The organism is Arthrobacter sp. NPDC058192 (assembly GCF_042883665.1).
Lineage (GTDB): Bacteria > Actinomycetota > Actinomycetes > Actinomycetales > Micrococcaceae > Arthrobacter.
The window spans coordinates 1-57,671 of record NZ_JBHVVJ010000002.1; the positions used below are offsets into that span (position 1 = coordinate 1).

The 57,671-nt window shown below is 66.9% G+C and carries 43 protein-coding genes (1 of these 43 running past the window's edge); 10 read left to right on the forward strand and 33 right to left on the reverse strand.

What is annotated here, in order from left to right; all coding sequences use genetic code 11:
- The first annotated feature begins 169 nt into the window (after nt 1-169).
- From tal to pgl, 5 genes are read left to right on the forward strand one after another with little or no spacing between them, the layout of a single operon-like run.
- A complete protein-coding gene (gene tal / locus ACFVVK_RS02165; protein ID WP_390262798.1) occupies nt 170-1,285 on the forward strand; it encodes a transaldolase in 1,116 nt (371 codons plus the stop codon).
- A 6-nt stretch (nt 1,286-1,291) separates the two neighbouring features.
- Nucleotides 1,292-2,926: a glucose-6-phosphate isomerase gene (locus ACFVVK_RS02170; protein WP_390262800.1), complete on the forward strand. Its 1,635-nt coding sequence runs from the start codon at nt 1,292-1,294 to the stop codon at nt 2,924-2,926.
- A gap of 15 nt (nt 2,927-2,941) precedes the next feature.
- Nucleotides 2,942-4,504, forward strand: a complete 1,563-nt coding sequence (zwf, locus tag ACFVVK_RS02175) for a glucose-6-phosphate dehydrogenase (RefSeq protein WP_390262802.1) — start codon at nt 2,942-2,944, stop codon at nt 4,502-4,504.
- The gene (locus tag ACFVVK_RS02180) at nt 4,501-5,442 is read left to right on the forward strand and encodes a glucose-6-phosphate dehydrogenase assembly protein OpcA (protein WP_390262805.1); all 942 of its coding nucleotides are present in this window, start codon (nt 4,501-4,503) and stop codon (nt 5,440-5,442) included. The genes zwf and ACFVVK_RS02180 overlap by 4 nt, the downstream gene beginning before the upstream one ends.
- A complete protein-coding gene (gene pgl / locus ACFVVK_RS02185) occupies nt 5,432-6,250 on the forward strand; it encodes a 6-phosphogluconolactonase (protein WP_390262807.1) in 819 nt (272 codons plus the stop codon). The genes ACFVVK_RS02180 and pgl overlap by 11 nt, the downstream gene beginning before the upstream one ends.
- Here pgl and ACFVVK_RS02190 read toward each other — a convergent pair.
- From ACFVVK_RS02190 to ACFVVK_RS02270, 17 genes are all read right to left on the reverse strand, one after another.
- The gene (locus ACFVVK_RS02190; RefSeq protein WP_390262809.1) at nt 6,203-6,598 is read right to left on the reverse strand and encodes an RNA polymerase-binding protein RbpA; all 396 of its coding nucleotides are present in this window, start codon (nt 6,596-6,598) and stop codon (nt 6,203-6,205) included. The two genes, pgl and ACFVVK_RS02190, sit on opposite strands and share 48 nt — an antisense overlap.
- 114 nt (nt 6,599-6,712) lie before the next feature.
- Complete coding sequence (secG, locus tag ACFVVK_RS02195) at nt 6,713-6,970, reverse strand: preprotein translocase subunit SecG (protein ID WP_090956085.1); 258 nt, start codon at nt 6,968-6,970, stop codon at nt 6,713-6,715.
- Nucleotides 6,971-7,019: 49 nt separating this feature from the next.
- Nucleotides 7,020-7,835, reverse strand: a complete 816-nt coding sequence (tpiA, locus tag ACFVVK_RS02200) for a triose-phosphate isomerase (protein ID WP_390262812.1) — start codon at nt 7,833-7,835, stop codon at nt 7,020-7,022.
- 139 nt (nt 7,836-7,974) lie between these two features.
- Nucleotides 7,975-9,201 carry a phosphoglycerate kinase gene (locus ACFVVK_RS02205; RefSeq protein WP_390262815.1) on the reverse strand — a complete coding sequence of 409 codons (1,227 nt, stop codon included), beginning with the start codon at nt 9,199-9,201 and terminating at the stop codon, nt 7,975-7,977.
- A 10-nt stretch (nt 9,202-9,211) separates the two neighbouring features.
- The gene (gene gap / locus ACFVVK_RS02210) at nt 9,212-10,222 is read right to left on the reverse strand and encodes a type I glyceraldehyde-3-phosphate dehydrogenase (RefSeq protein ID WP_390262818.1); all 1,011 of its coding nucleotides are present in this window, start codon (nt 10,220-10,222) and stop codon (nt 9,212-9,214) included.
- Nucleotides 10,223-10,487: 265 nt separating this feature from the next.
- The gene (locus tag ACFVVK_RS02215) at nt 10,488-11,111 is read right to left on the reverse strand and encodes a superoxide dismutase (RefSeq protein WP_390262821.1); all 624 of its coding nucleotides are present in this window, start codon (nt 11,109-11,111) and stop codon (nt 10,488-10,490) included.
- A gap of 204 nt (nt 11,112-11,315) precedes the next feature.
- Nucleotides 11,316-12,296, reverse strand: coding sequence for a DNA-binding protein WhiA (gene whiA / locus ACFVVK_RS02220; protein WP_390262824.1), 981 nt, complete (start codon nt 12,294-12,296; stop codon nt 11,316-11,318).
- Between the two features lie 10 nt (nt 12,297-12,306).
- Complete coding sequence (yvcK, locus tag ACFVVK_RS02225; RefSeq protein WP_390262827.1) at nt 12,307-13,326, reverse strand: uridine diphosphate-N-acetylglucosamine-binding protein YvcK; 1,020 nt, start codon at nt 13,324-13,326, stop codon at nt 12,307-12,309.
- Entirely contained in the window at nt 13,326-14,249 is a 924-nt protein-coding gene (gene rapZ / locus ACFVVK_RS02230) for an RNase adapter RapZ (RefSeq protein ID WP_390262830.1), read from the reverse strand. The genes yvcK and rapZ overlap by 1 nt, the downstream gene beginning before the upstream one ends.
- A gap of 160 nt (nt 14,250-14,409) precedes the next feature.
- Nucleotides 14,410-16,419, reverse strand: coding sequence for an excinuclease ABC subunit UvrC (uvrC, locus tag ACFVVK_RS02235; RefSeq protein ID WP_390262833.1), 2,010 nt, complete (start codon nt 16,417-16,419; stop codon nt 14,410-14,412).
- A 90-nt stretch (nt 16,420-16,509) separates the two neighbouring features.
- Nucleotides 16,510-17,178 carry a lysophospholipid acyltransferase family protein gene (locus ACFVVK_RS02240; protein WP_390262836.1) on the reverse strand — a complete coding sequence of 223 codons (669 nt, stop codon included), beginning with the start codon at nt 17,176-17,178 and terminating at the stop codon, nt 16,510-16,512.
- The gene (locus ACFVVK_RS02245; protein WP_390262838.1) at nt 17,165-17,929 is read right to left on the reverse strand and encodes an HAD hydrolase-like protein; all 765 of its coding nucleotides are present in this window, start codon (nt 17,927-17,929) and stop codon (nt 17,165-17,167) included. The genes ACFVVK_RS02240 and ACFVVK_RS02245 overlap by 14 nt, the downstream gene beginning before the upstream one ends.
- Nucleotides 17,930-18,093: 164 nt before the next feature.
- Nucleotides 18,094-21,042, reverse strand: a complete 2,949-nt coding sequence (uvrA, locus tag ACFVVK_RS02250) for an excinuclease ABC subunit UvrA (RefSeq protein WP_390262841.1) — start codon at nt 21,040-21,042, stop codon at nt 18,094-18,096.
- A gap of 68 nt (nt 21,043-21,110) precedes the next feature.
- A complete protein-coding gene (locus ACFVVK_RS02255) occupies nt 21,111-21,500 on the reverse strand; it encodes a GntR family transcriptional regulator (RefSeq protein ID WP_390262844.1) in 390 nt (129 codons plus the stop codon).
- The gene (locus tag ACFVVK_RS02260) at nt 21,497-23,488 is read right to left on the reverse strand and encodes an ABC transporter ATP-binding protein (protein WP_390262847.1); all 1,992 of its coding nucleotides are present in this window, start codon (nt 23,486-23,488) and stop codon (nt 21,497-21,499) included. The genes ACFVVK_RS02255 and ACFVVK_RS02260 overlap by 4 nt, the downstream gene beginning before the upstream one ends.
- Nucleotides 23,485-25,224, reverse strand: a complete 1,740-nt coding sequence (locus ACFVVK_RS02265) for an ABC transporter ATP-binding protein (RefSeq protein ID WP_390263584.1) — start codon at nt 25,222-25,224, stop codon at nt 23,485-23,487. The genes ACFVVK_RS02260 and ACFVVK_RS02265 overlap by 4 nt, the downstream gene beginning before the upstream one ends.
- Nucleotides 25,225-25,348: 124 nt before the next feature.
- Complete coding sequence (locus ACFVVK_RS02270; protein WP_390262850.1) at nt 25,349-26,128, reverse strand: trans-aconitate 2-methyltransferase; 780 nt, start codon at nt 26,126-26,128, stop codon at nt 25,349-25,351.
- Between the two features lie 144 nt (nt 26,129-26,272).
- On the opposite strand from ACFVVK_RS02270, the gene ACFVVK_RS02275 reads away from it, so the two are divergent.
- From ACFVVK_RS02275 to ACFVVK_RS02285, 3 genes are all read left to right on the forward strand, one after another.
- Nucleotides 26,273-28,819: a DEAD/DEAH box helicase gene (locus tag ACFVVK_RS02275; protein WP_390262857.1), complete on the forward strand. Its 2,547-nt coding sequence runs from the start codon at nt 26,273-26,275 to the stop codon at nt 28,817-28,819.
- An 86-nt stretch (nt 28,820-28,905) separates the two neighbouring features.
- The gene (locus ACFVVK_RS02280; protein WP_390262860.1) at nt 28,906-29,430 is read left to right on the forward strand and encodes a GNAT family N-acetyltransferase; all 525 of its coding nucleotides are present in this window, start codon (nt 28,906-28,908) and stop codon (nt 29,428-29,430) included.
- Nucleotides 29,431-29,533: 103 nt separating this feature from the next.
- Nucleotides 29,534-30,808 (forward strand): alpha/beta fold hydrolase, encoded by a 1,275-nt coding sequence (locus ACFVVK_RS02285; protein WP_390263587.1) that lies wholly within the window; start codon nt 29,534-29,536, stop codon nt 30,806-30,808.
- A gap of 255 nt (nt 30,809-31,063) precedes the next feature.
- Here the strand turns inward: ACFVVK_RS02285 and ACFVVK_RS02290 are convergent, their stop codons facing one another.
- The 3 genes from ACFVVK_RS02290 to coaE form a co-directional block, all read right to left on the reverse strand.
- Complete coding sequence (locus ACFVVK_RS02290) at nt 31,064-32,092, reverse strand: TerC family protein (RefSeq protein WP_390262863.1); 1,029 nt, start codon at nt 32,090-32,092, stop codon at nt 31,064-31,066.
- A 161-nt stretch (nt 32,093-32,253) separates the two neighbouring features.
- Nucleotides 32,254-34,335 carry an excinuclease ABC subunit UvrB gene (gene uvrB, locus ACFVVK_RS02295; RefSeq protein ID WP_390262866.1) on the reverse strand — a complete coding sequence of 694 codons (2,082 nt, stop codon included), beginning with the start codon at nt 34,333-34,335 and terminating at the stop codon, nt 32,254-32,256.
- A gap of 40 nt (nt 34,336-34,375) precedes the next feature.
- A complete protein-coding gene (coaE, locus tag ACFVVK_RS02300; protein WP_390262869.1) occupies nt 34,376-35,662 on the reverse strand; it encodes a dephospho-CoA kinase in 1,287 nt (428 codons plus the stop codon).
- 22 nt (nt 35,663-35,684) lie between these two features.
- Between coaE and ACFVVK_RS02305 the strand changes: the two genes are divergently transcribed.
- The gene (locus ACFVVK_RS02305; RefSeq protein WP_390262872.1) at nt 35,685-36,386 is read left to right on the forward strand and encodes an IMPACT family protein; all 702 of its coding nucleotides are present in this window, start codon (nt 35,685-35,687) and stop codon (nt 36,384-36,386) included.
- Nucleotides 36,387-36,580: 194 nt separating this feature from the next.
- On the opposite strand, the gene ACFVVK_RS02310 is transcribed toward ACFVVK_RS02305, so the two are convergent.
- From ACFVVK_RS02310 to polA, 4 genes are all read right to left on the reverse strand, one after another.
- Nucleotides 36,581-37,051 carry a VOC family protein gene (locus ACFVVK_RS02310; protein ID WP_390262875.1) on the reverse strand — a complete coding sequence of 157 codons (471 nt, stop codon included), beginning with the start codon at nt 37,049-37,051 and terminating at the stop codon, nt 36,581-36,583.
- 691 nt (nt 37,052-37,742) lie between these two features.
- A complete protein-coding gene (gene rpsA, locus ACFVVK_RS02315) occupies nt 37,743-39,218 on the reverse strand; it encodes a 30S ribosomal protein S1 (protein WP_390262878.1) in 1,476 nt (491 codons plus the stop codon).
- Nucleotides 39,219-39,409: 191 nt separating this feature from the next.
- The gene (locus ACFVVK_RS02320) at nt 39,410-40,696 is read right to left on the reverse strand and encodes a GNAT family N-acetyltransferase (RefSeq protein ID WP_390262881.1); all 1,287 of its coding nucleotides are present in this window, start codon (nt 40,694-40,696) and stop codon (nt 39,410-39,412) included.
- Between the two features lie 115 nt (nt 40,697-40,811).
- On the reverse strand, nt 40,812-43,658 hold the full coding sequence (gene polA / locus ACFVVK_RS02325; protein WP_390262884.1) for a DNA polymerase I: 2,847 nt from the start codon (nt 43,656-43,658) through the stop codon (nt 40,812-40,814).
- A gap of 19 nt (nt 43,659-43,677) precedes the next feature.
- Between polA and ACFVVK_RS02330 the strand changes: the two genes are divergently transcribed.
- Nucleotides 43,678-44,142 carry a hotdog fold thioesterase gene (locus ACFVVK_RS02330; protein WP_390262887.1) on the forward strand — a complete coding sequence of 155 codons (465 nt, stop codon included), beginning with the start codon at nt 43,678-43,680 and terminating at the stop codon, nt 44,140-44,142.
- A gap of 63 nt (nt 44,143-44,205) precedes the next feature.
- On the opposite strand, the gene ACFVVK_RS02335 is transcribed toward ACFVVK_RS02330, so the two are convergent.
- From ACFVVK_RS02335 to ACFVVK_RS02375, 9 genes are all read right to left on the reverse strand, one after another.
- Nucleotides 44,206-44,751: a dihydrofolate reductase family protein gene (locus ACFVVK_RS02335; protein ID WP_390262890.1), complete on the reverse strand. Its 546-nt coding sequence runs from the start codon at nt 44,749-44,751 to the stop codon at nt 44,206-44,208.
- Nucleotides 44,752-44,790: 39 nt separating this feature from the next.
- Nucleotides 44,791-45,012, reverse strand: a complete 222-nt coding sequence (locus ACFVVK_RS02340; RefSeq protein ID WP_390262893.1) for a hypothetical protein — start codon at nt 45,010-45,012, stop codon at nt 44,791-44,793.
- A complete protein-coding gene (locus ACFVVK_RS02345) occupies nt 45,009-46,214 on the reverse strand; it encodes an anion permease (protein WP_390262895.1) in 1,206 nt (401 codons plus the stop codon). Before ACFVVK_RS02345 ends, ACFVVK_RS02340 begins: the two co-directional genes overlap by 4 nt.
- A 247-nt stretch (nt 46,215-46,461) precedes the next feature.
- Entirely contained in the window at nt 46,462-47,148 is a 687-nt protein-coding gene (locus tag ACFVVK_RS02350) for a hypothetical protein (protein WP_390262898.1), read from the reverse strand.
- Nucleotides 47,149-47,251: 103 nt separating this feature from the next.
- Complete coding sequence (locus ACFVVK_RS02355) at nt 47,252-48,121, reverse strand: universal stress protein (protein ID WP_390262901.1); 870 nt, start codon at nt 48,119-48,121, stop codon at nt 47,252-47,254.
- Nucleotides 48,122-48,132: 11 nt separating this feature from the next.
- Nucleotides 48,133-49,452: an erythromycin esterase family protein gene (locus ACFVVK_RS02360; RefSeq protein WP_390262904.1), complete on the reverse strand. Its 1,320-nt coding sequence runs from the start codon at nt 49,450-49,452 to the stop codon at nt 48,133-48,135.
- Nucleotides 49,453-49,788: 336 nt separating this feature from the next.
- A complete protein-coding gene (locus tag ACFVVK_RS02365; protein ID WP_390262907.1) occupies nt 49,789-50,631 on the reverse strand; it encodes a hypothetical protein in 843 nt (280 codons plus the stop codon).
- 1 nt (nt 50,632) lies between these two features.
- The gene (locus ACFVVK_RS02370) at nt 50,633-52,345 is read right to left on the reverse strand and encodes a multicopper oxidase family protein (RefSeq protein ID WP_390262910.1); all 1,713 of its coding nucleotides are present in this window, start codon (nt 52,343-52,345) and stop codon (nt 50,633-50,635) included.
- Between the two features lie 118 nt (nt 52,346-52,463).
- On the reverse strand, nt 52,464-57,671 hold the 3' portion of the coding sequence (locus ACFVVK_RS02375) for a peroxidase family protein (RefSeq protein WP_390262912.1). It continues 168 nt past the right edge of the window; the window shows 5,208 of its 5,376 coding nt (coding positions 169-5,376); the start codon falls outside the window, past its right edge; its stop codon occupies nt 52,464-52,466.

Consider the following 57,671-nt stretch of genomic DNA (forward strand, 5'->3'; position numbering starts at 1 on the left):
CTTCGGCGCGTCCGCGGACTACAAACGCCTCTTCCAGGAATTCGGCATCACCGCCGAAGCCGTCACCGCCGCCGCGAAGGACTCCCTCGCCAGCGTTACCAACTGACCCACCCTCGCGGTTCCGGGGGACGATGCGCCCCCGGAACCCATCATTTCCAGGAGATATGACATGACTACCCCCACCCAGCAGCTCTCCGACGCCGGAGTCTCCATCTGGCTTGATGACCTCTCCCGCGGCCGCCTGGACACCGGCACCCTGCGCAAGCTGATCGAAGAGAAGAACGTCGTCGGCGTCACCACGAACCCGTCGATCTTCCACGCCGCCATCACCACCGGCACCGACTACGACGCCACCATCGCGGCCCAGGCCGCGGCCGGCGCCACCGTGGAAGAGACCGTCTTCGAGATCACCACCACCGACGTCGCCGACGCCTGCGACCTCTTCGCCCCGGTCGCCGCGGCCACCAAGGGTGTCGACGGCCGCGTGTCCATCGAGGTGGACCCCCGCCTCGCCTGGGACACCGCGGGCACCATCGCCGAAGCGAAGCACCTGTACAAGAAGGTCGCCAAGGACAACGTCCTGATCAAGATCCCGGCTACCCTTGAGGGCCTGGAAGCCATCACCGCCACCCTGGCCGAGGGCATCAGCGTCAACGTGACCCTGATCTTCTCCCTCGAGCGCTACCGCGCCGTGATCAACGCCTTCCAGTCGGGCCTGGAGCAGGCCAAGGGCAACGGCCACGACCTCTCCAAGATCCACTCCGTCGCGTCCTTCTTCGTCTCCCGCGTCGACGCCGAAATCGACAAGCGCCTCGACGGCATCGGCACCGACGAGGCGAAGGCGCTCAAGGGCAAGGCCGGCCTGGCCAACGCCCGCCTGGCCTACCAGGTCTACCAGGAGCTCTTCTCCACCGAACGCTGGGCCCTGCTGGCCGAGGCCGGCGCCCTGCCGCAGCGCCCGCTCTGGGCCTCCACCGGCGTGAAGGACCCGGCCTACCCGGACACCCTCTACGTCACCGAGCTCGTCGCCCCCGGCGTGGTGAACACCATGCCGGAGAAGACCCTGGACGCCACCTTCGACCACGGCGCGGTCACCGGCGACACCGTCACCCGCGGCTACGACGACGCCAACGCGACGCTGAACGCCCTCGACGCGCTCGGCATCTCCTACAACGACGTCGTGGCCCTGCTCGAGTCCGAAGGCCTGGACAAGTTCGTCGCCAGCTGGAAGGAACTCCTCGGCGACGTCGAAGGCGCCCTCGCCTCTGCACGGAAGGCTTCCTAACCCACCATGAGCACACTCAGCTACGACGCCACCGGCGCAGCCCGCCAGGCACATGAGCAGCACCTCCCCGCACTGCTGGAGGACCGCATCGCGACCCGGATCTTCGCGAAGGACGCTACCCTGTGGGGTCCGGACGCCGAGCAGGAATCCGCTGTCCGCCTGGGCTGGGTCGAGGCGGCCACCGTCTCCCAGCCGCTGGTCAGCAGCATCCTGGAACTCCGCGACGCGCTGAAGGCCGACGGCGTGACGCGGATTGTCCTCTGCGGCATGGGCGGCTCCTCGCTGGCGCCTGAAGTCATTGCGGGTACCGCTGGCGTCGAGCTGGCTGTGCTGGACAGCACGGACCCTGAACAGGTCAGCGCCGCCCTGGCGGACCGGCTGGCCGAAACGGCCATTGTCGTGTCGTCCAAGTCCGGTTCCACCGTGGAGACAGACTCCCAGCGACGCATCTTCGAGCAGGCGTTCACCGATGCCGGCATCGATGCGAAGAGCAGGATCATCATTGTCACCGACCCGGGTTCGCCGCTGGACCAGGCCTCCCGGGAGGCCGGCTACCGGGCCGTCTTCAACGCAGACCCCAACGTCGGCGGCCGTTTCTCGGCACTGACCGCGTTCGGGCTGGTCCCCTGCGGACTGGCCGGAGTCGACATCCAGGCTTTCCTGGATGAAGCGGAAGAGGCGGCGGAGATCCTCAATGAGGACTCCCCCGAGAACATCGGCCTCGCCCTTGGCTCGGCCCTGGGCGGCACCAACCCGCTGCGCAACAAGGTCGTCATCGCGGAGGACGGTTCGGGGATCGTCGGCTTCGCCGACTGGGCCGAACAGCTCATCGCCGAATCCACGGGCAAGCTGGGCACCGGGGTGCTGCCGGTCGTAGCCGGTCCCGCCTCCCCGGAAGCCACCCTTGGCGCTCCCGATGTCCTGGTCATCCGGCTCGTCGCGGCCGATGACGACGTCGATCTGCGCGAAAACGAGGTCGCCATTGCCGGCGGCCTCGCGACGCAGATGATGGTGTGGGAGTTCGCCACCGCCGTGGCGGGCCGGCTGCTGGGCATCAACCCCTTTGACCAGCCCGACGTCGAGGCCGCCAAGGTCGCCGCACGCGGCCTGCTGGACGCGCAACCCGAGCCGACGCCGGCGGACTTCACCGACGGCGCCATCGAGGTCCGCGGCGGAGCATGGCTCGCCGGCGCGGCCACCGCAGCGGAGGCAGTCAACGCCCTGCTGGGCGAGCTGGGACCGGACAGCTACCTTAGTGTCCAGGCCTATTTCGACCGGCTAGCCTACGCGGACCTCGAGGGGGTCCGAGAGGAGCTGGCGGCAGTCAGCCGGCGCCCTGTGACCTTCGGCTGGGGTCCCCGCTTCCTGCACTCCACCGGACAGTTCCACAAGGGCGGACCCGCGATCGGTGTGTTCCTTCAGGTGACCGCCGCGTCCGCACTGGACCTCGCCATCCCCGAGCGCCCGTTCACGTTTGGCGAGCTGATTTCGGCGCAGGCGGCCGGGGATGCCCAGGTCCTGTCCGAGCATGGCCGTCCGGTCCTGCGGCTGCACCTGACCGACCGCGACGCGGGTGTGAAGCAGCTGCAGGAAATCGTCGCTTCCCTTGCCGGCCAGGCCGCACCTTCCACTCAGAGCTAAGGCACCCACGCAACCATGCCAGAAACCTACAACGGCGGCGGTTCCGCAGCCGGCCGGGGGCGCAACCCGCTCCGGGACCCTCGGGACCGCCGTCTGAACCGAATTGCCGGACCGTCATCGCTGGTCCTGTTCGGGGTGACCGGAGACCTCGCCCGCAAGAAACTCATGCCGGCCGTGTATGACCTCGCGAACCGCGGACTGCTGCCGCCCAGCTTCGCGCTGGTGGGCTTTGCCCGCCGGCAGTGGGAGAACGAGGACTTCGCCGCGGAGGTCTTGGAGTCCGTCAAGTCGTACGCCCGGACACCGTTCGATGAAACGGTCTGGAAGCAGCTCTCGGAGGGCATCCGCTTCGTCCAGGGCGAGTTCGACGACGACGACGCGTTCAAGCGGCTCGGCGAGACGATCGATGAGCTCGATGAGCAGCGCGGTACCCGGGGCAACCATGCGTTCTACCTCTCCATCCCGCCGAAAGCCTTCGAACAGGTCTGCCGCCAGCTCTCCAAGCACGGCCTGGCCCAGGCCGAGGGCGACAAGTGGCGCCGCGTGGTGATCGAGAAGCCCTTCGGGCATGACCTCGAATCGGCCCGCCAGCTCAACGGCATCGTGGAGTCGGTGTTCCCGCCGGATTCCGTCTTCCGGATTGATCACTACCTGGGCAAGGAGACGGTGCAGAACATCCTGGCGCTGCGCTTCGCGAACCAGCTCTTCGAACCGCTCTGGAACGCCAACTACGTCGATCACGTGCAGATCACCATGGCGGAGGACATCGGAACGGGCGGCCGGGCCGGTTACTACGACGGGGTGGGCGCTGCCCGCGACGTCATCCAGAACCACCTGCTGCAGCTCCTGGCGCTGACGGCCATGGAGGAGCCCGTCTCCTTCAACGCCGATGACCTGCGCGCCGAAAAGGAAAAGGTCCTCTCCGCCGTCAGGCTCCCCGACGACCTTTCCGCGCACTCGGCGCGCGGGCAGTTCACGGGCGGCTGGCAGGGCGGCGAGGAGGTCCTGGGGTACCTGGAGGAAGAGGGCATCCCGGCCGATTCCAAGACCGAGACGTTTGCCGCGATCCGGGTGGACATCAACACCCGGCGCTGGTCCGGCGCGCCGTTCTACCTGCGTGCCGGCAAGCGGCTGGGCCGCCGCGTGACAGAGATCGCCGTCGTCTTCAAGCGGGCCCCGAACCTGCTCTTCCGCGACCACGGCGAGGACGACTTCGGCCAGAATGCCGTGGTGATCCGGGTCCAGCCCGATGAGGGCGCCACCATCCGGTTCGGGTCGAAGGTCCCGGGCACCCAGATGGAGGTCCGCGACGTCACCATGGACTTCGGCTACGGCCACTCCTTCACCGAGTCCAGCCCCGAAGCGTACGAGCGCCTGATCCTGGACGTGCTGCTGGGCGAACCGCCGCTGTTCCCGCGGCACGAGGAAGTCGAGCTGTCCTGGAAGATCCTGGACCCGTTCGAGAAGTACTGGGCCGGCCTGGACGAACAGCCCCAGCCCTACGCGCCCGGCAGCTGGGGTCCCGCCTCGGCCGACGAGCTCCTTGCCCGCGACGGACGAACCTGGAGAAGGCCATGATCGTAGATCTTCCCGACACCACCACCTCGAAGATCTCCAAGAAGATCATGGCCCTGCGCGAGCAGGGCGGCGTGATCGCCCTGGGCCGGGTGCTGACCCTCGTGGTGGTCACCCGCTCCGGGCTCGAAGAGGAAGCCATTGAAGCCGCGAACGAGGCCAGCCGGGAGCACCCGTGCCGGATCATCGTCCTCGCCGATGCCGGGGCGCAGGCCCCGACCCGGCTGGACGCGCAGATCCGGGTGGGCGGCGACGCCGGCGCTTCCGAGGTCATCCTGCTGCGCGGCTACGGTGAACTCGCGGAGGAAAGCGAGTCCCTTGTCGCGGCCCTGCTGCTGCCGGACGCGCCGATCGTGGCCTGGTGGCCGCACGGCGCCCCCAGGAACGCCTGCCAGACCTCGATCGGGGGCATCGCGCACCGCCGGATCACCGACTCGGCCAATGAGACGGACCCGGTCGCGGCGCTTGAGAACATCCGCCGCACCTACAAGGCCGGCGACACGGACCTTGCCTGGACCCGGCTGACCAACTGGCGCATCCAGCTGGCAGCGGTCCTGGACCAGGCGGACGACTCGCCCGTTGCGGCCGTCACCGTTGAGGGGGCCTCGGACTCCCCCAGCACCCTGCTCCTCGCGGCCTGGTTGACCCTCGCCCTGGACGTGCCCGTGACGATCGTCGCGGATCCGGCGGGCACCGGGATCCGGCGCGTCCGGCTGTCCCGGGCCGCCGGGGACATCCAGCTGTTCCGGCCGGGGCTGACCATTGCGGAGCTGACCCAGCCCGGGCAGCCGGCGCAGCGGATCTCCCTGCCGCGCCGCAGCCTCAAGGACTGCCTCGCGGAAGAACTGCGCCGCCTGGACCCGGACGAAGTGTTCGGCGAAGTGATTACTATGGGACTGCCACGTACCAACCTAAGGAGTGTCCGTCCCAGTGAGCGCTGACCCCAGAGTAAGCATCCATCCTGACTCGACCGTCCTGATGGCTGCCATAGCCGCCCGCCTGATCACCAAGCTTGTGGATATTCAGGACCGGCACGGCGAGGCCACGGTGGTGCTTACCGGGGGCACAATGGGGATCGGCTCGCTCAAGGCCGTGGCGGAATCACCGGCGGCGAAGGCCGTCGACTGGTCCAAGGTGAACTTCTGGTGGGGGGACGAGCGCTTTCTGCCGGCGGACGACGCCGAGCGAAACGCCCGCCAGGCCCACGAGGCTCTGCTGTCCCGCATCGACGTCGACCCCGGGCGCGTCCACGTGCCCGGGTCCACGGACGACTTTGAAAGCCCGGAAGAGGCTGCGGCGGACTACGCGCGCCGGCTCGCGGAAGCGGCTGCGGCCGAGCACGCCGCTGACATGTCCGATGACCGGCCGGAGCAGCCCGCCCGACTGCCGCGGCTGGACATCGTCCTGCTCGGTGTGGGCCCGGACGCGCACGTCGCGTCGCTCTTCCCGGAGCAGGCCGGCATCCGGGAGAAGGAACTGACCGTGGTGGGTGTCCGGAACTCCCCCAAGCCGCCGCCGGAGCGGGTCTCGCTGACCTTACCGGCGATCAATACGGCGTCGGAGGTGTGGATGGTGGTGGCCGGTGACGACAAGGCAGGCGCCGTGGGCTTGGCCCTGGCCGGGGCCAACCCCGTGCAGGTTCCCGCTGCGGGCCCGCGTGGCCGCCGCGAGACCCTGTGGCTGATCGATGAGAACGCGGCCTCACGGGTCCCGGAGCAGCTCGTCCGGAAGGGCCCGTCTGGCGCGTAGCCGTTCCAGCGCTCCGGCCAGCACGTCTTCGGCGTCCTGGCTGGAGCGCCGCTCTTTAACGTATTCCAGGTGCGTCTTAAAGCCCTCCACCGGCGCATCCTCGAGGGCGAACTTCGTTTCGTCGCGGGTTGCGGTGCCGCCGCAGTGCCGGCAGTCCCAGACCCCCGGGATCTGCTCCTCAGGCAGTTGTGCGAACACGAGAGCGGTTTCATGGCCCTTGGCGCACCGGTAGGAGACGCGAATACGGGGCTGGCGTGCGCCGGCCCCGTTCAGTGGCTCGTGGCGGGGAGACGCCCCTTCGGTGGCGCCCACACGGATTCCCTTGAATCCGGAAGCAGAATGCAGCATCGGGAACTCCTGGCTACTCAGCTGGTCGGATGGTGCTTGCCAGCGACAGTGTAGTTTGGGAGTTCCCGATGCCGGGAGGGCCGCAAGACCCCTTATGAAGTTTTTGAAAAGACGTTAGGAATCGGCGCCTGTGCTGAAGCGCATGAGCAGGCCGAGGGCGATGATCACCACGCCCCAGGTGATTCCCAGGATGATCGTGAACCGGTTGAGGTTGCGCTCCGCGACGCCGGAGGAGCTCAGCCCGGAGCTCATGCCGCCGCCGAACATGTCCGACAGGCCGCCTCCGCGTCCCTTGTGGAGCAGGATGAGCAACGTCAGCAGGAGGCTGGTGATGCCCAGAAGCACCTGCAGAATGACATGAAGAACGTCCACGACGGCCTTTCAGAAGAATTGGATTGCGGGGGCCTGACCTGTATACGGACTAATCCGTGACCAGGTGACTCTCGAACCTGACAATATTAGCAAACTCGGCAGCGTCAAGGCTGGCACCGCCGACCAGCAAGCCGTCGACGTCGCGCTCCTTCAGGATGGAGGCCGCGTTGTTCGCCTTGACGGAGCCGCCGTAGAGCAGGCGCGTCCTGGCGGCGACGTCGGCTCCGAAGAGGCTGGACAGTTCGGCCCGGATGGCTGCGCACATTTCCTGTGCGTCCTCGGGGCCGGCAACCTCGCCGGTGCCGATGGCCCAGACGGGCTCGTAGGCGACGACGAGGTCGGCAGCCTGCTCCGGGGTGAGGCCCTCGACGGCGGCGCGCAGCTGGGCCAGGGTGTGGTCCACATGGGTCCCGGCCTGGCGGATTTCCAGGCCTTCTCCGACACAGAGCACCGGGGTGAGGCCGTGCCGGAAGGCGGCCTTAGTCTTGGCGTTGAGGACCTCGTTGGACTCGTTGTGGATGGTGCGGCGTTCGCTGTGGCCGACCAGGACGTAGCTGCAGCCGAGCTTCGCCAGGAACTGCCCGGAAATGTCACCGGTGTACGCGCCGGAGTCGAACGGGGAGAGGTCCTGGCCGCCGTAGACGACAGCGAGCTCGTCGCCCTGGACGAGGGTCTGGACACCGCGGAGATCGGTGAAGGGCGGGAAGACGGCAACCTCGACCCTGCTGTAGTCGTGCTTGGCGTCGGACAGGGTCCACGCGAGCTTCTGCAGAAGGGTGATGCCCTGGACGTGGTCCATGTTCATCTTCCAGTTGCCCGCGATGAAGGGCTTGCGATCGAATTTACCGTTGGTTGACGTGGTCACGTGATCTCCCAGAGTGCTTGTGGTGTGAACAGCCGGCAGGGTGCCCCGGTTCCTTGACGAGGGGCACCCTGCCGGCTCAGTGGTGGCTGCAGCGGAGCGGCCGGAGCTGCTGCCGGCCGCGCCGCTAACAGTCAGCGCCTTAGCGGTCCAGGACGCTCAGGCCGGGCAGTTCCTTGCCTTCGAGATACTCGAGGCTGGCGCCGCCGCCGGTGGAAATATGGCCGAACTGGTCATCAGCGAAACCGAGCGTGCGGACTGCAGCCGCGGAGTCTCCGCCGCCGACCACCGTGAACGCGTCGGTTTCGGTCAGCGCCTGCGCGATGGCCCGGGTGCCGTCGGCGAAGGCCGCGAATTCGAACACGCCCATGGGGCCGTTCCAGAACACGGTCTTGGCGCCCTTGATCCGTTCCGCGAAGGCCGCCGCGGACTCCGGTCCGATGTCCAGGCCGATGCCCTGGGCGCCGAAGCCGCTGGACTCGATGGCGTCGGCCGCGACGGTCTCGTGATCGGCGTCGGCGGCGAACTTGCTGGCCACCACAACGTCGGTGGGCACAATGAACTCCGTGCCGGCGTCGGCTGCCCGCTTGAGGTAATCCTGGACGACCGGGATCTGGTCCTCTTCGAGCAGGCTGCCCGCGACCTTGTGGCCCGCGGCCGCGAGGAAGGTGAACAGCATGCCGCCCCCCACCAGGATCGTGTCGGCCTTGCCGAGGAGGTTGTCGATGACGGCCAGCTTGTCCGAGACCTTGGAGCCGCCGAGGACGACGACGTAGGGCCGCTGGGTGTCGGTGGTGAGCTTGCGCAGCACCTCGACCTCCGTGCGGACGAGGTCGCCCTGGTACGACGGCAGCCGGGTGGCGACGTCGTACACGCTGGCGTGCTTGCGGTGCACGGCACCGAAGGCATCGTCCACGAACGCGCCGCTGTCACCGGTGAGGGCGACGAGCTCGTCCGCGAAGGCGCCGCGCTCGGCGTCGTCCTTGGCGGTCTCCCGGGCGTCGAAACGCACGTTTTCCAGGATCAGCACTTCACCGTCCTGGAGGGCGGCGGAGAGCTCCCTGGCTGATTCGCCCACAGTGTCGGCGGCCAGTGAGACCTTGAAGGAGGCGAGCTCCGCCAGCCGCGTCGCGGCGGGCTTGAGCGAGTACTTGTCCTCGGGGGCGCCCTTGGGGCGGCCAAGGTGTGCCGTGACCAGCACGCGGGCACCGGCGTCCGTGAGCTTCGCCAGCACTGGCAGAGAGGCCTTGATGCGGCCGTCGTCAGTCACTGTAGAGCCGTCGAGCGGCACGTTCAGGTCACTTCGAACCAGAACGTACCGCCCGCGGACACCATCAGCGATCAATTCGTTGAGGGTGTGGAATGTCATGTGTCTTACCCTAGCCCAGCTTGGACGCGACAAGCTCCGTGAGGTCAACGAGGCGGTTGGAGTAGCCCCATTCGTTGTCATACCAGGACACAACCTTGACCTGGTTGCCGATCACCTTGGTCAGGCCGGAGTCGAAGATGGACGATGCCGGGTCGCCGACGATGTCCGAGGAGACGATCGGCTCATCGGTGTAGGTCAGCAGGCCCTTGAGCTCTTCGGTCTCGGAGGCTGCCTTCAGGGCGGCGTTGACTTCCTCGACGGTGGTCTCGCGGGAAACCGTGACGGTCAGGTCCGTGGCGGAGCCGGTGGGGACCGGGACGCGGATGGCGTAGCCGTCCAGCTTGCCCTTGAGCTCCGGCAGGACCAGGCCGATGGCCTTGGCCGCACCCGTGGACGTGGGAACCATGTTGACGGCGGCGGCGCGGGCGCGACGGAGGTCGTTGTGCGGGCCGTCCTGCAGGTTCTGGTCGGCGGTGTACGCGTGGACGGTGGTCATCAGGCCGCGCTCGATGCCGAAGGCGTCGTTGACAACCTTGGCCAGCGGGCCGAGGCAGTTGGTGGTGCAGGAGGCGTTGGAGATGATGTGGTGCGCTGCATCGTCGTACAGGCCGTCATTGACGCCCATCACCACCGTGATGTCTTCGCCCGAGGCGGGGGCGGAGATCAGGACCTTCTTGGCGCCGGCGTCGATGTGCTTCTGCGCGTCAGCGGCCTTGGTGAAGAAGCCCGTGGACTCGATCACGATGTCGACGCCCAGCTCGCCCCAGGGCAGCTTGGCGGGATCACGCTCGGCGAGGACCTTCACGGTCTTGCCGTCAACGACAATGTTGCCGTCCTTGACCTCGATGGTTTCCGCCAGGCGTCCGCCCACGGAGTCGTACTTGAAGAGGTGAGCGAGGGCTTCCGGGCTGGTGAGGTCGTTGACCGCAACGATCTCAAGGTCGGCGCCCTGCGCGAGGGCGGCGCGGAAGTAGTTGCGGCCGATACGGCCAAAGCCGTTGATGCCAATACGGGTCGTCACGTTTTCATTCTCCTTGGTGCTCCTGCGAGCACGACTAGTTGAGAAGGCGTTCAAGCCAACTAACAGATCCCGCACGCCATTGGGCAGAGATAATTACCAGATCGGAGGGCGACCAGCCACGTTGCTGAAGGCTAACCGCCTTCCGTGATCTATCTTACGTTTAAGTTGGACTGCCCCCGCAAGTGCGGGGGCAGTCCGTCCACATTACGGGCCGAAGCGGCCTTTATTGTGAGCTTTGTTACAAACGGGAGTCCGTCAGCTCACCCTAGAGGGTGATCAGGCCCGTCGCGTTCCTGCGGGCAGCGTCGAAGCGCTTGGCGACGTCGGCCCAGTTGACGATGTTCCAGAACGCCTTGACGTAGTCGGCCTTCACGTTCACGTAGTCCAGGTAGAAGGCGTGCTCCCACATATCCAGCATCAGCAGCGGAGTGGTGCCGAGTGCGACGTTGCCCTGCTGGTCGTAGAGCTGTTCGATCACCAGGTTGCCGCCAATGGGCTCGTAGGCCAGGAAGCCCCAGCCGGAGCCCTGCAGGCCCAGCGCCGCGGCGCTGAACTGGGCGCGGAAAGCGTCGAACGAGCCGAAGGCGTCGTCGATCGCTGCGGCGAGCTCGCCCTCGGGCTTGTCGCCGCCGTCCGGGGAGAGGTTCTTCCAGAAGACAGAGTGGTTGATGTGGCCGCCGGTGTGGAACGCGAGGTCCTTGGAGAGGCGGTTGATGTTGGCGAAGTCGCCCTTCTCACGCGCTTCGGCCAGCTGGGCGAGGGCGTTGTTGGCGCCGGTCACGTAGGCGGCGTGGTGCTTGCTGTGGTGCAGCTCCATGATCTTCGCAGAGATGTGCGGTTCCAGCGCTGCATAGTCATAGTCGAGCTCGGGCAGTACGTACTCGGTCACAAAATCCTCCAATGTCGTGGACGGGTTGTCCGGTTCGGTAACTCTCGGATTGTGCATCCGGATGCCGGGCATCCGGAAGATGGCGGGGGACCCAACGGCGACAACCCGCCGCGGCTCCCGGATATTTCTCTAAGGCAATTTCAAGGCAGTTCCGTCGCCGGCGGAATTGCCTTAGGTCCGGTGCTGTTGATTCTAGGGGGCTGGCTAGTCGTCGAGCATTTCGGGCGTCACATTGGCTTCCGTGCCCGGGATGCCGAGGTCCTGGGCCCGCTTGTCCGCCATGGCCAGGAGCCGGCGGATCCGGCCGGCGATGGCATCTTTGGTCATGATCGGCTCGGCAAGGCGGCCAAGCTCGTCCAGGCTGGCCTGCTTGTGGGCGACGCGCAGTTCGCCGGCGTACTTGAGGTGGTGCGGGACGTCGTCGCCCAGGATTTCCAGGGCACGGTCCACGCGGGCACCGGCGGCGACGGCGGCCTGGGCGGAGCGGCGCAGGTTGGCGTCGTCGAAGTTTGCCAGCCGGTTGGCGGTGGCGCGGACTTCCTTGCGCATCCGGCGTTCTTCCCAGACCATGAGCGCGTCATGCGCGCCCATGCGGGTCAGCAGCGCGGCGATCGTGTCGCCGTCGCGGATCACCACGCGGTCCACTCCCCTGACCTCGCGCGCCTTGGCCTGGATGCCGAGGCGGCGGGCGGCGCCCACGAGGGCCAGGGCAGACTCGGGACCGGGGCAGGTGACTTCCATGGCGGAGGAGCGGCCCGGCTCGGTGAGCGAGCCGTGGGCCAGGAACGCACCGCGCCACACGGCCTCGGCGTCCGCCGCGGATCCGTTGACCACCACGGAGGGCAGGCCCCGGACAGGCCGGCCGCGGGTGTCCAGAAGCCCGGTCTGGCGGGCGAGGGCCTCACCGTCCCGGACAACGCGGACCACATAGCGGCTGCCGCGGCGCAACCCGCCGCCCGAGACGACGATGATCTCGCTCTGGTGGCCGTAGACCTCGGCGATCGCGGCACGCAGCCGCCGGGCTGTCGAGGCGAGGTCGACTTCGGCCTCGATCACGATCCGGCCCGAGATGATATGCAGCCCGCCCGCGAAGCGGAGCATGGCCGACACCTCCGCCTTGCGGACCGAGGACTTCTTGATATCCAGACGGGAAAGTTCTTCCTTGACTGATGCTGTCAGTGCCATGGCACCTTTCCTAACTATTCCCGAAAATATCGTGGTACGCCGTCGCCAGCCGCAACGGATCGTGGACCGGACGGCGACCAGACGCCCCCACTTTACCCAAGACCACCTCGGCACCGAGCATTCCGGCCGCCTGCTCGAAGTCGGCCATGTTCTGGACTGAGGCCGGGTCAGCCAGGACGACGTCGACTGTGAACTCCGGCGCGTACTCGCGCAGCACCCGGAGGTGGTCCGCGGCGCTCATGCCGGCGGTTTCCTTGGTGTCCGTGGCCAGGTTCATCGTCAGGCAGCGGCGGGCCGCCGTGTGGCAGAGCGCGTCGCGCATCTCCGGGAGCAGCAGGTGCGGCAGCACGGAGGTGTACCAGGACCCCGGGCCAAGGATCACCCAGTCCGCCAGCTCGATCGCGGTCAGCGCCTCCGTGCAGGCCGGGGCGTCCTCGGGCAGCAGCCGGACGTGCTCCAGGTTGCCGGCCACGGCGCATTTGGCCTGGCCGGTCACGGCCTGCATTGCTGTGGTGCCGTCCGGGGCGGTGACGCGGACCTGGCCTTCGATGGTGAGTGGCATGCTGGACATCGGCAGGACTTCGCCGCGCGCGCCAAGCAGGGCGCCCGCCCATTTGAGCCCGGCCACCGTGTCCCCCAGGAGTTCCCAAAGTGTCACGATCAGCAGGTTGCCCATGGCGTGCGCGTCGAGGGAACCGCCCGGGCCGTTGCCCGGGGCGAAGCGGTGCTGCATGACGTCGCGCCAGGTGCGGCCCCAGTCGGTGTCGTCGCACAGCGCGGACAGGGCCATGCGGAGGTCGCCCGGCGGGAGCACGCCGTACTCCTCACGGAGCCGGCCGGAGGATCCGCCGTCGTCCGCGACGGTGACGATCGCGGTGAGCTCCGAGGTGAGCAGGCGCAGGGCGGACAGCGAGGCGGAAAGCCCATGGCCGCCGCCAAGCGCCACCACGGAGGGGCCCTTGTCCTGCTGGCTGGCGAAGGCGGCGCTGGCAGGCGGGACCAGGGGCAGCGGGCCGGTCAGCAGCGCCATTATTCGCGGCCCAGGTCCCGGTGCGTCGTGGTCACGGTGACCCGAGGGTACTGGGCGAGCCTCCGTGAGAGTTCGACGGCCACCGCCACTGAGCGGTGCTTGCCCCCGGTGCAGCCCACCGCAATCGTGGCGTAGTGCTTGTTCTCGCGCCGGTAGCCGTCCAGGACCGGTTCGAGGGCCGTGACGTACCGTTCCACGAAGTCGCCGGCGCCCTGGGCCTCCAGCACGTAGTCGCTGACGTCCTTGTCCAGGCCGGTGTGCGGGCGCAGCTGCGGGACCCAGTGCGGATTGGGGATAAAGCGGGCGTCGGCCACGAAGTTGGCGTCGACCGGCAGCCCGTACTTGAAGCCGAAGCTCATGACGTTCAGCCGCAGCGTCACCGGCCCGGTTTCGCTGAAAAGTTCTGTGATGGCGGTCGCGAGGCCGTGGACGTTAAGGGCGGAGGTGTCCAGCACGATGTCGGCGGTGTCCTGCAGCTCGCGGACCAGCTCGCGTTCGGCGGCGATGCCGTCGAGAATCCTGCCGCCGCCCTGGAGCGGATGGGGCCGGCGGCCCTGCTCGAAGCGGCGGACCAGGACGCCGTCGTTGGCGTCGAGGAACAACACGCGGAAAGTCACGCCCGTGGCCTCCAAGGCGCGGAGCGCGGCGCGCATGTCCGCGAACAGCTCCTTGCTCCGGACGTCCATGACGACGGCGAGCTTGGACATCGACTGCGGGCTGCGCGACACGAGATCCGCGAGCGTGCCGAGCATCTGCGGCGGGAGGTTTTCCACGACGTACCAGCCGTGGTCCTCGAGAGCGTCCGAGGCGGTGCTCCGGCCGGCTCCCGACATTCCGGTCACCACCAGCAGTTCCGCCTCGACGGGTTTGACGGGTGTCATGCCGTCCACATCCGCCTCGGATCCTGCCGTCGACTCTGCCATCAATGAAGCCCCATCTCTGCCTGTGCGCTCTGCTTGTTCGGTGTGCCCGTTATTGGTGTGCTCGTTGTGTGGTGTGCTCGGTCAGGTTGCGGCCGGGCCGCGTCGATGCCGCGCTGCGGCTACCCCAAGTCAATACCCTAGCTAAATTTGGCGGAGCTAGCTAAGTTTCGAGGATTTCACCGGTGGTCATGTTGATGGCCGGAACCGTGGCGGCGTCCGAGCCGTCGCCGGCTGTGAAGTGCCGGACGATCGCGGCGGCGAGTGCCGGACCGATGCCTTTGGCCCCGGTGAGTTCTTCGGCCGTGGCGGCCTTGATGCCCTTGACGGAACCAAACTCGGCCAGGAGGGCCTTGCGTTTTGAGTCACCCAGCCCGGGCACACTGTCCAGCGCGGAGACCGTCATGGCCTTGCCGCGCTTTTGCCGGTGGAAAGTGATCGCGAAGCGGTGGGCCTCGTCGCGGATCCGCTGCAGCAGATAGAGACCGGCCGAGGCGCGCGGGAGGATCACCGGGAAGTCGCTGTCCGGCAGCCAGACCTCCTCCAGCCGCTTGGCCAGGCCGACGACGTACACGTCCTCGATGCCCAGGTCCGCCAGGGCACGGGCGGCGGCGTTGACCTGCGGCTTGCCGCCGTCAACGACGACGAGGTTGGGCGGGTAGGCGAACTTGTTCCGCGGCGCCGGCGTGGTGGAGTCCGTGATCGCCGCTGCGGTCGCCGCGTCCAGCACGGCCTGGTGCGCCGGTTTGGCTGCGGCAGCCGCCTGCTCGCTCTTCTCTTCGAGATAGTGCCGGAACCGCCGGGTCAGGACGTCGTGCATCGCCGCCGTGTCGTCCGTCGCGGCGGCGCCGGTCACCGTGAACTTGCGGTAGTCGGACTTCTTCGGCAGGCCGTCCTCCACCACCACCATGGAGCCGACGACGTTGGTTCCCTGGACGTGCGAAATGTCAAAGCACTCGATGCGCATCAGCGCCACGGGCAGCTCAAGGGCTTCCTGGAGCTCCTGCAGGGCCTGGGAGCGCATGGTGAGGTCACCGGCGCGACGGGACTTGTGGAGTTTGAGCGCGTGTTCGGCGTTTTCCCGGACCGTGGACAGGAGGGCGGCCTTGTCGCCGCGCTGGGGAACCCGGACGTCCACGCGGGCACCGCGCAGGCCGCTGAGCCATTGCGCGAGCTCGGGCGCGTTGGTCGGTTCGGTCGGCACGAGGACCTCCCGGGGCAGCCGGCCCTGCAGTCCAGCTTCCTCGCCGTAGACCTGCGTGAGCAGGTGTTCGACGAGTTCCGGGGTGGTGGAGTCCTCGACCTTTTCCACCACCCAGCCGCGCTGGCCGCGGATCCGGCCTCCCCTGACGTGGAAGACCTGGACGGCGGCCTCAAGCTCGTCCTCGTGCAGGGCGAAGACGTCGGCATCGGTGCCTTCCGCGAGGACCACGGCGTTGCGTTCGAAGACCTTCTTCAGGGCCACGATGTCGTCCCGGAGCCGCGCAGCGCGCTCGTAGTCAAGTTCGGCGACCGCCGCGGCCATCTCCTTTTCCAGCCGGTTGACGAACGGTTTGGCTTCGCCGCCCATGAAGGCGCAGAAGTCCTCGGCAAGGGCGCGGTGGTCCTCGGGCGAGATTCGGCCGACGCAGGGCGCGGAGCATTTGTCGATGTAGCCGAGCAGGCAGGGCCGGCCGCTGGCCTGGGCGCGTTTGAGCACGCCGGCGCTGCAGCTGCGCACCGGGAAGACCCGCAGCAGGGTATCCATGGTGTCCCGGATGGCGCCTGCCGTGTAGGGGCCGAAATATCTGGTCCCCTTGCGCCGGTCGCCGCGCAGCACCTGGACACGGGGCAGCTTCTCCCCCATCGTGACCGCCAGGTACGGGTAGCTCTTGTCGTCCCGGAACATGACGTTGAAACGGGGCGTGAATTCCTTGATCCACGTGTATTCAAGCTGCAGCGACTCCAGTTCGCTGCCCACCACCGTCCATTCGACACTGCTGGCGGTGTGCACCATCGCGTACGTCTTCGGGAGAAGCCCGGCGGGGTTGGCGAAGTAGGAATTCAGCCGGGAGCGGAGGTTCTTGGCCTTGCCGACATAGATGACCCTGCCGTGCGGGTCGCGGAAGCGGTACACGCCCGGATTGGTTGGAATTTCACCCGTCTGGGGTCGGTAACTCGCTGGATCTGCCACAGATCAAGTCTACTGAGCCACCGGAGGTGCCGGTGCACGCGCCCGGCAGCCGGGCCTGCCCGTCCCCGCCGGCGGGCCGGCGGCCCGGCGCTATTCTGCCGACTTGCTCTGGTTGTAGCTCGTGGAGCGTTCCTGGCCGCTCAATTCCGCGATCGCGTCCATGATCCGGTCCGTGACCTGGCGGCGCGCCGGAAGCGAGTGGTCCGGGCCCGTCTTGTCGAAGTACAGAGGCTCGCCCACCTTCATGGTGAAGTGCTGCGGCTTGACGGCCTTGCTGTCCGCGGGCATCAGGTGTTCCGTGCCGATCAGGCCCACCGGAATTACCGGCGCGCCCGTCGTGAGGGCCAGCCAGCCGACGCCGGTGCGTCCCCGGTATAGGATGCCGTCGCGGGAGCGCGTGCCCTCGGGGTAGATCCCCACGCCCTTGCCGGCCTCGAGGATGTCCAGCAGCGTCTTCAGTGCCTGCACGCTGGCCGCCTGTTCACCGCGCTCCACGGGGATGGAGCCCACCGCTTCAAAGAAGGACTTCATGGCCTTGCCCTTGATGCCGCCGGTGGTGAAGTATTCGGCCTTCGCGAAGAACGCCACGGGCCGCGGCATGAGTGCCTGCACAATCACGCTGTCCAGGAAGGAGAGATGGTTCGGTGCCACGATAAACGGACCGTTCTTGGGCACGTTTTCCAGGCCAATGACCGTGGGACGGCAGGTGGTGGATATGAGCCCCCGGGTGGTCCAGCGGATTCCCTCAAACATTGCCATCGGCGTGCACCCCGTTCAGCGCTGTGGTCTCCGGGCGTTCGGAGAGTCTGGTGATGGTTGCGTAAAGCGCCGCCGCATCGTGCACGACCTCGACGGCGCCCGCCTCGTGCAGTTCGCCTTCGAGCGCAAAGCCCCAGCCTACGCCGACGCAGTCCAGTCCGTTCGCAGCCGCCCCGGCCACGTCCTGCGCCCGGTCCCCCACCATCATGGCCCGCCCGGCCATCGAAGGGACGGCGGCAGCCAGGTCCGTGAGCGCGGCCGCGACGATGCTGGCCTTGCCTTCGGGGACCGAGCCTTCGGGGACGGGAGCCGTGCCCGGGCCGGTTGCGGACTCGTCGGCGGCGGAGCCGCGGATGCTGTGGAAGAACCCGGCGATGCCGTGGTGCTCCAGCACGGTGCGGGCCAGCCCCTCCGGCTTCTGGGTGGCGACCGCGAGGGGGCGCCCGGCTGCGACAAAGTCCTCGAGGAGCCCCCGGATTCCCGGATATAGCCTGCTCTGTGCGATGCCGGTGGACGCGTAGTGCCCGCGATAGATCCGGATGACGTCACCCAACAGTGCGGCCGGAACGCCGGCAATTTGCGTGAGCGCATGGCCCAGCTTAGGTCCGACCATGGCGTCCATCCGGGAACTGTCCGGAACGGGGAGGCCAAGCTCGGTGAGGGCCGCGGCGATTCCGCCCGTGATGCCCCCGGCCGGATCGACAAGAGTGCCGTCAAGGTCGAAGATCACGGGCACTGTTGTTTGCGTCACCGGCTTAGTTTCTCACGAGTGCGCGGCTGCCAGAAATTCGCATACTCCTTCAGGAATACATCAGGAGAAAACGACGCACGGTGAGGGGGAAGGGATCCCGCCGAAGCGGCGCCCATTCCCTCGCACGGTGCGGCGTCCGCTCCTGGCGCCCGCGCGCGGGCGCCTCAGGCGAGGAGCTCGGCGAGGAACGCGGCCGTGTGGCTTTCGCTCGATGTGGCAACCTGCTCCGGGGTGCCGGTAGCGATCACCCGGCCGCCGCCCGAACCACCGTCGGGGCCGAGGTCCACGATCCAGTCGGCGCTCTTGATCACGTCGAGGTTGTGCTCGATGGTGATCACGGTGTTGCCCTTTTCCACGAGGCCCTGCAGCACCATGAGGAGCTTGCGGATGTCCTCGAAGTGCAGGCCGGTGGTGGGCTCGTCCAGGACGTAGACGCTGCGGCCGTTGGAGCGCTTTTGGAGCTCGGCCGCGAGCTTCACGCGCTGGGCCTCGCCGCCGGAGAGCGTGGTGGCGGGCTGGCCGAGGCGGACGTAGCCGAGGCCGACGTCGACCAGCGTGTTGAGGTGGCGGGCGATCGGCGAGAAGGCGGCGAAGAACTCGGCACCTTCCTCGATGGGCATGTTCAGCACGTCCGCGATCGTCTTGCCTTTGTAGTGGACCTCAAGGGTTTCGCGGTTGTACCGGGCGCCATGGCAGACCTCGCACGGGACGTAGACGTCCGGCAGGAAGTTCATCTCGATCTTCAGCGTACCGTCGCCGGAGCAGGCCTCGCAGCGGCCGCCCTTGACGTTGAAGGAGAACCGGCCCGGCATGTAACCCCGGACCTTGGCCTCGGTGGTTTCGGCGAAGAGCTTCCGGATGTGGTCGAACACGCCGGTGTACGTGGCCGGGTTTGAACGCGGGGTGCGCCCGATCGGGCTCTGGTCGACGTGCACCACCTTGTCAAGGTGTTCCAGGCCCTGGACTGTCTTGTGCCGGCCGGCCACCTGCTTGGCGCCGTTGAGCTTGTTGGCGAGGACCTTGTAGAGGATCTCGTTCACGAGCGTGGACTTGCCGGAACCGCTGACTCCGGTGACGGCGGTGAAGAGCCCCAGCGGGAAGCTGGCGTCGACGTTGAGGAGATTGTTCTCCCTGGCCCCGACCACCTTGAGCTCGCGCTTCTTGTCGTACTTGCGCCGCTTCTTCGGGATCTCGATTTTCTTCCGGCCGGCAAGGTAGTCGCCGGTGAGCGAATCCGTGTTTTCCAGCAGCGCCTGGTAGGACCCGGAGTGGACCACCATGCCGCCATGCTCGCCGGCGCCGGGTCCGATGTCCACGATCCAGTCGGCCTCGTGGATGGTGTCCTCGTCGTGTTCGACGACAATCAGGGTGTTGCCAAGGTCCCGGAGCCTGGTCAGCGTTTCGATCAGGCGCCGGTTGTCCCGCTGGTGCAGGCCGATGGACGGCTCGTCGAGGACGTAGAGCACGCCGACGAGGCCGGACCCGATCTGGGTGGCCAGCCGGATGCGCTGGGCTTCGCCGCCGGACAGGGTTCCGGAGGGCCGTTCCAGGTTGAGGTACTCGAGGCCGACGTCGAGGAGGAAGGTCAGCCGGGCCTGGATTTCCTTCAGGACCTGGTGGGCGATCTGCGCCTCGCGGCCGGTGAGAACAAGGTTCTCGAGGAAGTGCGCGCATTCCCGCATGGGCAGCGCGGCGACCTCGGCGATGGACTTGCCGTTGATCAGCACGGACAGCGAGGCAGGATTCAGCCGCGCACCGTTGCAGGCCGGGCACGGAACCTGGCGCATGTATTCCTCATAGCGGTCGCGCGCGAAGTCCGAGTCGGTCTCGAGGTGCTTGCGGTGGACGTACTGCACCACGCCCTCAAAGCCGGTGCTGTACTTACGTTCCCGGCCGAAGCGGTTGCGGTACTGCACCACCACTTTGTGGTCCTTGCCGTGCAGCACCGTCTGCCGGACATCGGCGCCCAGCTTTTCCCACGCCGTCGTCATCGAGAAGCCGAGCTCCTCGGCGAGGCCGCCCAGCAGGCGGTTCCAGTATTCCGTGGTGGCAGCGCCCAGCGACCACGGCGCAATGGCCCCCTCGGAAAGCGAGAGCTCCGGGTTCGGAATGATGAGTTCTTCATCGACTTCGAGTTTGGTGCCGATGCCGCTGCAGGCGCTGCAGGCACCGAACGGGTTGTTGAAGGAGAAGGAGCGCGGCTCGATCTCGTCGATGGCCAGGGGGTGCTCGTTGGGGCAGGCGAGGTGCTCGGAGAACGCCCTGATCCGTCCGGGGTCAGCTGCCTCGACGTCGACGAATTCGGCCAGGACGCGGCCCTCCGCCAAACCGAGTGCGGTCTCAACGGAGTCCGTCAAGCGCTGGCTGATGCCTTCCTTGACCACGAGGCGGTCCACCACCACTTCGATGGTGTGCTTGAACTGCTTGCCCAGCTTCGGCGGATCGCTGAGCTGGACAAGTTCATTGTCCACGCGCGCCCTCGAGTAGCCCTTGGCGGTCAGTTCCTTGAAGAGATCGACGAATTCGCCCTTGCGGCCGCGGACCACGGGCGCCAGCACCTGGAAGCGCGTGCCGTCCGGCAGCTCGAGCAGCTGATCCACAATCTGCTGAGGGGTCTGCTTGGTGACGGGCTCGCCGCAGACGGGGCAGTGCGGCCGGCCCACGCGGGCCCACAGCAGGCGCATGTAGTCATAAATCTCGGTGATGGTTCCCACGGTGGAACGCGGGTTTTTGCTTGTGGACTTCTGGTCGATGGACACAGCCGGTGACAGGCCCTCGATGAAGTCGACGTCGGGCTTGTCCACCTGCCCGAGGAACTGCCGGGCGTAGGCGGAGAGCGATTCAACGTAGCGGCGCTGGCCCTCGGCGAAGATGGTGTCGAAGGCGAGGGACGACTTGCCGGAGCCGGACAGGCCCGTGAACACGATCATCGCATCGCGCGGGAGGTCCAGGTCCACGTTGCGCAGGTTGTGCTCCCGTGCGCCCTTGACGACGAGGCGCGTCATGTCCGGGCGCTTCAGCACGGCACGGGAAGGCACGGGATCTTGGACTGCCAGCGGTTCGACGGCGGAGTGGACTTCAACGGCTGGATCTTCAGCTACGGCTTTAGGCACGAATCTAATGCTAATCGAAAACTTCTTCGAAAAACTATTTTGCGCGCCCTCGGCACTGCCCGGATGTGCTAGTGGCGGTCGTAGGCGGCGGCCAGCAACTGCACGGCTTCGGCGAAGCTGGCGCCTTGCGCCTTTGCGGCAGCGGCGAACTCCGCGGCGGCGGCCGAAAGCGAACTCCAGGCCTCGTCGCGTGCGCAGACCACGGTGCCGTTGCGGCCGCGAGTCACCACGACCCCGGCGGCCTCCAATTCCTTGTAGGCGCGCGCCACGGTGTGGGGTGCGACGCCCAGTTCGCCCGCCAGGCTCCGCACGGGGGGCAGCCTGGTTCCGGGCGCGAGCGTGCCCTTGTCCGCGCGTTCAATGACGTACAGCCGGAGCTGTTCGAAGAGCGGAACGGAGCTGGCCGGGTTGGTCCGCCAGGCGCCCGGGAACCGCTCCCCCGTGTCCGCGGGGCTCACTGTTCGGGCTCCGGAACGGCCTGTACCTGTTCGCGACCGGCGAACTGCGCCTCGTAGAGATCTTTGTAGAGCCCGTCCCCGCCCATGAGCTGCTGATGCGTGCCGTGTTCAACGATCCGTCCATGGTCCATGACGAGAATTAGATCAGCGTCCCGGACGGTGGACAAACGGTGCGCGATCACGAAGCTCGTATGACCTTCGCGCAGCTGGGTCATCGCGTGGCGGATCTGCACTTCGGTGCGGCTGTCCACGGAGCTCGTCGCCTCGTCCAGGACCAGGATGCTGCGCCCCGCCAGTTGCGCCCGGGCGATCGAGACGAGCTGGCGCTGCCCGCGGCTCAGGGAGTCGCCGTCGTTGCCGACCATCGTGGCGTAACCGGACGGCAGGGACCTGACGAAGTGGTCCACGTGGCTGGCGCGGGCCGCCTGGACGATTTCGGCGTCGGTGGCCCCCGGCCGGCCGTACTCGATGTTCTCCCTGATGCTGCCGGTGAACAGCCAGGCGTCCTGCAGGACGGTGCCGAAAGTGGACCGGAGCTCGTCCCGCGGGATGGTGGAAATGTCGGTTGAATCGACCAGGATCCGCCCGGAGTCGAGTTCGTAGAAGCGCATCAGGAGGCTCACCACCGTCGTCTTGCCGGCCCCGGTATGTCCCACGATCGCCACCGTCTGCCCGGGCTCCACCGTGAAGGAGAGGTCCTTCACCACGGGAGTGCCGGGGCTGTAGCCGAAGCTCACGTGCTCGAACGTGACGCGGCCCGCCACCGCTGCCGGTGCCGGTGCCGGTGCGGCCCCGATCCTGTCCCGGTCGCGGGATGCGTGCCGACCGTGGGATTTTCCGGGTGCATGGATCTTATGCACGCCATGCACGGCATGGAGGGAACCTTTGCCGCGATCCCGGCCGGCGCCGTTGGCCGACGCGGTCGAACGCGCCGGCGCTGCACTGTCCGGCGGAATCTCCGGGGCATCGAGCAGTTCAAAGACCCGCTCGGCGGAGGCCAGGCAGGATTGCAGGAGGGTGAGCATCCCCCCGATCTGCCCCACCGGCTGGCTGAAGAGGCGGGAGAACTGGATGAAGGCCTGGAGGTCGCCGATCGTCATGGCGCCGACAGTCACTTGGAACGCACCCACGACGGCCACGGCAATGTAGTTGAGGTTGGCCACAAACACCAACAGCGGCTGAACGATGCCGGACAGGTACTGCGCGCGGGCGCTGGACCGGGTGAGCTGCCGATTGCAGTCCCGGAAGCTCGCGGCCGATGCCTCCTGCCGGCCGAACGCCTTGACCACTTCGTGCCCGGTGAAGAATTCTTCGAGTTGGGCGTGCATGGCGCCCGTGCTGCTCCACTGCGCCGCGAAGTGCGGATGGGAATGCCGGGCCACCAATACTGTGATGGCTGTGGACACCGGCACCGAGACGACGGCGATCAGCGCCAGCAACGGCGAGAGCCAAAACATCATGGCGAGTGCGGCGGAGAGCATCAGGATGGACAGAATCAGCTGGTTCAGCAGCTGGTTGAGGGCCTGGGAGATGTTGTCGACGTCGTTCGTGGCCCGGCTGAGCACCTCGCCGCGGCGCTGCTCCTCGAAGTAGCTGGACGGCAGCACATGCAGCTTCTGCTCCACGGCCCCGCGGAGCCCGTAGCTGACGCGCTGCACCGCCGTCGCCGTCAAGGCGCCCTGGATCCAGCTGAACAGTGACGCGCCGACGTACAGGGCGGAGACCGTCAACAGCCGGGCTGCCAGTTCACTTTCGTCGAGGGAGCCGCCCACGAAGCCGGCAACCACGACGTCGGTGGCGTCACCCAGGATTTTCGGAGCCGCCACGTTGAGTGTCACGAACGCGCACGTGGCCGCGATGACGCCGGCCATCCGCCACTTCAAGGGCCGCAGCAGCCCAAGCAGCCTGGCGGCGGACCGCCACTTGCTGCCCTCAGCGGCACTGGTATCAGCAGCGGTCCCGGCGCCTGAATTGCGGCCGCGGCTCACGGTGTTTCCTCGAGGACGAGCTGGGACGCGGCAATTTCCTGGTAACTCGGCGAGGTCGCCATGAGCTCGCTGTGCGAGCCCTGGGCGACGAGGCGCCCGTCCTCCAGCACGAGGATCAGTCCGGCATCCGCGACGGTCGCCACCCGTTCGGCCACGATCAGCACGGTGGCCGAACGCAGCAGGGGCTCGATCGCGGCACGGAGCCTGACGTCCGTGCCGAAGTCGAGGGCCGAGAAGCTGTCATCGAACAGGTAGACCGGGGCCTTTTTGAGCAACGCCCGGGCGATGCAAAGGCGCTGCCGTTCGCCGCCGGAAAAGTTCGTCCCGCCCTGGCTCACGTGCGCGTCGAGCCCAAGGGGCAGATCGCGGACAAAGTCGGCGGCCTGGGCGGCCGTCAGCGCCTCCCACAAGTCCTGGTCGCCGGCCGCGGGCGCGCCGACCCGGAGATTCTCCGCGACCGTGCCCGAAAAAAGGTAGGCCTGCTGCGGGACCACGGCGAGAAGGTTCCGCAGCGTGTCCAGGGTCATGGCCCGCACGTTCCGGCCGCCGATGCTGAGCTCACCGGCGGTTGCGTCAAGGAACCGGGGCAGCAGGTTCAGGAGCGTCGTCTTGCCGCTGCCGGTCGCCCCGATGATCGCCGTCGTGGTCCCGGGCGCTGCGGTGAACGTCAGCCCGTCCAGCACAGGCGCTTCTGCGCCGGGATACGCGAAGGACACGTTCCGGAACTCGACAGCGTTTCCCGGCGGGGCGTTTCCCGGCGGGGCGTTTCCCGGCGCAGCGCCACCGGCCGGGTCCGCGATGGCCGGTTGCGTGTCCAGCACCTCGCCGATCCGCTCGGCGCAGGCGGACGCGCGGGGTGCGGTCATGAAGACGTACATGGCCATCATGATGGCGATCAGGATTTGCAGGATGTAGGCGATGAACGCGGTGAGGGCGCCCAGACGCATTTCGCCGGAGTCGATACGGTGGCCGCCAAACCACACCACGCAGACGGAGGACAGGTTGACCACGAGCATGATCATCGGCATCATCCCGGCCACCAGCAAAGCGGATTGGAGGTTGTTCCGGGTGAGGTCCTTGTTGGCCTCGTCGAAGCGGCGGATTTCGTGGTCCTGCCGGACGAAACCGCGGATCACGTTCGCACCGATGATCTGCTCGCGCAGCACCCGGCTGATGCGGTCAAGGAGCGACTGCCCTTCGCGGTAGAGGGGAATCAGGCGGCGCACGATGACGGCCATGATCACCGTCAGAACCGGAATCACCGCGACCACGATCCAGGACAGCGCGGCGTCCTGGTGCACAGCCAGGGCGATGCCGCCGATGAAGATGGCCGGCGCGGCAATCAGCATGGCGAAAACCAGGACCGCGAGGTTCTGGATCTGGACGACGTCGTTGGTGGCCCGGATGACAAGGCTGTGGGCGCCGAACGCGCCGACCTCCTGGGAGGAGAAGGACCGCACCTTCGTGAAGAGTTCCTCGCGCAGCTGCCCGCCAATATCCATGGCGACGATGGCGCCCAGATACCCTGCCGCGATGGCTGTGAGTACCTGCACGGCGGCGATGCTTGCCATCCAGCCGCCGAGGTGCAGGATTTCGCGGGTGTTCCCGGCAATGATGCCGTCGTCAATGATGGCGGCGTTCAGGGTGGGCAGGAGCAAGTTGGCGGTGGTTTGCACGAGCTGCAGCACAACGATGGCCAGCACGCTCCCTTTATGCGCGGACAGCAGCCGCGCCATCAGGCGTATTAGCACCGAACCTCCATCGATTGCCGAGGGCTCGGAATGGGAATCAGCCTAACGGCTGCCCCCAGACCGCCACGTCATTGTAAGCCCCATGCCGGAGTGCTTCTTGTCATCAGGCTCACCCGCGTTTTTGCGCTACCGCGAACGTGCGCCGGAACGGAAAGACAGTCCCGTGCCGCCCCGCCGGATAGGCAGTGTCAAGCTGCGCCGCATACTCTGCCTCGAACTCGGCCGCCTCGTCTTCCGGGAGGGCCGCGAGGACCGGCCGGAGCCCCGTGCCGCGGACCCACTCGAGGACGGGCCGGGCACCAGGGAGCAGCTGCATGTAGGTGGTTTCCCAAGCGTCGGCGGCGCACCCGGCGTCGAGCATGATCTCCAGGTATTCCGCGGCTTCCCCCACCACGTCATCGTGGCGCAGGACCCCGGCAAGCCGTCCCGCCCAGGCCGGCGACTCGGCCAGCTCCCGCATCAGGGTGTGCGAGGGGGCGTTAAAGTTCCCCGGCACCTGGAGGGCGAACCAAGCCCCGGGTCTGAGTGCATCGAGCCACGCCGGCAACAGCTCGCGGTGGTCGGGCACCCATTGCAGGGCGGCATTGGTAACCACCACATCCGTATCCCCGGACGGCAGCCAGTGCTCGATGTCTGCCAGATCGAAGGACAGGTTGGACGTCACGTCCGCGCGGGCCTTGGACTTGGTCAGCATTTCCGGCGAGGAATCCAGCCCCACCACCTGGGCTCCCGGCCAGCGTTCAGCGAGCGACGCGGTCAGGTTGCCGGGACCGCAGCCGAGGTCGACGACGTGCCGCGGAGCCTCGGCATGGATCCGGCCGGTCAGATCAAAGAAAGGCCGGTCCCGGTAATCCCCGAACTGCACATATTTTTCGGGATCCCACTTCATATCCACCTCCAGGCCCGGCAACTGTTGCACTAACCGAAGCGTAGCCCCGCCCTGATGGCCAGCCAAGGAGGCGCGAACCGGGCGTGTGCGGAGGGACGTCCCGCCGGTGCCGCGGGCATCAAGCGGGCACTAAGCTGGAAAACGATGAAACTCGCTGATCAGCTCCCCGCCCCGGCCGCCCGAGTTCCCGGCAGGACCGGCCTGGACCCGGACGAGCTCTACACCCGGTTTGTGGAGTGGACTGAGACCCGCGGCCTTGCCCTTTACGCCGCCCAGGACGAAGCGATCATGGAGCTTGCCTCCGGCTCCAACGTCATCCTGGCCACGCCCACCGGCTCCGGCAAATCACTTGTGGCGATCGCGGCGCACTTCCAGGCGATGGCCCGCGGGCAGCGCAGCTACTACACCGCACCGATCAAGGCCCTCGTCTCGGAGAAATTCTTCGCCCTTTGCGAGATTTTCGGCGCCGAAAACGTCGGCATGATCACCGGCGACTCCGGCGTCAACCAGGACGCGCCGATCATTTGCTGCACCGCAGAAATCCTGGCCAACATTGCCTTGCGGGAAGGGGCCGGGGCCGACCTCGGCGCCGTCATCATGGACGAGTTCCACTTCTACTCCGACCCGCAGCGCGGCTGGGCGTGGCAGGTGCCGCTGCTCGAACTGCCGCAGGCGCAGTTCCTGCTGATGTCGGCAACGCTCGGTGACGTCAGCCGCTTCGAGGACGGGATCAGCGCCCTGACCGGCCGCCCGACCACCACCGTCAGTTCCGCGGAACGTCCCATCCCCCTGCACTACTACTACGAACAGACTCCGGTCCACGAGACCCTTGAGGAGCTGCTCGCCACCAAACAGGTTCCGGTCTACGTGGTCCATTTCAGCCAGGTCGAGGCGATTGACCGGGCGCAAAACCTGATGAGCATCAACGTCTGCACCCGCGAGGAGAAGGACAAGATTGCCGAGCTCATCGCCGGTTTCCGCTTCGCCGCCGGCTTCGGGAAAACCCTCAACCGGCTGGTCCGGCACGGGATCGGCGTCCACCACGCCGGCATGCTGCCCAAATACCGCCGGCTTGTGGAACAGCTCGCCCAGGCTGGCCTGCTGAAGGTCATCTGCGGCACCGACACACTCGGCGTCGGCATCAACGTGCCGATCCGCACCGTGCTCCTTACCGCCCTGAGCAAGTACGACGGCGTGCGCACCCGGCTGCTGAACTCCCGCGAGTTCCACCAGATCGCCGGGCGCGCCGGACGCGCCGGTTATGACACGGCGGGCACCGTGGTGGTCCAAGCCCCGGAGCACGTGACCGAAAACGTGAAGGCGATGGCTAAAGCCACGGCCAAGTTCGGCGACGACCAGAAAAAACTGCGCCAAGTGGTCAAGAAGAAGCCTCCGGAAGGCTTCGTGTCCTGGGGCGAACCGACCTACAAGCGGCTGGTGGAGTCGGTTCCGGATCCGCTGACGTCGAGCTTCACCGTGACGCATGCGATGCTGATGAACCTTATGGAGCGGCCCGGCGACCCGTTCCAGGCCGCCCGCCGCCTCCTCACCGAAAACCACGAGAGCCGGGCGTCCCAGCTGCAGCTCATGAAGAAAGCCCTGGGCATCTACCGCGAGCTGCTCGCTGCCGGAGTCGTCGAGCGGATCCCGCCGGCCGAGCAGGAAGCGGACGGCCGCACGGTCCGGCTCACAGTCCACCTGCAGGCCAACTTCGCCCTCAACCAGCCGCTGTCCCCCTTCGCCCTCGCGGCGCTGGAGCTGCTCGACCCGGAGTCGCCGTCGTACGCCCTGGACGTCGTGTCCGTGATTGAGGCGACCCTCGAGAAGCCGCGCCAGATCCTGTCGGCGCAGCAGAAGAAAGCGCGCGGCGAAGCCGTCGCAGCGATGAAGGCCGACGGCATCGAGTACGACCAGCGGATGGCCATGCTCGAGGAAGTCACCTACCCCCAGCCGCTGTCCGAGATCCTCGGCGAAGCGTTCGATGTCTACCGCAAGGCGGCACCATGGGTCGGTGACTTTGAACTCGCGCCCAAGGCTGTGGTCCGGGACATGTACGAACGCGCCATGAACTTCGGCGAATTCGTCCAGTTCTATGGCCTGGCCCGCTCGGAGGGGATTGTGCTGCGCTACCTCGCCGACGGATTCAAGGCGCTCCGCCAGACCGTCCCGCAGGACGCCCTCCGCGAGGACCTCGAGGACCTCATCGCCTGGCTCGGCGAACTGGTCCGCCAGGTGGACTCCAGCCTGCTGGACGAGTGGGAAGAGCTCACCTCCGGCGCCGCGCCCACACCGCACGACGCGCCCCCGCCCCCGCCGCCCGCGCTGACGTCCAACCTCCGGGCCTTCCGCGTCATGGTGCGCAACGAGATGTTCCGCCGCGTGGAGCTCTTCGCCGACGAGGCCGCCACCGCCCTGGGCGAGCTCGACGCCGGTTCCGGCTGGGACGCGGACCGTTGGGAGGACGCCCTGGATGACTACTTCGACGAGCACGACGACATCGGCACGGGCCCGGACGCCCGCGGCCCGGCGCTGCTGATCATCACGGAGGAACCCGGGGTGTGGAAGGTCCGGCAAATCTTCGACGACCCGGCCAGCCACCATGACTGGGGCATCTCCGCCGAGGTGGATCTCGCCGCCTCGGACGAGGCAGGGGCCGCGGTCGTGCGTGTCACGGACGTCAACCGGCTCTAGGGTGCGTGCCCGGGACGGGCGGCGGACCAGCCGTGAGGCCGGGCACGCGTAAGAGCCGTCGGGGCGGGCACGCGTAAACTCGAACAATGAGTGTAATCCGGCCCGCCGCCCCGCATGACGTCCCTGCCATCCTGCAGATGATCCACGACCTCGCCATCTACGAGAAGGAACCGGACGCGGTCCGGAACACTCCCCAGATGCTCACCGAGGCTCTCTTCGGGGAGACTCCGAGGGTCTTCGCCACCATGGCGGAGAACACGGCCGGCGAGGTCCGGGGCTTTGCCCTCTGGTTCCTGAACTACTCCACCTGGGAGGGGGTCCACGGGATTTACCTGGAGGACCTCTACGTCCGGCCCGAGGCCCGCGGCGAGGGCCACGGCAGGGCCCTGCTGCAGCATCTGGCCGCGACCGCCGTCGAGCGCGGGTACGCGCGGGTCGAATGGAGCGTGCTGGACTGGAACGAGCCCTCCATCAACTTCTACAAGAAGCTCGGGGCCGTCCCGATGGAGGAATGGTCCACCTTCCGCCTCACCGGCGGGGCGCTGGACGCGTTCGGCGGTGCCGGCTCCCGGACCGGTGCCGGCTCCCGCGCGGAGGCCGTCCGTGGTTGATCTCCCGCTGACCGGGTCCACGGGAGCCGGCCTCCTGGAGGCTGCGTCCAGCGCCCAGCGCAGAGCGCGGCACAGCGTCCGGGCTCGCCACACGTACCGGGGAATGCGCACCGCGGAACACTATTTCCAGGTTCCCCTGGACCACTTCGGCGACGCCGGCGGCCGCGGGGAAACCATCACGGTGTTCGCCCGCGAGTACGTCTCCACGGAGCACACCGAGGAAGCCGCGGCCGGGCTGCCATGGCTGCTCTACCTGCAGGGCGGCCCCGGCGGGCGCGGCAACCGCTTCCCGTCGCTGGGCGGCTGGAGCAAGGCCGCCGCGCGCGACTTCCGCATCCTCATGCTGGACCAGCGCGGCACCGGCCTGTCCTCGGCCATCGACCGGAACACCCTGCCGCTGCGCGGAACCGCGGCGGAACAGGCGCGTTACCTGACGCATTTCCGGGCCGATTCGATCGTCGCCGACGCCGAGGCCATCAGGGCGGCGCTCGGCGCGGCCCCGTGGACCGTCTACGGCCAGAGCTACGGCGGATTCTGCGCCCTCAGTTACCTGTCCTTCGCCCCCGAGGGGTTGCGAGAAGCGCTCGTCACCGGCGGGCTGGCCCCGCTGGTCGGGTCCGCGGACCGGGTGTACCGGGCGACGTTCCGGCGGGTCGCGGCCCGGAACGCCGAATACTTCGGCTGGTATCCCGAGGACCGGGCCGCCGTCACCCGCATCGCCCGGCACTTGCGGGACACGGAGGAATACCTGCCCGACGGCGGCCGGCTCACCGCCGAGCGGTTCCAGATGGTCGGCTCATTCCTGGGCGGGAACACCCGGGTGGATGCGCTGCACCACCTGCTCGAGGACGCCTTCGTGGCCACCCCGGAGGGTGACCGCCTCTCGGACGCCTTCCTGGACCAGGTGCGGGGCCTCGTCTCCCGGGCCGCGAACCCCCTGTACGCGCTGATGCACGAGTCCATCTACGCCCAGGCCGGAGCCACCGACTGGGCCGCCTGGCGGGTCCTGGAGGAGTTCCCCGAGTTCCGCCCCGACGCGCGGGAACCCCTCCTCACCGGGGAAATGGTCTACCCGTGGTACTTCGAACAGGACCCCGCCCTGCGGCCGCTGCAGGACGTCGCGCGGCTGCTCGCCGAGAAGGACGACTGGGCGCCGCTCTACGATCCGGAGCGGCTGGCACTGAACACTGTTCCCGTCGCGGCAGCCGTCTACACCGACGACATCTACGTGGACCGCGAACTCTCCCTCGAAACAGCGGCCGCCGTCCGCGGCCTGCAGGTGTGGGAGACGGACGAGTTCCACCACGACGGGATCGCGGACGACGGCGAGGCGATCTTCGGCCGCCTGCTCGCCATGGCCCGCTCCGCCCGACGCTAGCCCGACCACCGCCGGACATGTCCACCCCTGACCGGAACCACCGGACATGTCCCCCCGCTCGCCGGACCACCACTGGACATGTCCCTAGGTCGCGGCGAGCACTGGGCATAATGCCTTCATGTCCGCCCCGCGGGCCCAGGAATGGACATGCCCTCCCGCGGCGGAGCCAAAAGATACGGCGCTGAACCAGTGAGGGTCCAGCGCCGTATCTTTTACGTGCCGTCTAGGTGCCGCCGGGTGTCCGGCCGTCCGCCGCTAGTCGACGTCGCTCAGGCTCTTGCGGGCGTCTTCCTCCAGCCGGGCGTCCAGCTTGGATTTCGACGCTTTGGAGCTGATCAGGCTGGCGATCACGGCGATGACGATGGTGCCCATGATCACGGCGAGGGAGACGAAGGTCGGGATCTCCGGTGCCCATTCGATGTGCTGGCCGCCGTTGATAAAGGGCAACTCGTTGACGTGCATGGCGTGCAGGACCAGCTTCACGCCGATGAACGCCAGGATCACGGACAGGGCGTGCTTGAGGTAGATGAGCCGGTTCATGAGCCCGCCCAGCAGGAAGTAGAGCTGGCGCAGCCCCATGAGGGCGAAGATGTTCGCGGTGAAGACGATGAAGGCGCTCTGGGTGAGGCCGAAAATGGCCGGGATGGAGTCGACGGCGAAGAGCAGGTCCGTCATGCCGATGGTCACGAAGACGATCAGCATGGGCGTGAACACCTTTTTGCCGTCCACCACGGTGCGCAGCTTGCCCCCGTCGAACTTCTCGGACATCGGCATGACCCGGCGGATCCTGGCGATCAGCGGGTTCTCCTTGTCTTCCTCATCCTCGCCCTCGTCCTGGGCCTGCTTCCAGGCAGTCCAGAGCAGGAAGGCGCCGAAGATGTAAAAGACCCAGCTGAACTGGTCGATGACGATTGCGCCGAGCATGATGAAAATGCCGCGGAGGATCAACGCGATGATGATGCCCACCATGAGCACCTCCTGCTGGTACTTTCGCGGTACCGAGAAGCGCGCCATGATGATGATGAAGACGAACAGGTTATCGATGCTGAGACTGTATTCCGTCACCCAGCCTGCGATGAACTGGCCGCCGTATTCCGGGCCGGTGAAGGCGAACATGGCACCGGCGAACACCAGGGCCAGGGCCACGTAGAACGCAACCCACAGTCCGGCTTCCTTCATGGACGGTTCATGGGGGCGTTTGACGACCATCAGCAGGTCAATGGCCAGGATGACGCCGAGGACGACAAAGGAGCCGATCTCGAACCATAGGGGAAGTTCGGGCACGGGGGAAACCTTTCGTAGGGTACAGCTATGCGGTGTAAGTCTCTCCGACCGCTGGCGCATGACGCTGCCTGGCTGCCCGCTACGCCCGGCGCGGCATCCATGCCGTGCGTGTTGACGATCGTAGCGCTTGGGATACTCCCCTACGTTTGACCGAGTTTACCCTAGGCGTGCCCCGCCGACTGCATTTGACGCAGCTCCTTCTTCAATTCCCCCACCTCGTCGCGGAGCCGGGCCGCGAGTTCGAACTGCAGCTCCCCGGCGGCTGCGTGCATCTGTTCGGTGAGCTGCTCGATCAGGCCCACGAGATCCTCGGCCGGTGCAGCGGCGAGCCCGTCGGCCCGGACTTTCGAAGTGCCCTTGCCCTTGCCGCGCGCCTTTCCGGCAGCGGCGAGCAGCTCGCGGGTGTCGGCGTCCTCCTTGGCGATCTGGTCCGTGATGTCGGCGATCTTCTTCCGGAGCGGTTGGGGGTCGATCCCGTTTTCCGTGTTGTAGGCAACCTGGATGGCCCGGCGCCGGTTGGTCTCGTCGATCGCATGCGCCATGGAGTCGGTGATCCGGTCCGCGTACATGTGCACCTGGCCGGACACGTTGCGGGCGGCACGCCCGATGGTCTGGATCAGGGAGGTCGCGGAGCGCAGGAAGCCTTCCTTGTCCGCGTCCAGGATGCTGACCAGGGACACCTCCGGGAGGTCAAGGCCCTCACGGAGCAGGTTGATGCCCACGAGCACGTCGAAGACGCCCATGCGCAGTTCCCGCAGGAGTTCAACCCGGCGCAGGGTGTCGACGTCGGAGTGCAGGTACTCCACCTTCACGCCGTGGCCCACCAGGTAGTCGGTGAGGTCCTCTGCCATCCGCTTGGTCAGTGTGGTGACCAGGACGCGCTCGTTCTTCGCGGTGCGGATCCGGATCTCGCCCAGCAGGTCATCGATCTGGCCCTTGGTGGGTTTGACGATCACCTCGGGGTCGATCAGGCCTGTGGGGCGGATGATCTGCTGGACGTAGCCGTCGGACTTGCCGAGCTCGTATTTGCCGGGGGTCGCGGACAGGTAGACCGCCTGGCCCACCCGCTCCTGGAACTCGTCCCACTTGAGCGGGCGGTTGTCCATCGCCGAGGGCAGCCTGAAGCCAAAGTCCACCAGGTTCCGCTTGCGGGACATGTCGCCCTCGTACATGGCGCCGATTTGCGGCACGGTGACGTGGGATTCATCGATCACCAGGAGGAAGTCGTCCGGGAAGTAGTCGAGGAGGCAGTGCGGCGCGGTCCCGCGGGCGCGGCCGTCGATGTGCGAAGAGTAGTTCTCGATGCCGTTGCAGAACCCCATCTGCTGCATCATTTCGAGGTCATAGGTGGTGCGCATCCGGAGCCGTTGGGCCTCGACCAGCTTGTTCTGGCTTTCCAGAACGGCGAGGCGCTCGGCCAGTTCGTCTTCGATTCTCTTGATCGCCCGGGCCATCCGCTCGGGCCCGGCCACGTAGTGCGAGGCCGGGAAGACGTACATCTCGGTCTCATCCCGGAGCACTTCACCCGTCAGCGGGTGCAGGGTGTAGATGTTTTCGATCTCATCCCCGAAGAACTCGATTCGGATCGCAAGTTCCTCGTACATCGGAATGATTTCCACGGTGTCGCCGCGAACCCGGAACGTGCCGCGGTGAAAGTCCATGTCGTTACGGGCGTACTGCATGGAGACGAATTTCCGGAGCAGGGCGTCGCGGTTCATCTCCGCCCCCTTGCGGAGGGTGACCATGCCGGCGATGTACTCTTCGGGGGTGCCGAGGCCGTAAATGCAGGAGACCGTGGCCACCACAATCACATCGCGGCGGGTCAGCAGCGCGTTCGTGGCGGAGTGCCGGAGCCGTTCGACCTCCTCGTTGACGGAGGAGTCCTTCTCGATGAAGGTGTCTGTCTGCGCGACATAAGCTTCGGGCTGGTAGTAGTCGTAGTAGGAGACGAAGTACTCGACCGCGTTGTTCGGCAGCAGTTCACGGAATTCATTGGCCAGCTGCGCGGCAAGGGTCTTGTTCTGCACCATCACTAGGGTGGGCCGCTGGACCTGCTCGATCAGCCACGCCGTCGTCGCACTCTTGCCGGTACCGGTGGCGCCGAGCAGCACCACGTCTTTTTCGCCGTTCTTGATGCGCTCCGTCAGTTCGGCGATCGCGGTCGGCTGGTCACCCGCCGGCTGGAACTCGCTGATGACCTCGAAGGGCGCCACGACGCGGTTAATTTGCTGCGCAAGACTCATGACACTAATCTACCGCCGCCCGCCGGCGCCCACTTCGGATTCAGCTTTGGGCAGTACCCGGGCCGGCAGCGGTGCCGCCGTCGGTGCCGGTGCCGCCGTCGGTAGCGCCGGCGTCGTCCGCGTAAGACGGCGGTTGCCATCCCGTGCGCAGCACCCAGGCGTCCATCCGGGGGGCGGCGTAGTCAGTGAACCAGGTCTCCTTGTCCGCGGCGTACCCTGCGGTGGACTTGTCCACCCCGTGGAGCCCCGCCACGCGGCGTTTCTCCGCCACGTAGTCCGCGCGCGCGCCGGCGTCGGCGCGGAGCCAGTCGCGGAAGCACAGCGCGTACCGCCAGCCCGGGGATCCCGCGGGACGGATGTGCACGTTCACCGGCCGGCCGGGATCGGCGTTGCCGTGCAGGCGCTTGCCCCAGTCGGCGGGGTCTGGGTGCGAGGGTTTGGGCTTGTCGGCGATGATGCCCGGCCAGCGCGGGAACCCGGCGTCGGCCAGCAGCGGGGCGAGCCGGTCCGCGGCGTCGAGGTCGCGGACGCTCAGCTGGAGGTCGATCACGTCTTTGGCGTCGAGATCCGGCACGGCCGTGGACCCGATGTGGTCCAGGGCCAGGACGTCCTGCGGGATCGCGGTCCGCAGCCGGGCGATCAGCCGGCCGGCCTGCGCCGGCCACTCCGGATCCGCCGCGGTGAGCACGGGCCCTCCCGTCCGCGGCGCGATGCGTTGTTCCTTGAGGTTCAGTGCAAACGGCGCCAGCCGCTCCTCCCACAGCGCATCGACCGCGTGCCGGAGTTGCTCCGGTGCGCCGGAGTTGTCCAGCACGACGTCTGCGGCCGCCAGCCGGTCCTCGCGGCTCGCCTGGGCATTCATTCGGGCGCGCGCCTCGTCGGTGCTCATCCGGCGGTGGTCGGCCATCCGCCGGACCCGGACGTCGTCCGGCGCATCCACCACGATCACCAGGTGGAAGCTCTTGCCTTGCCCGGTTTCCACCAGCAGCGGGATGTCCTGGACGACGACGGCACCTGCCGGGGCGGCGGCGACCAGCGCTGCGGCGCGCTCCCGCACCAGGGGATGGATGATCCCGTTGAGCGCGGCCAGCCGCTCCGCGTTCCCGAACACCAGGGCGCCCAGCCCGGGCCGGTCCAGCCGCCCGTCGGCCGTCAGGACCGCAGCACCGAAGGTCTCCACCACCCGCGCCAGCCCGACGGTGCCCGGCTCCACAACCTCCCGGGCCAGCGCGTCGGCGTCGACGAGCACCGCGCCGAGCTCGCGCAGGCGCGCGGCAACCATTGACTTCCCCGCGGCGATCCCGCCGGTCAACCCGATCTTCAGCACCTCACCAGACTAAACTGAACCGGTGGCAGATGAGGCGGACTCCCCCCAGAGCAGGACTTCCAGCTACACAACCCTCACCGCCGGACCCGGGTTCCGTGCCGAGATCGAGGTCAAGCGGTCCCGGTTCATCACCGTCCTGGTCCGCACGCCGGACGAGGACGCGGCCCGCGCCGCCCTGGCCGGCCTGCGCAAGGAATTCCATGATGCCCGGCACCACTGCTCCGCTTTCGTCCTGGGCCCCGACCGGGACGTGCAGCGCTCCAACGACGACGGCGAACCGTCCGGAACGGCGGGCATCCCCATGCTCGAGGCACTCCTGAGGCGGGAGACGACGCCGGGCGTCGCCGACCTCAGCGACGTCACCGCCGTCGTGGTGCGGTATTTTGGCGGGATTCTGCTGGGCGCAGGCGGGCTGGTGCGCGCGTATTCGGAGTCGGTGTCCGCGGCGTTGGAGCTCGCTCCCCTCGTGCGCCGCAGTCGGCTGCGGATCTGCGCGGTGCCGCTGGAGCATGCGGCGGCGGGGCGGCTGGAAAACGACCTGCGCGCCGCGGGTTATGTCATGGCCGAGACCCGCTACGAGCCCCAGACCACCGTCCTGCGGCTCGCGCTGCCGGACAATCCAGGCGAACTGGCCCGCGCCGCGGACCGCGTGGCGGCCCTGTCCGCCGGCAGCACATCGCTGCTGCCCGGGGAAACGGCGTGGGTCGACGTCCCGGTCAGCTGAACCCGCGCGCCGGGGACACCATCCGCACATGCCCGTCCCACAGGCCCGGGAATGGACATGTCCGCCCGCCAGCCAGGGCACTCTGGACATGTCCCCCGCTCGCGGCGGCCAATGGACAAAGTCCGCATGTGCCCACTCCACTTACTCAGGACTGGACATGTCCTCCGCCCGATGCGCGCAGATGACCGGGGTGGTTAGATCTCGTGGGCTATTTCCCAGATGTGCCCGGCGGGATCACGGAAGCAGGCCGTGCGGACACCCCAGGGGCGGTCCATCGGTCCGTTGAGCAGGTCGACGCCGCGGCGGGACAGTTCGGCGCACATCGAATCGACGTCATCCACTTGGATGGTGAACTGCAGTCGGGCGCCGGATTCTGCGCTGGCCACGGTCGCCGGGTGGATAAGTTCGGGGGCCTCGGAGACATGGAGCAAATTGATCAACGTGTTCTCGAACTTAAAGACTGCAGAAACGTCGTCCTCAAAGACAAGCGGGAGCTTAAAGACTTCTGCATAGAAGCTCTTCGTAGTGGCCAGGTCTTCAACAAACAGGGTGATGGCCCCGATACGCTGCGGCCACGGACGAGCCGCTTTGCCTGTGTCCTGTGCTTCAGCGGTTTCCGGCGCTTCGGCCATGGCAGTCCCCTCGTCGTCGGCGGGAAATCCCAACCCGCAAAGTCTGGACTCGGGGCCGGGCCGCCGTCAAGGTGGCGCAGCCGGCCTGCACGGCAGTCATAAGGCCGATTCAGGGATGGAGTGGCATGATCCCCTCTCGTGCAAGGGACAGGTCCTGGCTCTGGCCCACGAGTGGACATGTTCCTAGAGCCACCCCAGGAATGGACATGTCCGCGGCCCGCGCCGGTGTAACCTTCCGACCGTTGGACATGTTCCTCACCGTGGCGCAGGAACGGTCAGGATGCCCATATGCCCGCTGGCCGGGCTCAATAATGGGCATGTCCCCACACGGAAGGCTCCAAGAAGGGGCATGTCCAGCGGAACCGAACGCCGCGGAGCATGTCCAACAGCGGCGCGGAAAAATGGACATGTCCCAGCGGGGAGGGCTTCAAAAAGGGGCATGTCCAGCGGAACCGAACGCCGCAGAGCATGTCCAACAGCGGCGCGGAAAAATGGACATGTCCCAGCGGGGAGGGCGTCAAAAATGGGCATGTCCAGCGGAACCGACCGCCGCGGAGCATGTCCGGTGGAACGGGGGGCCGGGGCACATGTGCGCGGTGAACCAGCAGGCAACGAAAAGGTGGCCGCCCCGGGGGGACGGCCACCTTTGTGCACCGTGACGGTGCCGGTTCAAGCTACAGAGTGCCTGGCCTCAGGGAGCGGGCTCCCTGAGGATCAAGGGCAATTAGTTGCCGGTCAGCTTCTCACGCAGAGCGGCGAGAGCCTCGTCCGAAGCAAGCGTGCCTGCACCGGCTTCGGTTGCGGCCGGCTCGGAGGAGTAGCTGGTGGCGCCGGAATCGCTGTCACCGGACGTTGCTGCAGCAGCGTCGTCGGAAGCGTGCTGGGCAACCTGCTTCTTGTGGGCTTCCCAGCGGGTCTGGGCGTCAGCGTACTGCTGCTCCCAGGCGGCGCGCTGGTTCTCGTAGCCTTCAAGCCACTCGTTGGACTCCGGGTCGAAGCCCTCCGGGTACTTGTAGTTGCCCTCTTCGTCGTACTCGGCGGCCATGCCGTAGAGTGCCGGATCGAATTCGGTGCTGTCGGCGTCGACGCCCTCGTTGGCCTGCTTGAGGGAGAGCGAGATGCGGCGGCGCTCGAGGTCGATGTCGATGACCTTGACGAACAGCTCGTCGCCAACGGAGACAACCTGCTCGGCCAGCTCAACGTGGCGCACGGCGAGCTCGGAGATGTGGACCAGGCCTTCGATGCCGTCTTCAACGCGGACGAACGCGCCGAACGGAACGAGCTTGGTGACCTTACCCGGAACAACCTGGCCGAGGGCGTGGGTGCGGGCGAAGGTCTGCCACGGATCTTCCTGCGTAGCCTTGAGCGACAGGGAGACACGCTCGCGGTCCAGGTCGACCTCGAGAACCTCGACGGTGACTTCCTGGCCAACTTCGACAACCTCGGACGGGTGGTCGATGTGCTTCCAGGACAGCTCGGAAACGTGAACCAGGCCGTCTACGCCGCCCAGGTCCACGAAGGCACCGAAGTTGACGATGGAGGAAACGACGCCGGGACGGACCTGGCCCTTTTCCAGCTTGTTGAGGAACGTGGAGCGGACCTCGGACTGGGTCTGCTCGAGCCATGCACGGCGGGACAGCACAACGTTGTTGCGGTTCTTGTCCAGCTCGATGATCTTGGCTTCGATCTGCTGACCGATGTACGGAGCGAGGTCGCGCACACGGCGCATCTCGACGAGGGATGCGGGCAGGAAGCCGCGCAGACCGATGTCGAGGATAAGACCACCCTTGACAACCTCGATGACGGTACCGGTGACAACACCGTCTTCTTCCTTGACCTTCTCGATGTCGCCCCAGGCACGCTCGTACTGAGCACGCTTCTTGGAGAGGATCAGGCGGCCTTCTTTGTCTTCCTTGGTGAGCACCAGGGCCTCGACCTGATCGCCAACGGAGACGACGTCTCCGGGGTCAACGTCGTGCTTGATGGAAAGCTCGCGGGAAGGAATGACACCTTCGGTCTTGTAACCGATGTCGAGCAGAACTTCGTCGCGGTCGACCTTGACGACGGTGCCTTCGACGAGGTCTCCGTCGTTGAAGTACTTGATGGTCGCGTCGACAGCTGCGAGGAAGTCCTCAGCGGTACCGATGTCGTTGATCGCGACTACGGGGGTACCGGGCTTCTCGGTGGAGGTGATGGTCATGTAGTAGGGGCTCCGTTGTGGATAGTTAGTCGGTCAGGCAAACCGCTTCGCCCGCATCATGGAATGCAGGCGAAGAATACGGCGTCACGTTAAGCGATTCGCCGGGTCATCCTGATTTTGTGGATTGTAAATGCGCGCACGTAGTATGCGCCCGTTTAGTCTAGTCGTTTACTTCAACGCGGGTCAAAGCGCTAGAAGTGCGTGAGGCAGTGCGGTGAGCGTTCGACGGCGAACATGAGTCGCGCCGCCAGCGCCGCTCCCGCTGTGTGTTCGGTGATCCGGCCGGCGGCCTTCAGGGTGACAGGACAGATGGCCCCGAGATAAACGGAGCCGAGGTCCGCGACGTCCATGGTCAGGTCCGGCTCGGCGTCCGGTGCCGGCACCGCCGCAGCTTCTCCCCCGCGGGCTTCCAAGGCGAACGTGCCGGCGGCAAAACCGAGGCTGTCGCGGACGGCGAGCACCAGCCGCCCGTCGGTCGAGTACCGCCGCGCGCCCAGCACGCGCACGGGATCCAGGATGCGCAGCCACAGCATGTCGCGCTGGTCCGAGGACTCGATGCACCGGGGGTCCTCCAGGGCCCAGGCCAGCGGGTCGTCGACGGGCGCGTCCTGCCAGCTGATCCTTTCCACGAGGTCGATGCTGCCGAGGAACTGCCACAGTTCCAGATAGGCGGCGTCGGTCGCCGACACGAAGTCCACGATTTCCATGGTGTACGGCTTGGCGTCCCAGCCGCCGAACTTGTAGGAGACGTAGCCGTCCACCGTGCCCGCGGCGTCGTAATGCAGCGCACATCGGATTGCCTCGTCTTCGCCGCCATCGCGGCCCAGCGTGCCCGAGGACCGCAGCCGGTAGGCCTCCTGCCGGACAATCGACCCGGGGGTCTGGCGGTGCAGCCGTTCGAACACCTGCGGCGCCAGGTCCAGCAGGACCCTGCGGTCCGCGATCTCCACCGAGCCGACCGGCTGGTGGCGGAGACGGAACCGCGGACCGGTGTCCACCTTGATGCTGCGTTCAAACGTCGCCACCCCGTAGCCGAACCGGCCGTAGATCGACGCCTCCGAGGCCGTCAGCGCCGCCAGGGCAACGCCGTCGGCCTTCGCGGCGGCGAGGTCCTCGGTCATCATCCGCCGGAGCAGCCCCTGCCGGCGGTGGGTCCCGCGGACCGTGACAGCCGTGACCAGGTGCGCCTCAAGCTGCCGCCCATAGCCGATGTTCAGGTCCTTGCGCATCGTGGCGAACGTGGCCACGGGAACCTCGGCGGCCAGTGAGTGGGCCGCGACGCCGTCGGCCTGGTACACCCCGGTCATCTCACGGTTGTCCACGCGGTACATGGCCATGATCTTGTCGACGAACTCGTCCTTGCGGGGCTCGTCGTAGAAGCCGATCCCTACACCGTGCAACCAGTCGACGCCGGCCGTGTAGTCCGCCGACTCCTTTTCGGCCGCGCGGAACCGCCTGAGCTCATACTTCTCTGTCACGTGCTTCTCCCCCTGGGATTGCTGAGGCTCCGGCAGCGCCGGACCGAAACCCGGCCGGACCGAAACCCGGCCGGACCGAAACTCCGCCGGAACAGGCGCTGCCCCGGGTAAACCGTTAGTGTCCGGCGTCGTACCAGCTTGATCCGACGCCGATCTGGACCTCCAGGGGAACGGTCAGGTCGGCCGCCGCCCCCATTTGCTCAGTGACGAGCTTCTCCACGGCGTCCCGCTCGCCGGTTGCCACCTCAAGGACCAGTTCGTCGTGGACCTGCAACAACATGCGTGACTTGAGCCCCTGGGCTTTCAGCTCGGAGTGGACGCCCAGCATGGCGCGCTTGATGATGTCTGCAGCGGACCCCTGGATCGGCGAGTTCAGGGCGATGCGCTCGGCGTTCTCCCGCAGCTGCCGGTTGGTGCTGGTGAGGTCGGGCAGGTACCGGCGCCGGCCCTCGATCGTGGCGGTGTAGCCGTCGATCCGGGCCTGGTCCACCACGCCGCGGAGGTAGTCGCGCACGGCGCCGAACCGGTCGAAGTAGTCCTTCATGAGGTTCCTGGCTTCGTCCACAGAGATCTCAAGCTGCTTGGACAGCCCGAAGGAGGTCAGCCCGTACGCCAGGCCGTAGGACATCGCCTTGACCTTGGAACGCATGGCGCTGGTCACCTGGTCCGTGGGCACGTGGAAAATATTGGAACCCACGAACCGGTGGAGGTCCTCGCCGTCCTTGTAGGCCTGGATCAGCCCGGCGTCCCCCGAGAGGTGGGCCATGATGCGCATCTCGATCTGCGAATAGTCCGCAGAGAGCAGGCACTCGTAGCCCTCGCTGACCACAAAGATGCCCCGGACGCGCCGGCCTTCCTCGCTCCGGATGGGGATGTTCTGCAGGTTGGGATTGTTGGAGGAGATCCGGCCCGTGGCTGCGACGTTCTGCGCATAGGTGGTGTGGATCCGGCCATCCTCCGTGACCGACTTCTTCAGCGACTCCAGCATCTGGCGCAGCTTCGAGGATTCCCGGTGCGCCATGAGCTGGACCAGGAATTCGTGGCCGGTCTTTTCCAGCAGGTTTTTCAGCGACGCGGCGTCCGTGGTGTACCCGGACTTGATCTTCTTGGTTTTGGGCAGCTGGAGTTCGTCGAACAGCACGGTCTGCAGCTGCTTCGGCGATCCGAGGTTCACCTCGTGGCCAATCGCGGCGAAGGCGTGCTCCTGGGCGTTGTCGATCACCTTGGCCAGGTCCGACAGCTGCTCGTCCATCCGGGGCATATCAATGGCGATGCCGGCGAGTTCCATGTCGACGAGAACCCGGCTGACCGGCAGCTCAAGGGTGGCCAGGAGTTCCTCGGCCCCGCGGTCCTTCAGTTCGGCTTCGAAGTACCGGCTCAGCTTGTGGACGACGGCGGCGACCTGCACCAGGGCGCCGGACGCCGCGGCAGCGTCGTCGTCGAACTCCAACTCCAGCTGGCCCGCCTTCGCGGCCTCCGCGGAGACATGGATGTTCAGGTGGTGCTGGGCCAGCTCCGCGAGTTCGTAGGTGCGGCGGTCCGGTTCAATGAGGTAACCGGAGATCGAGGTGTCGTCCACCACCCCTTCCAGGCCGAGCCCGCGGCTGGTCAGCGCCTTCAGGGCCGCCTTGTAGCCGTGTACGACCTTCTGGGATTCCCCGTCCCGGAGCCACTGCGCCAGCACGTTCTCCGCGTCAGCGTCCAGCCCTGTGAGGTCAACGTAGGCCGCCGCATCGTCCCGCACGATGGCCACGGCGTCGGCGTCCTCACCGATCCGGCCGGCGAGCACGTCCACTGCGAGGGCGGACCGCTGTCCGGTCCCGGCGGCGAGGAAGGCCCGGAGCGCGTCCGCATCCTGCAGCGTTGCGAAGTCCCGGCTTTCCAGGGTCTCGCGTTCCGCTTCGGGGATCTCGCCGGCATACAGTTCAAAGAGCCGGGCGCGGATGGTCTTGAATTCGAGTTCGTCGAAGAGGTCTTCAAGGGCCTGCTGGTCCGGCCGTGGATCGGCCAGATCGTCCAGCGTCACCGGAAGGTCAAGGTCGGTGTGGAGCCGGTTCAGCTTGCGGTTGCGTTTGACCGCGTCCACGTTGGCGCGCAGCGCGTCCCCCACCTTGCCGCCGATGGCGTCGGAGTGTGCCAGCACGCCTTCGAGCCCGCCGTAGAGGTTGATCCACTTGGCCGCCGTCTTGGGTCCTACGCCCGGGACGCCCGGCAGGTTGTCGGCGGTCTCCCCCACCAGGGCGGCGAGGTCCGAATACCGGGCGGGGCTGACAAAGTACTTTTCCTCGATGGCGGCGGCGTCCATGCGGGGGATGTCGCTGACCCCCTTCCTGGGGTACAGCACGAACACGTTGTCGGTGATGAGCTGAAACGCGTCGCGGTCGCCGGAGACGAGCAGGACCTCGTAGCCGGCTTCTTCGCCCATGGCTGCGAGCGTGGCCAGGATGTCGTCGGCCTCGTAGCCGGGCATCTTGATGGTCTTGATGCCCCAGGCGCCCATGACCTGGTCGATGAGGTCGATCTGGCCGGTCATTTCCTGGGGCGTCGCATTGCGGCCGCCCTTGTACTCGCTGTACTCGGCCTTGCGGTGGGTGGTGTCATCCGAGACGTCGAAAGCAACGGCGACGTGGGTGGGCTTCTGCTCCTTGATCAGATTGATGAGCATGGACGTGAAGCCGTGGATCGCGTTGGTGTGTTGGCCCCGGGCGGTGGAAAACTTGTCAGCCGGAAGGGCGAAGAAGGCCCGGAAGGCCATGGAGTGCCCATCCAGCACCAGAAGCCGCGGCTGCTCCGTCAGGGGAATGACGGGGGCCTCGGTGGCCGAAACCGATGCCTCGGCCCGGCCGGATGGCCGGGCGGACGTGGCCGCGAGCCCGGACTCCGGCTCAGCTGCCGGGAGGGTGTCTGTTGCAGTGCGCTCTTGTGAAGCGGGGGCAGGGGCCGGTTTGGTTGTTTCACTCACAAGTGCCAGCCTAGTTCCCATGATGGACAATTTCACGCCGGCCCCGTTCGCGGCGGAACTCGCGGCCGCCGGGGTTCCCGAGGAGATGCACGATTGGCTGGGCCAGTACGGTGTGGGCGCACTGGTGGTGAAGCTGGGAATCCACTTCCTTGAAATGAGCCCGGAGCGCACCGTGGGCACCATGCCGGTGGAAGGGAACACGCAGGTGGCCGGCATCCTGCACGGCGGGGCCCACGTGGTCCTGGCCGAAACCCTGGGTTCCTTCGCGGCCGGCCTGCACGCCGGCCCCAACCGGCAGGCCCTGGGCATCGAAGTCGGCGCCACGCACCACCGGGCAATTTCCGAGGGGACCGTCACGGGCACCTGCACGGCCATCCACCTCGGCCGGACGCTGACCACCCACGAGATAGTCATGACAGACGAGCGTGGCCGCCGGCTCTCCACCGCCCGCATCACGAACCTTATCCGCGACATCGCCTCCTAGGGCGTCGCCCGGAGTCCTCCACAGCGCAGTCAGTCATCCCCGTTTCCGCTGGCTCTTATTCCGCTAGCCCTTGCCGAAGCGGTAGCGCAGCTCGACGATGCCGCGGCCCATGGTGCGGGACGAGAGCAGCTCCAGTGGCGGCGTCGGGCCTGTCATGGGCAGGAGCTGCCTGCCGCTGCCCAGCACCACGGGAATGACCGAGAGGATCAGCTCGTCCAGCAGCCCGGCGTCGGCGAACTGTGCTGCGAGCACTCCCCCGCCCACCACCCAGACGTTCCGGCCGGCGGCATCGTCCCTGAGGTCGCCCGCGAATTCGCCGACGGTCCCGCGCACAAACGTCACGTTGGCGCCCTTCGGGGCGGTGTATTCATGGTGGGTGAAGACCCAACAGGGCGTGTTCGGATACGGCCAGGCGCCGGGTTCGTGCTCGAGCAGCCAGGCGTAGGTCTCGCCGCCCATGACGATGCAGCCGACGTCGGCCAGGAACGCGTCGTAACTGTCCCGGCCGCCGTCAAAACCGTCAAACTGGAGCAGCCAGGCCAGGTCGTCATCGTCCGTGGCGATGAAGCCGTCGAGTGAGGACCCCACAAAGTACTGGAAGCTCGCCATGGCCACAGCCTAGCCAACGACCGCCTGGCGGACCACTCTCTAGTGGTGGAAGTACGGAATGATCAGCCACAGCCCGAAGAGGACGGCCAGGCCGCATACCCCGAAGCACACGTAGGCGAGCGGCCGGGTCCAGGACGCCGGGGAGTTGTTGACGTCTCCTGCGATGGCCGTGAGGCGGACGCCGAGCGCGTAGAGAACGACGACGGTCACTGCGGCGACGAGTGTGGCACCTGCCACGCTAAAGAGTTCCAACCATTTCATCGCTTCACACCCCCGTTCTTGATCGCCTTGGCGGACTTCTTCTTCTTGCGGAACTGCACTGCCTGACCGACCTCCTCGATCTGGACGGCGTTGTGGTGGTCCACCTGGGATTTGCGCGAATGGATGAACATGTAGGCCACGGCGGCGGTGCCGGCAACGGCGGCGATGACGACGCCGATCACGCCAGTCTGCACGAGCAGGGCGGTCAGCGCGCCCACGATTCCGGCGGCCGGCAGCGTGAACAGCCAGCCAATGGCAATCCGGCCGGCCATTCCCCATTTGACGGTGGTGCCACGCCGTCCCATCCCCGAGCCGACGACGGAGCCGGAGGCCACCTGCGTGGTGGAGAGGGCGAAGCCAAGGTGGGACGAGGCCAGAATGGCGGAGGCTGTGCTGGACTCCGCGGCGAAGCCCTGGGCCGGCTTCACTTCGGTCAGGCCGGAGCCCATGGTGCGGATGATCCGCCAGCCGCCGGCATACGTGCCGATCGCGATGGCGAGGGCGCAGGCGGTGATAACCCACCACTGCGGTCCGGAGCCGGGAGCCTGCGTGCCGGCGGCGATCAGTACCAAGGTGATGATGCCCATCGTCTTCTGGGCATCATTAGTGCCGTGGGCCAGTGCCACCAGGCTGGACGTATAGACCTGCCCGTTCCGGAATCCGCCGCGCTTCTGGGTCAGCTTGTCCCCGGTTTCCGGGTCATGCCGGGACGTCAGGGCGTAAGCCAGCCGAGTGCACAGGTAGGCCACGCCGCCGGCAATGATCGGGGCGAAGACCGCGGGAAGGATGACCTTCTGCAAGATCGATTCAAAGTTGATCGAGTGGATGCCGATGCCGGCGATCGCGGCCCCGATCAGCCCTCCGAAAAGGGCATGGGAGGAACTTGACGGCAGGCCCTTGAGCCAGGTGATCATGTTCCAGAGGATGGCACCCATGAGTCCGGCGAAGATGATGTCCGGAGTGATCTGGACACCATCGGAGCCTTCCTTGATGATGCCGCCGGAGACGGTTTTGGCTACTTCCGTGGAGAGGAAGGCACCCACAAGGTTCAGCACCGCCGCCAAGGCGACTGCCGTCTTTGGTTTGATGGCACCGGTCGCGATGGGCGTAGCCATGGCGTTCGCAGTGTCATGAAAACCGTTGGTGAAGTCGAAGAACAGAGCCAGCGCTATCACCAGCGCCACCATTACGGTGATTTCCACCTGTTGCCCAATCTGAAGTATGCACGGTCGGCAGTTCCACTTCCCCCTTGCCGCGCCGCCACGACCATCCTTCGGAGCCTGTCCGATGATTGTCCAGTGGCCACAATAAGCAGCATGAAACCTTATCGATGGTACGTGGGAATAACGGCTGCGCAAAACATGCCAGAAGACCCTAATTGCCCGCGGCCCGGCCGGTGGCCGCGATTTGGGGAGGCCGGGCGACCAAGGTCACAGGGAGCAGTGCGTCCTAGGCTGTCCCGCGGATGCCAGGCGCCGGACCGGCGTCGAGCATGGAAGCGATTTTATCCTCCAGCGCGGCGAGCGAGGCCTCAGGCAGCACGATCAGCCCGTCGAGTTCGCGGCGGGCGCGCCGGTAAGCCGTCTGGCGTTCGGCTGGCGTCGCCGCCGCATCCGATGCGATTCTCAGGAGCTTGCGGGCGGTCTCCAGCCGCTGGCGTTCCGGGCCGCTGAACTTGCTGTCCCTGATCCTTTTGGCCTCCCGTTCGGCGACGTCGAACGCGATGTCGAAGCTCGTCACGGCCGCCCTGTATTCGGCGAGCCTGGCCGCCGTCTTGACGTCCCCGGGCGCGGTGGGGCGCAGGGCGTCGGCCTCACGCTTGGCGCGCAGGAACGCCACAGTGAGCGGCTCCCGGACATCGGTCATGGCCGGAAAGTCGATCAGTTTGCCCACGTCGAGCTCGTAGGCCAGCCAGCGCTTGTTAATGGCGTCGTGCGCCTTCATGAGGCCCGACACCTCGGCCTGGCTGGCCTGTTCTGCCTGCGCGGCCTGGTTCCTTAGCGTGTAGAGCTCCACCCGGCGGCGGTGCCTGCGCTCACTGGCTCTCGACCAGGACCGCGCCCACCCGCCAAGCAGTCCGCTCAGGGGAAAGATGAGCCACCAAAAGTGAGTGACAAAATCGAAGTAGTGGTCCACGGCATCATCCTCCCACCCGTCGGCGGCGGCGGAAAGCCCCTCCGCCGCGGGTGCCCGCGGCCGGTTCCGGGCGTAGCCAGGGCAACGGATCGCCGGCCGTGGGTCATTTCCCGTGCTTGTCCTTGTGCACCCGCGTGACGAGCGTGGGACACGGGACGTTCATGAGTACCGCGTGCGCGGTGGAGCCGAGCACAGTCCTCGAGAATCCGCCGCGCCCGTGGCTTCCGATCACCAGCAGCCTGGCTCCGGCGGCGATCCCCACCAGCGCCTTGGCCGGTTCGGTGTTCGTCTCAAGCCGCTGGTGGACCACCAGGTCCGGATACTTCTGGCCGAGTCCGGCCACCGACTCGGCGAGCACGATCCGGTTCTCTTCAAAGATGCTCGCTGCCAGGCCGCTGGATGGCCGCTGCTTCTCGAGCCACCGGGCAGGGCTCCTAAACCCCAGGACGGCAGTGAGCTCGTCGCCGCCCAGGTCAGCCTCGGCGGCGGCGACTGCGACTGCCTGCATCGACTCCCTGGAGCCATCGACGCCGACCACCACGCCCGCGGCCCCGGCGGCCGGCACCTCCGCTATGACAGCCACCGGGCACTCCGAGGCGGACACCACCTGCAGGGCGCGGTCCGTCATGGGTCCGCCGTCCAGCCAATACTTGTCATGCCCGCCGACAACCACCAGGGCCGCCTGCTTGGAGACCTCCCTCAGTACCGACCCCCCGCTTCCGTGGCCGAGCTGGATGTCCACTTCGACGTCCGGGGCCTGGTCGCGGGCGCTGGCCTGCGCTTGGCGCAACAGGTCCATCCCGGCTTCCCTGATGATCTCGTGGTACTGGAAGTCGGGTGTTACCCAGCGGTCGTCCACTGCGTGCACCACTATGACCGGGAGTTTGTCCCGGGCCGCCCGCCGCAGCGCCCACGCCAGTGCGGCGTCGCTACGTGCCGACCCGTTAATTCCGACGACGATCGCGTTGGCCATACTGGCCCTCCCTAGTAACCTGTCGGCTCCGTCTCCAGCTCGGGTTCCCGGGGCGGTCCCTCATGGTGCACCGGCCGCAGCGCCTTGGTGTGTTCGAGCCAGAGGAGGGCATCGTAACGCTCCCCCATCCGGGTCGGGACGTAGTTCCCGGTTTCCCTCTGCGGGTGGTAGACGACGCCGATCGCCCGGTGCCCGAGCCGCGTCGACAGCCACGGCCCGGTTCTGTCATCACCGAAGTCCAGCACCGACGGCACGCCGAGGGCCTGATGCAGGAAGTCTTCGTGGCTGCCCGGACGCGCCTCGGGCACTGTCAGGATGCGCTCCGGGCGGCCCCACCCCTCGGCGGCAATCACGGAACCCCGGTGTGCTGCGAGGCCGACCAGCAGCACCCCTTCGCCCGCGTGGCGTTCACGCAGCAGTTGGCCGACGTTGACCAGGCCGTCCTGTGCCATGTCCGTAGCTCTCGCATCCCCGACATGGGTGTTGTGCTCCCAGATCAGGCCCTTCGACGCCGGCCCCAGGTGCCGGCTGACCCTGTCGATGGTGTCCGCCATGTGGTGGTCGCGGACATTCCAGGACTGCCGGTCGCCGCGGACCATGATGCGGTAATAGTGTTCCGCGTTGGCGGCGACCTCGGCGTTCTGGACGGCGTCGAAAGCGTCTTCATTCTGCGGGCCGGCGCTGGAGACCCGGTTCCGGACTTCGGTCAGGAGGGCCACGACGTCGGTCTCGCAGGACTGCGGCACCAGCCGCCTGCTCCAGGCCGCGTACTCGTGCGGGTCCTCGTGGTGCGGCAGGAAACACTGCCAGGCGCGCATGGCAGCGGGGAGGGCCTCAGGGACGTTCGCCTGGAGCCAGTCCATGATTTCGCGCAGCGAGTCCCACAGCGAGTAGACGTCCAGCCCGTAAAAGCCCACGCGCCTGGCCAGGGGCCGCCCGGAATTCCAGCTGCGCAGCCAGTCCAGGAACGCGGCCACCTCCTCGTTCGCCCACATCCAGGTCGGCCAGCGTTCAAAGCCGGCCAGCAGGGCATGCACGCCCTGATCCTTGCCGTCCTGGCCGCGGACCCACCGGTTGATGCGCCAGCAGTCGGGCCAGTCCCCTTCAACCCCGATCCAGTTGTAGCCCTCCTCCGCGATGAGCCGCCTGCTGAGGGTGTCCCGCCACGTGTAGAACTCATGAGTGCCGTGCGACGCCTCGCCGATCGCCACGAAACGGCAGCCGGCCGCCCGATCCACCAATCCGTTCAGGTCGCGGTCGCTTTTCAGCGGCCGGGCAAGGTCATGAATCTCCTTTAGCAGGGAGGTCCGGGTAGCGACGATGGGAGTCATCGTGGATCCCCGGTTCCGATTCCCTCCAGGTGCCCGGGCGCCGGCGCCTGCTTGCTTGTGGATCGCTTGTTGTTGATTCGCAGGACCAACAGGTTCGGCTGCTGGTGTTTCATGGCACTCCCGTGGACCTCGACCTGGCACGACCTGGCACGACCTGCATGCACGGACCCGCTAAGTGCAAGGGCCCGTTAAATGCATGGACGTGTTAGATGCATGGACGTGCGAAATGCACGCCCTGCGACTCGCGGTGTAGGCCCCAGCTTCCGCCCGGTGCCGCCGGGCGCCAAGGGCCGAAAGTCACCTCGGCTCCGGCACTGCCGGCCCGCTGGACACTCCTCAGTGCCCGGAATCGTCCGTGCCCGCATCGTGGGTAGCGGCATCATGCGAGTGGGCCTCACTGTCCTCCGGCGACGGTTCAGGTTCCAGCGCGGGGTCCGGTTCGAGAGCCAGATCCACTCCTTCACCCGTGGTGGAGCGTGGGGCCAGCGCAACGTCCGCCGATCCGACGCCGGCGGCGCGAGCCATACCGTTCCGTACGGATTCCACCAGCGCGTCGCTCAGCAGCGGTCCCGTGTAACCGACTGTCAGGGCACGGCCCTCCAGCGTGGTCGAGTAGTTGCCGAGCGCGTCCGAGAGAATGCCTTCCTCGGCGATGGATCTCGCCACGGCTGCCGGATCGGCCGCGGCGACCGTGAAGCGAAGGTCGTGGACCAGGACTGAAGCGACATGGACGTGCTCCACGCTGGGGTTGCTGCCCTCCGGACCGAAGGCGCGGTCAGCCAGCTTCTCCGCATCCTCGCTGGTGCTTTGGGGAGGAAGCGCCAGAATGAGGTCCGGAGAGAGGTGCTCGAGGATCGCCGGTTCGAGCACATCGGGGGAGATATCGGACAGGGCAATCCCGCCGGCAGTCCCGGTTACCTCGAGCTTCATACGCAGCGTGCCCAAGCGGGCGCCCGGGGCGGGGTGGACGGCGATGACTATCCGGCGGCGCACCATCAGCCCGTCATGGCTCACCGTCGGACGACCGTTGCCGACATCGGTCCCGGTCTCAAACGAGACGGGCGCGGCGCTCGGCGCTGCCGACGGCGAGGGCGGTGCCGGGGCCGGCGGGCCAGCCGTGCAGGCGCTCAGCGCCAGCACGAGCAGACCCGCCGCGCCCAGTTTCCCGGCGCGGCTCATCTCAGGTCCCCGGGGGGAAGCCCGGCCGGTATACCGGCGGGAACGCGTTGGGGGCCAGGGTGTCCGGGACGGGAGGATCGGAGGTGATGGGGTCGTTGTTTCGGAGGTCACCGACGGAGAACTGCACCATCATGTCGTGGTCCTCGTGGACAAGGTTGTGGCAGTGGATCATGTAGCGCCCGCCGTCGTTGCCGGGGCCCAGGTCGAACTGCATGAGCGCCGTGACGGACTCATTTTCGCCGGCGTAAAAGACATCTTTCGGGCCTTTCTCCCAGGCGAAAGGCTGCCCGCCGTTGGTGTTCCTCGCAATGATCTTGGCGTCGATCAGGTGGATGTGCACCGGATGGAACCAGCCGCCGGACGCGTTCGTGATGGTCCATTGCTCGACGTCGAACGGCTGCGGGTTTCCGAACAGCTTGGTGAACCCCGATTTCTCCACATCGGCCCAGGTGACGCCGTTGACGGTCCATTGCCCGTGGTCCCGGAAAAATTTCAGTTCGCGCTTTACCTTGGCCATCGCCGGCGTCAGGCTCATGGTGGGGATGGCACCGCCGGACGCGTTGACAGCGCCGCCGGCGTCGAGGGTGGCGGGGATGCGCGGGATGGACCCGGCCCCTGAGCCGGAGTCGGCCACCACTTGGAAGCGCATGATCTTCCCGGTGTTGGCGAAATCGATGTTGTTCTTGTTACTGAGGTTCCGCAGTTCGATCGTCTGGCCGGTCCGGTATTTCCGGAAGTCGATCAGGACCTCGTACCGTTCCGCTGTCCCCTGCCGCCACGATTTCACGGCCTGGACTTGAGGCAGCATGCCTGCGTCGGTGCCCACCACGTAGACCGGGTCACCGGTCGAGAGTGTGGGCCGGTAGGACCGTGAGATGGAGGCGTCGAGGACCCGGAACCGGTAGATCCGGGGCTTGACCTTCATCGTGGGCCACGGCACGCCGTTGACCAGAATGATGTCACCCCACAGGCCCTTCACGTCGTTGTCGTTGTACGCGAGCGAGCCGTCGGCATTGAACATGGCGTCCGAGATCATGAGGGGCACATCGAATTCGCCCTGGGGCAGCTGCGCCCGCTCGAACTTATCGGACAGCGGATAGAAAGCCGCGAGTCCGGAGTACACGTTTTGGGCGGTGATGTGGTGCTTGTGGTCGTGGTACCACAGGGTCCGGGCTGTCTGCCAGTTGGGGTAGTGGTAGTTCTTAACGTTGCCCGGGACGGTGATGTCGTTGGCGTAGCCGTCGTACTGCGGCAGCGAGGCTGAGCCGTGAAGGTGCGTGACTGTATTAAAGGGACCGGGTTGAAGCAGCCCGACCCCCGGCAGGTCATTGCGGATCCGCACCTCGGTCCGGGTGCCCTGGGTGGCCCGGATGGTGGGGCCGGGAAAGATCCCGTTGTAGCCGGCGACCGTGGTGGTCAGTCCGGGCAGGAGCTGGACCTGGCCGAGTTTCTGGGTGAGTGCGTACCGGGCATAGGGCCGGGCGGGGTCGCCGTCGTCGAAGCCCGTCTCGAAGGGGACGAGCTCCGGCGGGCGGCGGAAGACGCCCGCATAGGGAACTGGCATGTTCTGGGGTGCCAGCCGGCTGGCGGTTACCGGCGGGACGGCCGGGGCGGCGGTTCCGTTCGATGGGATGGTGTCATCGCCGCCTTTGAGACCAGCAAGGCCGAGGGCGCCGACGGCGCCCAGTTTGAAAATTTCTCGTCGTGTAGTCATGGCCCCTCCAGGGTGGGCAGTCGTGTTGAATACCGTGTCGAAGACTCACCGTTGAATAGGTGAGGGATGCCGGCTGGCGGCCCTTGCGGGCCCACCAGCCGGCGGTCCTGAACTCGTACTACAGTGCTGAGCCCGTGGTGAACGTCCACGTCCGGGTGGTCAGCGGGTTACCGGCCAGGTCACGGACGCGCGTGGTGCCGCCGGTGACGGTGACCCGGTACTGGGTGTTCGCGAGGAGGCTGGCGCCGGGGTTGATCGTCAGTACCCGGGTGGTGGCGTTGAACGTTATCGCCGAGGCGACCTGGGCTCCCGTGGAGACCCGTTCGATCCGGACATTGCCGGCACCTGTGAAGCCGGTAATGGCCTCACTGAACGTGGCGGTCACGTTGCTGTTGCGCAGCACCCTGACGGCTCCCGAGGCGGGAGTGTTGGCGGTGATGGTCGGGTTAGGACCGGTGGTGAATGTCCACGTGGTCGTCGCCATGGTGTTGCCGGCCGCGTCACGGACACCCGAGAGGGTCGCCGTGTAGGGGCGGTCGGCTGTCAGGGTCGCGTTCGGGTTCAGCGTCGCCACCCGCGTCAGCGGGTTGTAGGACACGAACGCTGAAATCGGCGTGATCCCCTGGGTGAGACGGAAGTTGGCACCCGTCACACCTTGCACGGCCTCGCTGAACGTTGCGGTGATGTTGGCGGTCTGGCTGACCGACGCAGCACCGACTGCAGGAACCCGTGCCGTCACCGTCGGTGCGACGAATTCCGTCCGTGGTGTCACCGCTGCCGTCCTTGCCGAGAACCCGCCCGTACCCCTTGCGTTGACCGCTGCAACGTCGAACGTGTACGCCGTGGCGTTGGTCAGCCCCGTGACGACGACGGAACCGACGTTTCCGGTGACCGCCTGGGTGCGAGCCAGGACGGTTCCGGCGAAGGCCCGCACCGTGTAGCCGGTGATGGCGGATCCGCCGTCGGACGCCGGCGCGGTCCACCGCAGGGTCGCCGAGGCGTTCCCGGCCGTGGCCGTACCGATGGTCGGCGCTCCCGGTGCGGTCGCCGTCGTCGGGCTCACCGTGTTGGAGAGTGCCGAGAACGGGCTGTCACCGAGAGCGTTGCTGGCCTGGACCTGGAACGTGTAGCGGGATCCGTTTGTCAGGCCTGTCACCACCAGGCTGGTGGCGCCCGCCGGTGCGGTGCGCAGGGCACCGACCTGGACGCCGGCCGGGTCTGTCGTCACGTCGAACACCTTCACGGAGAAGACGTCGGCGACGCCCACCGTGGGAGCCGTCCACCGGACCGTTGCCTGCCCGGCGCCGGCGCTTGCAGCGCCGATGACCGGAGCGTTGGGCAGGACGGTGTCGGAGAACTGCAGGAACTCGATGTTCCGGACCGTGTCCGTGCCGTCGGCGCCTACGTTGTCAACCACCGTGGTGGTCGAGCCCGCCGAACCGATCGTGCCGTTGCCGCCCGTCGTGGTGATGGTGTAGTTGGCGCGCGGGCCGGAGAAGACCGCAACGTCCCGGTTGCCCGCAGTTTCGAGGGCGGTGGGGGTCACGATTTCACGGACGGCCACGAGGTTCCCGGGGTTCACGACGCCGGAGGCCACTGCGGCCGCCAGGGACAGCGGGTTGCCCGTCTGGTACTGGCGCTCCATGAGGTCGGTGGTGCCGATCTCGTTGCCCGCGTCATCGTTCACGCGGATCCGGGTCTTCATGTACCGGTCGCCGTCGATCACGTCGTTGCCGCCGCGTCCCTCGATCTTGTCGCTGCCGATGCCACCGACGAGGATGTTGCCGTCGCCCCAGACCGGGCCGGTCAGCGGGCAGACACCCATCGGCGAGAGTGCCTCGACCGGTGCAAGCGGGGTGGTCGGTGTCGGGAGGATGGCACCCAGGCCGGCGATCCGGTTGATACCCGTCTGGTCGAGGACGTCGCAGCCACTAAAGCCTGCACCACCCACGGTGCTGGGCACTGCGTCGTCGCCACGGATGACGTCGTCGAACTTGGAACCGGAATTGGCTTCCACTTCCTGCCACCGGTCGCGGTTGACCACGACGGGAAGCGGGACACCGACGAGGTTGTTGTTGATCTTCATGTCGTCATCGGCACCCACGGTGTCGTACTGGTGGGTCGCCCAGTCGAAGCCGGCAGCGCCGGCGAACCGGTCGATCGCGGCGTTGCTGGACATGATGTCGTCGCCACCCTCGGCGTCGTAGTCGTTCTCGCCGACCTGGCCGACGAAGATGTCGTTGCCCGGCTTTGCCTGCGCCGGGTCATCGAAGAAGGGGGCACCATGGTCGCCGATGAGCAGGTCCTGGCCGGAACCGCCCTGGATCCAGTCATCGCCGCCGTCACCGAAGACCGCATCGGCACCGTCTCCGGCTTGAACGAAGTCATTGCCCGGACCCGCGAAGGTTTCGTTGTCGTTCGCGCCTCCGTTGATGAAGTCCTGGCCGTCACCGCCCATGTTGATGTCGTCGCCGATGCCGGAGTTGATGTAGTCGTTGCCAGGGCCGCCCTTGAGGACGTCCGCGCCGGACGAATCAGTGATCCTGTCGTTTCCGTCGCCGCCGAGCGCGATGTCGTCGCCGCCGTTGCCTTCAATGACGTCGTTGCCTTCGTTGCCGAGGAACGTGTCGTTGTCGTTGCCGCCGGTGACGCGGTCAGCATTCGCAGTGCCGTTGTAGACGGACTGGCCGTTGATGCCGCTGGGATCGACCGTGTTCTTCTCCATGTACTGAATGGTGCCGTCCGGCTTGCGCAGGAGGACCAGATCCTCACGGCACTCCGACTTCAGGTCGTCCGTAACCTTGGGCCCCGTGGCAGCGTAGCCGTCCGTCGTACCGGCCAGGTTGCCGAGCTGGAACTTGCAGTCGGCGGTTCCGAAAGCATCTGCCTTGAGCGTGTGCGCGTTGGTGTTGCGCATGATCATCTCGGCGAAGGAGTTGCTCTCCAGCTGGGTCCGGAGGTTCATGCCCGGCGTGCGTGCCAGGTAGTACAGGCGGTCGCCGTTCTGCAGGTCGGTCAGCTGGTTCTCGAACACGTAGTTGAACGTGCTGCCCAGGAGGCCGCCGAAGAGGTTGGTCTTCTCCGCCAGGCCGCCAACCCAGAGGTCGACCTTGTTCAGGCCGGTTTCCTTGTTGGCGTACGCTCCGGCGCTGTTCATGAAGTCCGTCATGTCGGCCGTGGGAGGAGTAGCCAGGGGCCCCGGATCAACGATCGCCTTGGCCGCTGCCCGCTTGCCCGCCAGCGTGGTTTCGCTGGTGATGGTCGGGAATGTGCCGTAGGCAGCCACGAAGTTGATCAGCGACTCCGGGTGCTTCAGGTTCTGCCCGAAGTCTGCCCAGCTGGTGTACGGGGCAAGCTGGGCGTCGCCCGTATCGTTGTTGATCTGGCGCCGCACCTCGTTGAGCGGCGGTACGCCCTCAGACCGTGCACGGGTCATGTTGATCGTCGGCAGGTCCAGAGGCAGGCCCAGCAGGTTGTTGCGCAAGGTGCCCGTCACAAACTCGTCGAGTTCGTTGCCGACCTGGTCGCTCATTCCCATGACGATGCTTCCCGCGGCCTCTTCCGAGCTCAGTTGCCCTGCCGATCCTCCGTTGGTGTACTCGGGCGGGTTCAGGAACCCGTCCAGCAGGGAGATCGAGTTGTCGCTGCCGTCCGCGTTGGTGCGGGAGATGGTTTCGGTCAGCATGGAGTGCCCGAACCGGTAGACAGCGTGGGCGAATTCAGCCCGGACAGCGGCGTTGACGTCCGAGTGGTAGACGTGGAACGGCTGGACGGCCGGCTGGACCTTGCGGGCGAACTCCTCGAACACGAGGTGCTGGTATTCCATTTCCGTGACGAAGCGGGCGGCCTGGAACAGGCGCTCGCCGTTCCAACCGTTGGCGCCAGCGGCCAGCTTCCACTCGGCCAGTGCGGCAACGCCCGTGGCTGAGGTGTCGTTGGTGAGGGTGTTCTGCATGTCCGCCACGAGCCGGTCGTGCTCCGAGTGGAACACCTGGTGAATCGTGGTCAGGCCGATGTTCTCATTGACGCGGCCGTCGCCGGCGCAAAAGTGCGCGTTGAGCATTTCGTCGTCGTAGGTTCCGGCCGGCTGGTTCGCAAAATCCGCCGAGGCTGTGTTGTCCGCGTCCGGGACGGGCGCAACGGGCGGCGTGGCCGGGTTGTGGTCCGTGTCCTGGGGCGAGGGGTCGGCGTTGTGCGCGATGTCGGTCAGGAACGGGGTATCGAAAAAGCGGACGTTCGCCGGCACTGGAACGGGGTTCGCCGTGTCGCCCTCGACCAGGCCGGTTAGGGTGACGTACTGCGGCAGGCCGCGCGCAGGCCCGGGGATGAACTTGCCGTACGGATCCGCGGCGATCATCGGGACGTTCAGGACGTCCTTGTCCTGAAGCTTCAGGCCAAGGAAAATCTCCGCCTGCGACTTCACGTCAGCCCACGTGGCCATGCCTCCTGCCGTAGGTCCGGCAGGACCGCCAAGCAGCTTGCCGGTAGCGACCGGCTTGCCGTCGGCGTTGTTGATGTACTCCCGCAGGAACACCTGGTGGGAGGGGTGGGACGTGTAGGTCTGGGACTGGTCCACGTAGGGCGAGTCCGTGTTCGATGCGTCCTGTACGTCATCCGAAGTTCCGAGGACGCCGTCCGCTCCGGGCTGGTTCTGGCCCCGGGTGAGCACCATGAAGGCGTTGGGGCTATTGGGGTCCACTTCATCGCCCGTGTTCGGCTTGCCGTCGGGGCCAACCGTGATCAGCGGGTCGTCGGCCTTGAGCGGAACGAACACCGTTCCGCCGCTCTTGACCGTCTGGTCCACACCGTGGTCGAAGAACTGACCGAACAGGGTGAACAGCGAGTTGTACGGTGGGGAGAGGCCGACGTCGGTGGTGACGTTGGGGATGAACAGCGTATCTCCGGTGGGAACACAGCCGGCCGGCACAGCCTCGACCGGCGGATCCGCCAACGGGTCAGGATCGGTGGTGCAGGGGAACTTCCCCGGATTGCCTTGGGTCCGGACCGGGAACCCGGCGGCCGCCACAGCGGCAGGATTCGTGGACGTCTGGTCCACGATCAGGTTGCTGATCTCGCGTGGCTGGGCGTCGAACACGTTGCCCGACTTTTGTGCGTAGGAGGTCGCGCCTCCACCAAATGCCGCCGGAGCCGGGTCCGCGGCGTTGAACTGCGGGGTTGTGTGACGGGGGAAGAGCTGATCAGCGGCACCGTAGGTTTCGCGGCCCTTGATCAGGTTGTTGCAGGAGCCGTCAACCGTGCGGAGGCCGTACGAGGTCAGGGCATCGGGTATCTGGTTGGGGCCAGGGCCGATAAGCGCACCGCACGG

Coding starts and splice junctions, on each gene's coding strand:
- ACFVVK_RS02340 (WP_390262893.1), bottom strand. CDS start 45,012: ATGAAATGGTTGGAACTCTTTAGCGTGGCAGGTGCCACACTCGTCGCC.
- ACFVVK_RS02285 (WP_390263587.1), top strand. CDS start 29,534: ATGCGCACCGCGGAACACTATTTCCAGGTTCCCCTGGACCACTTCGGC.
- zwf (WP_390262802.1), top strand. CDS start 2,942: ATGCCAGAAACCTACAACGGCGGCGGTTCCGCAGCCGGCCGGGGGCGC.
- tal (WP_390262798.1), top strand. CDS start 170: ATGACTACCCCCACCCAGCAGCTCTCCGACGCCGGAGTCTCCATCTGG.
- rapZ (WP_390262830.1), bottom strand. CDS start 14,249: ATGGCAGAGTCGACGGCAGGATCCGAGGCGGATGTGGACGGCATGACA.
- ACFVVK_RS02280 (WP_390262860.1), top strand. CDS start 28,906: ATGAGTGTAATCCGGCCCGCCGCCCCGCATGACGTCCCTGCCATCCTG.
- ACFVVK_RS02190 (WP_390262809.1), bottom strand. CDS start 6,598: ATGCTGCATTCTGCTTCCGGATTCAAGGGAATCCGTGTGGGCGCCACC.
- ACFVVK_RS02265 (WP_390263584.1), bottom strand. CDS start 25,224: ATGGCGCGGCTGCTGTCCGCGCATAAAGGGAGCGTGCTGGCCATCGTT.
- ACFVVK_RS02355 (WP_390262901.1), bottom strand. CDS start 48,121: ATGGCCAACGCGATCGTCGTCGGAATTAACGGGTCGGCACGTAGCGAC.
- yvcK (WP_390262827.1), bottom strand. CDS start 13,326: ATGGCGCTGCTGACCGGCCCGCTGCCCCTGGTCCCGCCTGCCAGCGCC.
- ACFVVK_RS02360 (WP_390262904.1), bottom strand. CDS start 49,452: ATGACTCCCATCGTCGCTACCCGGACCTCCCTGCTAAAGGAGATTCAT.
- ACFVVK_RS02335 (WP_390262890.1), bottom strand. CDS start 44,751: ATGGCGAGCTTCCAGTACTTTGTGGGGTCCTCACTCGACGGCTTCATC.
- ACFVVK_RS02205 (WP_390262815.1), bottom strand. CDS start 9,201: ATGACATTCCACACCCTCAACGAATTGATCGCTGATGGTGTCCGCGGG.
- ACFVVK_RS02180 (WP_390262805.1), top strand. CDS start 4,501: ATGATCGTAGATCTTCCCGACACCACCACCTCGAAGATCTCCAAGAAG.
- whiA (WP_390262824.1), bottom strand. CDS start 12,296: ATGGCACTGACAGCATCAGTCAAGGAAGAACTTTCCCGTCTGGATATC.
- rpsA (WP_390262878.1), bottom strand. CDS start 39,218: ATGACCATCACCTCCACCGAGAAGCCCGGTACCCCCGTAGTCGCGATC.
- uvrB (WP_390262866.1), bottom strand. CDS start 34,335: ATGAGTCTTGCGCAGCAAATTAACCGCGTCGTGGCGCCCTTCGAGGTC.
- ACFVVK_RS02370 (WP_390262910.1), bottom strand. CDS start 52,345: ATGACTACACGACGAGAAATTTTCAAACTGGGCGCCGTCGGCGCCCTC.
- ACFVVK_RS02240 (WP_390262836.1), bottom strand. CDS start 17,178: ATGGCAATGTTTGAGGGAATCCGCTGGACCACCCGGGGGCTCATATCC.
- ACFVVK_RS02275 (WP_390262857.1), top strand. CDS start 26,273: ATGAAACTCGCTGATCAGCTCCCCGCCCCGGCCGCCCGAGTTCCCGGC.
- ACFVVK_RS02330 (WP_390262887.1), top strand. CDS start 43,678: ATGATGGACAATTTCACGCCGGCCCCGTTCGCGGCGGAACTCGCGGCC.
- ACFVVK_RS02170 (WP_390262800.1), top strand. CDS start 1,292: ATGAGCACACTCAGCTACGACGCCACCGGCGCAGCCCGCCAGGCACAT.
- ACFVVK_RS02270 (WP_390262850.1), bottom strand. CDS start 26,128: ATGAAGTGGGATCCCGAAAAATATGTGCAGTTCGGGGATTACCGGGAC.
- ACFVVK_RS02365 (WP_390262907.1), bottom strand. CDS start 50,631: ATGAGCCGCGCCGGGAAACTGGGCGCGGCGGGTCTGCTCGTGCTGGCG.